49 protein-coding genes and 1 riboswitch (1 of these 50 only partly in view) are annotated in these 57,671 nt (G+C 60.9%); of the genes, 27 read left to right on the top strand and 22 right to left on the bottom strand.

The features are described from left to right. Nucleotides 1–177 precede the first annotated feature (177 nt). The 9 genes from xdhA (at nt 178) to ACTQ33_RS12010 (ending at nt 12,750) form a co-directional block, all read left to right on the top strand. Nucleotides 178–2,460, top strand: a complete 2,283-nt coding sequence (xdhA, locus tag ACTQ33_RS12050) for a xanthine dehydrogenase subunit XdhA (RefSeq protein WP_441464843.1) — start codon at nt 178–180, stop codon at nt 2,458–2,460. A 15-nt stretch (nt 2,461–2,475) separates the two neighbouring features. Continuing rightward, nucleotides 2,476–3,357: a xanthine dehydrogenase subunit XdhB gene (gene xdhB, locus ACTQ33_RS12045; protein WP_441464842.1), complete on the top strand. Its 882-nt coding sequence runs from the start codon at nt 2,476–2,478 to the stop codon at nt 3,355–3,357. Next, on the top strand, nt 3,357–3,854 hold the full coding sequence (xdhC, locus tag ACTQ33_RS12040) for a xanthine dehydrogenase subunit XdhC (protein WP_441464841.1): 498 nt from the start codon (nt 3,357–3,359) through the stop codon (nt 3,852–3,854). The genes xdhB and xdhC overlap by 1 nt, the downstream gene beginning before the upstream one ends. Before the next feature lie 670 nt (nt 3,855–4,524). Beyond that, nucleotides 4,525–6,090, top strand: a complete 1,566-nt coding sequence (locus ACTQ33_RS12035; protein ID WP_441464840.1) for a response regulator — start codon at nt 4,525–4,527, stop codon at nt 6,088–6,090. Further along, complete coding sequence (locus tag ACTQ33_RS12030; protein WP_441464839.1) at nt 6,087–7,847, top strand: cache domain-containing sensor histidine kinase; 1,761 nt, start codon at nt 6,087–6,089, stop codon at nt 7,845–7,847. The genes ACTQ33_RS12035 and ACTQ33_RS12030 overlap by 4 nt, the downstream gene beginning before the upstream one ends. Further along, complete coding sequence (locus ACTQ33_RS12025; RefSeq protein ID WP_441464838.1) at nt 7,834–8,793, top strand: substrate-binding domain-containing protein; 960 nt, start codon at nt 7,834–7,836, stop codon at nt 8,791–8,793. Before ACTQ33_RS12030 ends, ACTQ33_RS12025 begins: the two co-directional genes overlap by 14 nt. Before the next feature lie 195 nt (nt 8,794–8,988). Continuing rightward, nucleotides 8,989–10,479, top strand: coding sequence for a sugar ABC transporter ATP-binding protein (locus tag ACTQ33_RS12020; protein ID WP_441464837.1), 1,491 nt, complete (start codon nt 8,989–8,991; stop codon nt 10,477–10,479). Nucleotides 10,480–10,499: 20 nt separating this feature from the next. Continuing rightward, nucleotides 10,500–11,504 (top strand): ABC transporter permease, encoded by a 1,005-nt coding sequence (locus ACTQ33_RS12015; RefSeq protein ID WP_441464836.1) that lies wholly within the window; start codon nt 10,500–10,502, stop codon nt 11,502–11,504. 82 nt (nt 11,505–11,586) lie between these two features. Then, nucleotides 11,587–12,750, top strand: a complete 1,164-nt coding sequence (locus ACTQ33_RS12010) for a substrate-binding domain-containing protein (protein WP_441464835.1) — start codon at nt 11,587–11,589, stop codon at nt 12,748–12,750. A 163-nt stretch (nt 12,751–12,913) separates the two neighbouring features. Here ACTQ33_RS12010 and hemL read toward each other — a convergent pair whose 3' ends face one another. Genes hemL through hemA form a run of 6 tightly spaced genes read right to left on the bottom strand, consistent with a single transcriptional unit; the run spans nt 12,914 to nt 19,212 of the window. Next, complete coding sequence (gene hemL, locus ACTQ33_RS12005) at nt 12,914–14,197, bottom strand: glutamate-1-semialdehyde 2,1-aminomutase (protein WP_441464834.1); 1,284 nt, start codon at nt 14,195–14,197, stop codon at nt 12,914–12,916. Continuing rightward, a complete protein-coding gene (gene hemB / locus ACTQ33_RS12000; protein ID WP_441464833.1) occupies nt 14,197–15,180 on the bottom strand; it encodes a porphobilinogen synthase in 984 nt (327 codons plus the stop codon). The genes hemL and hemB overlap by 1 nt, the downstream gene beginning before the upstream one ends. A gap of 1 nt (nt 15,181) precedes the next feature. After that, nucleotides 15,182–16,663 (bottom strand): uroporphyrinogen-III C-methyltransferase, encoded by a 1,482-nt coding sequence (cobA, locus tag ACTQ33_RS11995; protein WP_441464832.1) that lies wholly within the window; start codon nt 16,661–16,663, stop codon nt 15,182–15,184. Next, nucleotides 16,660–17,547, bottom strand: coding sequence for a hydroxymethylbilane synthase (gene hemC / locus ACTQ33_RS11990; protein ID WP_441464831.1), 888 nt, complete (start codon nt 17,545–17,547; stop codon nt 16,660–16,662). Before hemC ends, cobA begins: the two co-directional genes overlap by 4 nt. Beyond that, nucleotides 17,544–17,996, bottom strand: a complete 453-nt coding sequence (locus ACTQ33_RS11985) for a precorrin-2 dehydrogenase/sirohydrochlorin ferrochelatase family protein (protein WP_441464830.1) — start codon at nt 17,994–17,996, stop codon at nt 17,544–17,546. Before ACTQ33_RS11985 ends, hemC begins: the two co-directional genes overlap by 4 nt. Continuing rightward, complete coding sequence (hemA, locus tag ACTQ33_RS11980; protein WP_441464829.1) at nt 17,983–19,212, bottom strand: glutamyl-tRNA reductase; 1,230 nt, start codon at nt 19,210–19,212, stop codon at nt 17,983–17,985. The genes ACTQ33_RS11985 and hemA overlap by 14 nt, the downstream gene beginning before the upstream one ends. Before the next feature lie 131 nt (nt 19,213–19,343). Next, nucleotides 19,344–19,487: riboswitch (adenosylcobalamin (AdoCbl) riboswitch) on the bottom strand. A gap of 562 nt (nt 19,488–20,049) precedes the next feature. On the opposite strand from hemA, the gene speD reads away from it, so the two are divergent. The 9 genes from speD to ACTQ33_RS11935 all read left to right on the top strand — a co-directional run bounded on the left by speD (nt 20,050) and on the right by ACTQ33_RS11935 (nt 29,050). Next, entirely contained in the window at nt 20,050–20,808 is a 759-nt protein-coding gene (gene speD, locus ACTQ33_RS11975) for an adenosylmethionine decarboxylase (protein WP_441464828.1), read from the top strand. A gap of 58 nt (nt 20,809–20,866) precedes the next feature. Continuing rightward, on the top strand, nt 20,867–21,019 hold the full coding sequence (locus tag ACTQ33_RS11970; RefSeq protein WP_441464827.1) for a hypothetical protein: 153 nt from the start codon (nt 20,867–20,869) through the stop codon (nt 21,017–21,019). A gap of 40 nt (nt 21,020–21,059) precedes the next feature. After that, nucleotides 21,060–22,520 (top strand): aminotransferase class I/II-fold pyridoxal phosphate-dependent enzyme, encoded by a 1,461-nt coding sequence (locus ACTQ33_RS11965; RefSeq protein WP_441464826.1) that lies wholly within the window; start codon nt 21,060–21,062, stop codon nt 22,518–22,520. Continuing rightward, nucleotides 22,521–23,381 carry a polyamine aminopropyltransferase gene (gene speE / locus ACTQ33_RS11960; protein WP_441464825.1) on the top strand — a complete coding sequence of 287 codons (861 nt, stop codon included), beginning with the start codon at nt 22,521–22,523 and terminating at the stop codon, nt 23,379–23,381. Beyond that, nucleotides 23,362–24,222: an agmatinase gene (gene speB, locus ACTQ33_RS11955; protein ID WP_441464824.1), complete on the top strand. Its 861-nt coding sequence runs from the start codon at nt 23,362–23,364 to the stop codon at nt 24,220–24,222. The genes speE and speB overlap by 20 nt, the downstream gene beginning before the upstream one ends. A gap of 159 nt (nt 24,223–24,381) precedes the next feature. Continuing rightward, a complete protein-coding gene (locus ACTQ33_RS11950) occupies nt 24,382–25,641 on the top strand; it encodes a saccharopine dehydrogenase C-terminal domain-containing protein (RefSeq protein ID WP_441464823.1) in 1,260 nt (419 codons plus the stop codon). A gap of 3 nt (nt 25,642–25,644) precedes the next feature. Continuing rightward, nucleotides 25,645–26,769, top strand: a complete 1,125-nt coding sequence (gene nspC / locus ACTQ33_RS11945) for a carboxynorspermidine decarboxylase (protein WP_441464822.1) — start codon at nt 25,645–25,647, stop codon at nt 26,767–26,769. 433 nt (nt 26,770–27,202) lie between these two features. Next, nucleotides 27,203–27,904, top strand: coding sequence for a zinc metallopeptidase (locus ACTQ33_RS11940; protein ID WP_441464821.1), 702 nt, complete (start codon nt 27,203–27,205; stop codon nt 27,902–27,904). Between the two features lie 33 nt (nt 27,905–27,937). Further along, a complete protein-coding gene (locus ACTQ33_RS11935; RefSeq protein WP_441464820.1) occupies nt 27,938–29,050 on the top strand; it encodes a hypothetical protein in 1,113 nt (370 codons plus the stop codon). 116 nt (nt 29,051–29,166) lie between these two features. Here ACTQ33_RS11935 and ACTQ33_RS11930 read toward each other — a convergent pair whose 3' ends face one another. From ACTQ33_RS11930 to ACTQ33_RS11895, 8 genes are all read right to left on the bottom strand, one after another. After that, nucleotides 29,167–29,607 carry a DUF6985 domain-containing protein gene (locus ACTQ33_RS11930; protein WP_441464819.1) on the bottom strand — a complete coding sequence of 147 codons (441 nt, stop codon included), beginning with the start codon at nt 29,605–29,607 and terminating at the stop codon, nt 29,167–29,169. 176 nt (nt 29,608–29,783) lie between these two features. Beyond that, nucleotides 29,784–30,044: a GIY-YIG nuclease family protein gene (locus tag ACTQ33_RS11925; RefSeq protein WP_441464818.1), complete on the bottom strand. Its 261-nt coding sequence runs from the start codon at nt 30,042–30,044 to the stop codon at nt 29,784–29,786. Next, nucleotides 30,034–31,893 (bottom strand): S-layer homology domain-containing protein, encoded by a 1,860-nt coding sequence (locus ACTQ33_RS11920; RefSeq protein WP_441464817.1) that lies wholly within the window; start codon nt 31,891–31,893, stop codon nt 30,034–30,036. The genes ACTQ33_RS11925 and ACTQ33_RS11920 overlap by 11 nt, the downstream gene beginning before the upstream one ends. Before the next feature lie 16 nt (nt 31,894–31,909). After that, the gene (locus ACTQ33_RS11915; RefSeq protein ID WP_441464859.1) at nt 31,910–33,094 is read right to left on the bottom strand and encodes an ABC transporter permease; all 1,185 of its coding nucleotides are present in this window, start codon (nt 33,092–33,094) and stop codon (nt 31,910–31,912) included. Nucleotides 33,095–33,099: 5 nt separating this feature from the next. Further along, on the bottom strand, nt 33,100–33,849 hold the full coding sequence (locus ACTQ33_RS11910; protein ID WP_441464816.1) for an ABC transporter ATP-binding protein: 750 nt from the start codon (nt 33,847–33,849) through the stop codon (nt 33,100–33,102). Next, nucleotides 33,849–35,573, bottom strand: a complete 1,725-nt coding sequence (locus ACTQ33_RS11905) for an efflux RND transporter periplasmic adaptor subunit (RefSeq protein ID WP_441464815.1) — start codon at nt 35,571–35,573, stop codon at nt 33,849–33,851. Before ACTQ33_RS11905 ends, ACTQ33_RS11910 begins: the two co-directional genes overlap by 1 nt. A gap of 138 nt (nt 35,574–35,711) precedes the next feature. Beyond that, nucleotides 35,712–36,311 (bottom strand): 3'-5' exonuclease, encoded by a 600-nt coding sequence (locus ACTQ33_RS11900; protein WP_441464814.1) that lies wholly within the window; start codon nt 36,309–36,311, stop codon nt 35,712–35,714. Between the two features lie 245 nt (nt 36,312–36,556). Continuing rightward, on the bottom strand, nt 36,557–37,747 hold the full coding sequence (locus ACTQ33_RS11895; protein ID WP_441464813.1) for a pyridoxal phosphate-dependent aminotransferase: 1,191 nt from the start codon (nt 37,745–37,747) through the stop codon (nt 36,557–36,559). A 202-nt stretch (nt 37,748–37,949) separates the two neighbouring features. Between ACTQ33_RS11895 and ACTQ33_RS11890 the strand changes: the two genes are divergently transcribed. Together ACTQ33_RS11890 and pta are read left to right on the top strand one after the other, a co-directional pair. Further along, on the top strand, nt 37,950–38,822 hold the full coding sequence (locus ACTQ33_RS11890; protein ID WP_441464812.1) for an RluA family pseudouridine synthase: 873 nt from the start codon (nt 37,950–37,952) through the stop codon (nt 38,820–38,822). Nucleotides 38,823–38,902: 80 nt separating this feature from the next. Next, nucleotides 38,903–39,901: a phosphate acetyltransferase gene (gene pta / locus ACTQ33_RS11885; RefSeq protein WP_441464811.1), complete on the top strand. Its 999-nt coding sequence runs from the start codon at nt 38,903–38,905 to the stop codon at nt 39,899–39,901. A 147-nt stretch (nt 39,902–40,048) separates the two neighbouring features. Here the strand turns inward: pta and ACTQ33_RS11880 are convergent, their stop codons facing one another. From ACTQ33_RS11880 to ACTQ33_RS11870, 3 genes are all read right to left on the bottom strand, one after another. After that, nucleotides 40,049–40,558, bottom strand: coding sequence for a QueT transporter family protein (locus tag ACTQ33_RS11880; protein WP_441464810.1), 510 nt, complete (start codon nt 40,556–40,558; stop codon nt 40,049–40,051). A 211-nt stretch (nt 40,559–40,769) separates the two neighbouring features. Next, nucleotides 40,770–41,606 (bottom strand): D-amino acid aminotransferase, encoded by an 837-nt coding sequence (locus ACTQ33_RS11875; protein ID WP_441464809.1) that lies wholly within the window; start codon nt 41,604–41,606, stop codon nt 40,770–40,772. A 33-nt stretch (nt 41,607–41,639) separates the two neighbouring features. After that, nucleotides 41,640–42,554 carry a putative ABC transporter permease gene (locus tag ACTQ33_RS11870; protein ID WP_441464808.1) on the bottom strand — a complete coding sequence of 305 codons (915 nt, stop codon included), beginning with the start codon at nt 42,552–42,554 and terminating at the stop codon, nt 41,640–41,642. Between the two features lie 140 nt (nt 42,555–42,694). Between ACTQ33_RS11870 and ACTQ33_RS11865 the strand changes: the two genes are divergently transcribed. Next, nucleotides 42,695–43,606: a TIGR01212 family radical SAM protein gene (locus ACTQ33_RS11865; protein ID WP_441464807.1), complete on the top strand. Its 912-nt coding sequence runs from the start codon at nt 42,695–42,697 to the stop codon at nt 43,604–43,606. Between the two features lie 481 nt (nt 43,607–44,087). Here the strand turns inward: ACTQ33_RS11865 and ACTQ33_RS11860 are convergent, their stop codons facing one another. Both ACTQ33_RS11860 and ACTQ33_RS11855 read right to left on the bottom strand, forming a co-directional pair. Further along, complete coding sequence (locus ACTQ33_RS11860; protein WP_441464806.1) at nt 44,088–46,475, bottom strand: ribonucleoside triphosphate reductase; 2,388 nt, start codon at nt 46,473–46,475, stop codon at nt 44,088–44,090. A gap of 151 nt (nt 46,476–46,626) precedes the next feature. Beyond that, nucleotides 46,627–47,313, bottom strand: coding sequence for an anaerobic ribonucleoside-triphosphate reductase activating protein (locus tag ACTQ33_RS11855; RefSeq protein ID WP_441464805.1), 687 nt, complete (start codon nt 47,311–47,313; stop codon nt 46,627–46,629). A 650-nt stretch (nt 47,314–47,963) separates the two neighbouring features. Here ACTQ33_RS11855 and ACTQ33_RS11850 point away from each other — a divergent pair. From ACTQ33_RS11850 to ACTQ33_RS11825, 6 genes are all read left to right on the top strand, one after another. After that, entirely contained in the window at nt 47,964–50,237 is a 2,274-nt protein-coding gene (locus ACTQ33_RS11850) for an AMP-binding protein (protein ID WP_441464804.1), read from the top strand. Between the two features lie 96 nt (nt 50,238–50,333). Further along, entirely contained in the window at nt 50,334–50,999 is a 666-nt protein-coding gene (locus ACTQ33_RS11845) for a hypothetical protein (RefSeq protein ID WP_441464803.1), read from the top strand. Nucleotides 51,000–51,012: 13 nt separating this feature from the next. Next, nucleotides 51,013–51,228 carry a 4Fe-4S dicluster domain-containing protein gene (locus ACTQ33_RS11840; protein ID WP_441464802.1) on the top strand — a complete coding sequence of 72 codons (216 nt, stop codon included), beginning with the start codon at nt 51,013–51,015 and terminating at the stop codon, nt 51,226–51,228. A gap of 1 nt (nt 51,229) precedes the next feature. Next, complete coding sequence (locus ACTQ33_RS11835; protein WP_441464801.1) at nt 51,230–52,297, top strand: 3-methyl-2-oxobutanoate dehydrogenase subunit VorB; 1,068 nt, start codon at nt 51,230–51,232, stop codon at nt 52,295–52,297. Next, nucleotides 52,294–53,043 carry a thiamine pyrophosphate-dependent enzyme gene (locus ACTQ33_RS11830; protein ID WP_441464800.1) on the top strand — a complete coding sequence of 250 codons (750 nt, stop codon included), beginning with the start codon at nt 52,294–52,296 and terminating at the stop codon, nt 53,041–53,043. Before ACTQ33_RS11835 ends, ACTQ33_RS11830 begins: the two co-directional genes overlap by 4 nt. Beyond that, nucleotides 53,044–53,583 carry a 2-oxoacid:acceptor oxidoreductase family protein gene (locus ACTQ33_RS11825; RefSeq protein WP_441464799.1) on the top strand — a complete coding sequence of 180 codons (540 nt, stop codon included), beginning with the start codon at nt 53,044–53,046 and terminating at the stop codon, nt 53,581–53,583. 51 nt (nt 53,584–53,634) lie between these two features. On the opposite strand, the gene ACTQ33_RS11820 is transcribed toward ACTQ33_RS11825, so the two are convergent. The 3 genes in view from ACTQ33_RS11820 to ACTQ33_RS11810 are tightly spaced (at most 24 nt apart) and all read right to left on the bottom strand, a layout consistent with a single transcriptional unit that may run on beyond the window. Beyond that, nucleotides 53,635–54,489 (bottom strand): homocysteine S-methyltransferase family protein, encoded by an 855-nt coding sequence (locus ACTQ33_RS11820; protein ID WP_441464798.1) that lies wholly within the window; start codon nt 54,487–54,489, stop codon nt 53,635–53,637. 24 nt (nt 54,490–54,513) lie between these two features. After that, nucleotides 54,514–55,776, bottom strand: coding sequence for a 2-hydroxyglutaryl-CoA dehydratase (locus ACTQ33_RS11815; protein ID WP_441464797.1), 1,263 nt, complete (start codon nt 55,774–55,776; stop codon nt 54,514–54,516). Beyond that, nucleotides 55,773–57,671, bottom strand: partial view of an acyl-CoA dehydratase activase-related protein gene (locus ACTQ33_RS11810; protein WP_441464858.1) — the 3' portion only. The gene runs 1,029 nt beyond the window's last position; only the last 1,899 of its 2,928 coding nucleotides appear in the window; its start codon lies off the right edge, out of view; it ends in the stop codon at nt 55,773–55,775. Before ACTQ33_RS11810 ends, ACTQ33_RS11815 begins: the two co-directional genes overlap by 4 nt.

Raw genomic sequence — 57,671 nt, 5'->3', positions numbered from 1 at the left:
AATATTACCCTATGCCTTTTTTCTCTTTCAAAACTATGATATAATTTCTAATACAGAAGTCAAACCCCGTCACTTTTTAGGCAGCGCCGCACAATTTGACAAGTGGACCGCCCCGGTCCGTCGGCACCATTGTGCGGCGCTGCCTTTCTACAATGATTCAATAAGGAGGGCTAACCCATGGTAGTAGGCAAATCTGTCACCCGCGTCGATGCCTACGACAAGGCCACCGGCCGCGCCAAGTACACCGACGATCTGTGCGACAAATCGGCGCTGGTGGCCCGGATCAAACATTCCGAGATCGCCCACGGCTTTGTCAAGTCTGTCGATACCGCCGCCGCCGAAGCCATCCCCGGTGTGGTGAAGGTCTTTACCTGCTTCGACGTTCCCGATGTCCCCTTCCCCACTGCAGGCCACCCCTGGTCCACGGACCCCCATCATCAGGACGTGGCCGACCGGCTGCTGCTGAACCGCCACGTCCGCTACTACGGCGACGACGTCTGTGTGGTGGTGGCCGAAAACGAGGTGGCCGCCGCTCAGGCTGAACGGGCCATCCGGGTGGAATATGAGGAACTCCCCTTTGTTCTGGACGCGCAGGAGGCCATGAAACCCGACGCTCCCCAGATTCAGGAGAAGTTCCCCGGCAACATCCTGGGCCACTCCAGCGTCCGCAAGGGCGACTATGAAACGGCCATCCAGGAACCGGGCCTCATCAAGGTCGAGGGCTGGTACGACACCCCCACAGTCCAGCACTGTCACATCGAAAACCACGTCTGTTACGCCCAGATGGAGGCGGGCCGCATCATTGTCACCTCCTCCACCCAGATTCCTCACATCGTCCGCCGCGTCGTCGGTCAGGCGCTGAATATCCCCTGGGGCAAGGTCCGCATCGTCAAACCCTACATCGGCGGCGGCTTCGGCAACAAGCAGGACGCCCTGTATGAGCCGCTTTGCGCCTGGCTGTCCTATATGCTGGGCGGCCGGCTCGTCAAGATCGACTGTTCCCGCGAAGAGACCTTCGTCTCCAACCGCGTCCGCCACGCCATCCGTTCCCACATCATCTCCTGGGTGCGGCCCGACGGCACCTTTGCCGCCCGCAAGCTGGAGTGCTTCTCCAATCAGGGCGCTTACGCCTCCCACGGCCACGGCGTCACTGCCAAGGGCATGAACGCCTTCCCCCAGCTGTACCCCTGCGACAACGTGGAATGTGATTCCTACACCGTCTACACCAACCGGCCCGCCGCCGGCGCCATGCGCGGCTACGGCATCCCCCAGGCCATGTTTGCAGGCGAAGCCCACATTGACGACGTGTGCAAGGCCATTGGAGCCGACCCCGTGGACTTCCGCCGCTCCCACGTCATGCCCCAGGGCTATGTGGACGGCTTCTCCAAGAACGAGAACTACTACGACACCTTCAATCAGGTCATGGACAAGGGCCTGATCCTGTCGGATTTCCGCCGCAAGCAGAAGGAATATGCCAACCAGACCGGCCCCGTTCGCCGGGGTGTGGGCATGGCCCTCTTCTGGTACAACACCGCCGTGTGGCCCATCTCCCTGGAGTCCAGCTCCTGCCGCATGGTGCTGAACCAGGACGGCTCCATTCAGATGCAGACCGGTGAAACGGAGATCGGCCAGGGCTGCGACACGGCCTTTGCCCAGATGGCCGCCGAAGCTCTGGGTATCCCCGTGGAGGACGTCCACCCGGTTTCCACCCAGGATACCGACGTGACCCCCTTCGGTACCGGCGCATATGCGTCCCGTCAGACGTACATCGGCGGTTTTGCCATCAAGCAGACGGCCACCCTGCTCAAGGAACGGATTCTCCGCTACGCCAAGGAGCTGACCCGCCAGGACGTGTCCCTTTTGGATATCCGGGACGGGAAGATCGTCCGGACCTCCGACGGCCGGGAGCTGATGACTCTGGGCGAGCTGGCCACGGAGGCCCTGTACTCCCTGGAGCACAGCGAGCATCTCACCGCCGAGAGCACCTACCAGATCAAGAACAACGCCTATTCCTTCGGATGCAGCTTTGCCGAGGTAGAAGTGGATATCCCCCTGTGCAAGGTCAAGCTCCTGAACCTGGTCAATGTCCACGACTGCGGCACCCTCATCAACCCGCAGCTGGCCGAGGCCCAGGTCCACGGCGGTATGTCCATGGCCATCGGCTACGGTCTCAGCGAGGAGTTGAAGTTTGACCCCAAGACGGGCCGGGCGCTCAACAACAATCTGCTGGACTACAAGCTGTCCACCTTTATGGACCATCCCGACCTGACGGTGGACTTCGTGGAGAACGCCGAGCCGACCAGCCCCTACGGCACGAAGGCCCTGGGCGAACCCCCGGCCTGCTCCGGTGCGCCGGCCATCCGCAACGCCATCCTCAACGCCACCGGCGTGGCCGTGGACCGCGCTCCGGTGACGCCCCACATTCTCTTTGACCGCTTCACCGAAGCCGGTCTGCTGTAAAGGAGGCCCCTGCACATGTACGATATTAAAGCGCTCTACGAAGCCCAAACCGTGGAGCAGGCCGTAGCCTTGCGGCTGGAGCACCCGGACGCCCACATCATCGCCGGCGGCTCCGACGTGCTCATTAAAATGCGCGAGGGCAAGCTGGCAGGCTGTGAACTCCTCAGCATTTACGGCATCGACGCCCTTCGAGGCGTGACGCTGGAGGACGACGGCACCATCCGCATCGGCTCTCTTACCAGCTTTTCCCACATCACCCAGAGTCCCATCATCCAGGCCCACATCAACGTCCTGGGCGAGGCCGTGGACCAGGTGGGCGGCCCCCAAATCCGCAACATCGGCACCATCGGCGGCAACACCTGCAACGGCGTCACCTCCGCCGATTCCGCCTCTACCCTGCTGGCCTGGGACGCCATTGTGGAGCTGACCGGCAAGGACGGCGTCCGCCGTCTGCCCATCCGGGACTTCTATATCAAGGCCGGTGTGGTGGATTTGCACCCCGACGAGATTCAGACGGCCCTTTTGATTCCCAAGGCGGCCTACGAAGGCTACCAGGGCCACTATATCAAGTACGCCATGCGCAACGCCATGGACATTGCCACCACGGGCTGCTCGGTCAATGTGAAGCTGTCCGCCGACAAGAAGACCATGGAGGATGTGCGCATTGCCTACGGCGTGGCGGGTCCGGTGCCCATGCGGTGCCCCACGGCGGAAGCTGCCGCCCGCGGCAAGGCCGTCTCTCCGGACGCTCTGGAGACGTTCTCCAAGGCGGTTCTGGAGGACATCAACCCCAGAGACAGCTGGCGCGCCTCCAAAGCCTTCCGGCAGCACATCGCGGTGGAATTGGCCAAGCGGGCATTGCAGAAATCCATTGAACTGGCGGGAGGTGCGTTGTAATGGCACAATATAAGCTGATCCACTGGAACCTCAACGGCAAGGACGTGGAAACCATGGTGGATGTGCGGGCGTCTTTGACGGACGTGCTGCGCAACGACTACCGGATGACCTCGGTGAAGAAGGGCTGCGAGGTGGGCGAATGCGGCGCGTGCAACGTCATCATTGACGGCGAGTGCTTCAACTCCTGCATCTATCTGGCGGTGTGGGTGGACGGCAAGCACGTCCGGACGCTGGAAAGTCTGTTGGGACCCAACGGCGAGCTGAGCGACATTCAACAGGCCTTTGTGGATGAAGCGGCCATTCAGTGCGGCTTCTGCACGCCGGGCTTTATTATGACGGCGGTGGAGATTCTCGAGAGCGGTAAGCTGTACAGCGACGAGGAGTTGCGGAAGCTGCTGTCGGGTCATCTGTGCCGCTGCACGGGATATCAGAATATCCTGCGGGCGGTCAAGAAGACCATGTACCGCCGCCTCGGCAAAGAGCTCCCCACCGAGTAAGCACCCAAAATTAAAAGTTTTACTCGATTTTTTTCAAAAAATCGCGGAGTCCAGAGGCAGCGCCTCTGGTCGCCCCGCGCACGGGGCGAAACTCCCGCCCGTCGCAACGGGCGAAATACCCGCCCGCCGCAGCGGGCGAAACACCCGCGCCGCGCACGGCGCGAAATCCCCAATCGTCCCAAAGCGCCATCCGCAGATGGCGCAATCCCCACGGCGAAGCCGTAAGGCCGCCGTCCCCACCCCATCACGGGGTGGCGGACGGCGGCCTTCTTGCGGTACCGGGTACCGTTGAACACCGCACCGGCGGTGGGAGACGCAGGTCCCACCCTACATCCTTTGTAGGAAGTGCATTGTTGTTCGTAAGTTAGCAGATGCCCCCCGCCGTCCACCCCGCAGGGGCGGCGGCGGGGACCATGGCCTACGGCCGGGGGTTGCGCCATCTGCGGATGGCGCTGTGGACGACAGGGAGTTTCGCCCCGTGCGCGGGGCGGGTGTTTCGCGCCTTGCGAGGCGCGACCGGGGGCGCTGCCCCCTGGACCCCTGCGATTTTTTGAAAAAAATCGAGTAAAACTTTTGATTACTGTTCGGGAGGCCCTGTTGATAGGTTTTGCATTTTTTCCCACAATACAGTATAATCGAACCAATACGACCCACAGGAGGCGGGCTGTCTATGTATAAACTGATGCTGGTAGAGGATGAGGCCATCGTCCGCGAAAGCATGATTCACAATATCGACTGGGAACGCTACGGCTTCACCATGGCCTGCGCCTGCGAAAATGGCCGTGAAGCGCTGGAACGCATGGGTTCCGTATTGCCCGATGTGGTGGTCACGGATATCTGTATGCCCTTCGTGGACGGTCTGGAACTGGCCCGCCATCTGCAGGAGCACTATCCGTCTATCTTTGTGGTGATTCTCACGGGATTCAGTGAATTTTCCTATGCCCAACAGGCCATCAAACTGCGGGTCCATGATTTTATTCTGAAACCTGTCGTACCCCGGGAATTCTGCGCCATTCTGGAAAAACTCTCCGCCGATCTGGACAGCCGCAACAGCAAGCGGAGCAATCTCCGCTCCCTGCAAAGCCGGGCCTATCAGGCCGAAACCATCCTGCGAAGCGCCCTGTTCCGCACCATTCTGCGGACGCAGCCTACCGCCGATCAGGTCCGCCGCAGCGCCGAGGAAGCCGGATTGCAGCTGAACTGCGCCGTCTACGGCGCTGTGTTCTGCCAGCCCCAGGGCCATCTGGAAGCCGCCACCCAGTCCCAGCACCTCCAGGACGCGGCCCAGTCCGTAGCCACCCGTTTCCCCCACTGCACCGCCGCCGTAGTGGAGGACGTCTACCCGGTGCTGCTGGTGGGCGGCCGCAGCGATGAGGAAGTCACCAGCCGCTGCCGCGACGCCGCCGTCATGCTGTCCGACGCCGTGGCCCGGCTCACCGGCGCCCCCGCCGCCACGGGTATCGGCTCCTGCTGCACCGGCCCCGGCGGTCTCCATCGAACCTTCCGGGAAGCCCACCACGCTCTGGGCTACGCCTTCACCCAGCCCCAGCGGCTGCTGGTGGATCACCTGTGCCGGGCCGCTGAACGGTCCGTCACCGAGGCGGACCCCCTGCCCTCCACCCAGCCCCTGCGCCAGGCTCTGGCCGACGGCAACGGCGACGAGGCGACCCGCCGGATGCAGGCCCTGTTCGACGAACTGCGCCGCCGCAAACTCCACCGGGACAGCTGTCTGCCCCTGCTGGAACGGCTCCGATTCCTGCTGACCGACCTGATTCCCGCCGACGGCGCCAGCGCCGCCCCCGTCCTGTCGCCCACGGAGCAATGGCTGACCCTGGACCAGGCCGAACGGGAACTGTCCCAACTGACCGCCTTTCTGCTGCGTTCGGCCCGGACCTCCGAAGACGAGGACCCGGCCCGGCTCTGCGTGGAACGGGCCATGGGTCTCATTCAGCAGAACTACCACGACAGCGCTTTTTCTCTGACAGAGCTGCTGAGTTTGCTCAATGTCAGTAAAAGCTATTTTTCGTCGGCCTTCAAGGCCCGGACGGGCCAGACCTTTACCGAATATCTGACGGCGGTCCGTATGGAAAAGGCCAAACTGCTGCTGGCCACCTCCAATCTGCGGACTCAGGAAATTGCCGACCGCATCGGTTTCACGGACCCCCACTATTTCTCTGTGGCCTTCAAACGCACCGTGGGCAAAACGCCCCGGGAGTATCGGGAGGAACGCCGATGAAGCACCGACGCTACAGCATCACCACGGCCATGGTCACAGCCTTTACCATCCTCATTATGGCCGTGACGCTGCTCATCAACGCCCGCTCCTACGAGAACAACCGCCGCCAGCTCCAAAGCGTGGCCACCGACTACACCAACCAACTGATCTCCCAGGTCAACTCCCAGATGGACATGTATGTGGACTACCTCAAGGACCTGTCCAATTTCATCGTCCGCAACAGTGCTGTGACGGCCTATCTGCGGGACTCGTCCCAGCAGGAGGCCGTTGCGTCCATTCTGAGCCACGCGGCCACCACCCGGGATGAGATTTTCGCCATCGCCCTGGCCGCCGCCGACGGCCGGGTGCTCTTCGATGACCCATTCTACCGTCTCAACCCCTACGCCGCCTATCAGAACGCCGGATGGTTCCAGACGGCGGTGACCCAACCCGATCAGGTCCACATCTCCACCTCCCGGGTGGAAAATCTGGTGGAGGGCCAATACCCCTGGGTCATCTCCCTGTCCCAGGCCATCACCGACAGCCGGGGCAGTCTCCTGGGCGTCCTGCTGGTGGACCTGCGTTATGACATCATCACCGATATCTGCGCCAGCGTGGACCTGGGCAACCGGGGTTATCTCTTCCTGGTGGACAGCAGCGGCGGCATCCTCTGGCATCCCAAACAGAAGCTGCTCAACGCCGGACTCTTACAGGAACACATGGAAGCCGTCGGCCGGGACGACAGCCAACCGCTGACCATTGACGACGAATCGGGCCAGCGGCTCTACTTCTCCCACTGCTCCCAGTCCACCGGCTGGACTGTGATGGGCGTGGCCTACGCCGAGGAGCTTCAGGAACCTCAGTCGGAACTGTTCCGCCAGTATCTTGTCATTGACGCCGTGGCCGTGGGAGCGGCCCTGGTCCTGTCCATTCTCATCTCCCGCGCCATCACCACCCCCCTGCGGAAGCTGACCACCATCATGCATTCGGTGGAGGGCGGCGACTTCACCATCCGCAGCGATATCCGCTCCGGCAGCGAGGTTACCCAGCTCAGCGACACCTTTAACCACATGATCGGCACCATTCAGGATTTGATGGCCGAGCAGAAGCGCACGGAGGAACAGAAGCGGGAGACGGAATGGGCCTTGCTCCAAGCCCAGATCAAGCCCCATTTCCTCTATAATACGTTGGATTCCATCATCTGGATGAGCCACGCCGGACGCAATGAAGAGGTGGTGGAGATGACCCAGGCATTGGCCCAGCTGCTGCGGACCTCCATCGGCCGGGGCGAGGATATCATCACCCTGCGGGAGGAGGTCTCCCATGTGGAAAGCTATCTGACCATTCAGAAAATGCGCTACCGGGAGAAGCTCCGCTATAAGCTGGACGTGGAACCGGACACCCTGGATTGCCGTCTGCCAAAGCTGGTCTTGCAGCCTCTGGTGGAAAACGCCATCTATCACGGCATCAAGGTCAAGGAGGACGGCGGTTCCATCCGGGTCGCCTCCATGCTGGATGAGGACCAGCTGATCATCACTGTGGAGGATGACGGCCTGGGCATGACGCCGGACCAGCTGGCCCACATTCTGGAACCCAAGGAAAGCGACGAGGGCTCGTCGAAAATCGGCGTGTACAACGTCCACGAACGGCTGCAAATGTACTTCGGCAGTCAGTTCGGCCTGAAATTCTTTTCTGAACCGGACCGTGGCACCACGGCCATGCTGATTCTGCCCCGGCTGACGGAGGAAACGGAGGAACCCGACCATGCGCTATCGTAAACTCATCGTCTGTCTGCTCCTCTGCGTCCTGCTGTGCCTGCTGGCCTTCCGGTTCACCGGCAGCGAGGAGGACCGGGTCCGCATTGCCCTGGTGCTGAAAACCACCGTGGAGACGGCGGAATTCTGGGGCGAGGTCATGGACGGCGTGGACAGCGCCGTGGAAGAGCTGGGGGTGGAGGTCACCGTCACCGGCTCCGACTCGGAATCGGCCGTGGACCAGCAGATCACCGTTATGGAGGACGTCATCGCCACCCATCCCGACGCCATCATTCTGGTGGCCTCCGACTATGACCGGCTGGTGGACGTCACCCGGGAGGCCGTGGCCGCCGGCATCGACGTCATCACCATGGACTCCGACGTGAACACCGACGCCCGGACCACCTTTGTCGCCAGCGACAACTATGAAATCGGCCGCAGCCTGGGCGCCCAGCTGTTGGAAAATCTGGACAGCGGTCCCGTGGCCATCCTGACCCACAGCTCCTATTCCTCTTCGGGCATCCGCCGGGTGGACGGCGCCCTGGACGTCCTGGCAGACTGCCCCGACGTGGAGGTGGTGGGCGTCTACGACTGCGAGAACACCTTCGACAACGCCGCCGCCATCGCCCGGGAGCTGCTGGAACAGTACCCGGACCTGCGGGGCTTCGTCTGCGCCAACGAGGTCTGCAATCTGGCCGTGGCCCAGGTGCTGACGGAGCAGGGACTGGGCGGACAGATCACCGTGGTGGGCTGCGACAACTCCCGCCAGCAGATTCAATATCTGGAACAGGGCGTCATCCAGTCCATCACCATCCAGCAGCCCTTCAACATGGGCTACGCCGCCGTGGAACAGGCGGCGCGGGTGGTCCGGGGCCAGTCGGTACCCGCCTTTACCGAAATCCCCTGCGTCATTATCACACAGGACAATATGTACAATTCTGACAATCAGAAATTGTTATTTCCGTTCTAGTTCTGGTACCCTTGTGAAATTTGTGTATCTTTTTCACCTTTTGCTGGACGATTTTCAGTTGGTTTTTCCAATCATTCTGGTATGCTGTAATCAGAAAGAAGAACGGCCCACGGCACAGTTCGATTTTTTATCAGAAAATGTCGAAACGTTTCGCTTTTGGCCGGAGCATACAGCATACAGGAGGCTGATCGATGAATGTCTGAGATTTTGCTCAATATGCACGGGATTCAGAAGTATTTCCCCGGCGTCCACGCGTTGGACAACGCGCAGTTGGAGCTGCGCGCCGGCGAGGTCCTGGCCCTCATCGGTGAAAACGGCGCCGGTAAATCGACGCTGATGAAGATTCTCACCGGTATTTACACCAAGGATGACGGCGTCATCGAGCTCTACGGCAAACCCACTGAGATTCAATCCCCCAGCCACGCCCAGCAGTTGGGCATCAGCATTGTCCACCAGGAGCTGAACCTGATGCAGGACCTGACGGTGGCGGAGAACATCTTTGTGGGCCGCGAGTCCACCAAGGGCCTGTTCCTGGACAAGAAGGAACAGAACCGCAAGACCGATGAGCTCCTGCAATCCCTCCATCTGAACATCACTGCCCGCACGGTAGTCAAGCGGCTCACCGTGGCCCAGCAGCAGATGGTGGAAATCGCCAAGGCCCTTTCCTACAACAACACGAAAATCCTCATTATGGATGAGCCTTCCGCCTCCCTGACCACCGCTGAAATCGAAGACCTCTTCACCTTTATCCGGCGGCTCAAGGCCACGGGCGTGGGCATCATCTACATCTCCCACCGCATGGATGAGCTGAAGGAGATTACCGACCGGGTCACGGTCATGCGCGACGGTCAGTACGTGGACACGGTGAACACCGCCGAAACCACCATCGACCAGATCGTGCAGATGATGGTGGGCCGCGTCATCTTCGACGAACCTAAGAGCCATTCCAACGTGGCCCCCGACGCCCCCGTGGTGCTGGAAGCCCGGAACCTCTGTTCCGACATGGTCAAGGACGTGTCCTTCCAGCTGCACAAGGGTGAGATTCTGGGCTTTGCGGGTCTGATGGGCGCGGGCCGTACCGAGACCATGCGGCTCCTGTCCGGCGCGGACCCCAAGACCTCCGGCCAGATCCTCGTCAACGGCAAGGAAGTCAAAATCCGCCGTCCCAAGGACGCCGTCCGTGTCGGTATCGGCTACCTCTCCGAGGACCGCAAGCGCTACGGCCTGTGTCTGGGCCTGAGCGTGGCCGATAATACGGCCATGGCCTCCCTGGATTCGCTCACCGCCGGTCCCTTTGTGCAGGACGGCAAGATCGCCCAGGTCACCAAAGAGTACATCCAGAAGCTGCGCACCAAGACGCCCTCCGGCAAGACGCTGGCCCGGTCCCTTTCCGGCGGCAACCAGCAGAAGGTCGTCATCGCCAAGTGGCTGCTGCGGGACTGCGACGTGCTGATCTTCGACGAACCCACCCGCGGCATCGACGTGGGCGCCAAGAGCGAGATCTACAAGCTGATGAATCAGCTGGCCGCCGAAGGCAAGTCCATTATCATGATCTCCTCGGAACTGCCGGAAATCCTCCGCATGTCTGACCGGGTCATGGTCATGTGCGAAGGCCGTCTCACCGGCGAGCTGGATATCAGCGAAGCCACGCAGGAACGAATCATGACATACGCTACCATGCGCTAACAATGGGGGGAAAGCAAGCTATGAACAAACTCGCAACCAACGGTACAAAAAAACTGGATCTGCAGAAGCTCCTGGCCCCGGCGGCCCTGGTGATTCTGTACGTCCTCTTCTCCATCATCGGCAATAACTTCTTCACGCTGGATACGTTGAAGAACGTTCTGGAATCCAGCTACTACATCGGCTTTATGGCCTTCGGCGTCACCTTCGTCATCATCGCCGGCGGCATCGACCTGTCCATCGGCACCGTCATGATGTGCTCGGCTCTGCTGGGCGCCTACACCTTCAAGCAGCACGACTGGCCCCTGGTGGCGTCCCTCATTCTCACCGTGGCCGTCGGCACCATCTTCGGCCTGCTCAACGGCGGTCTCATCGCCAAGCTGAAGCTGCCCCCCTTCATCGCCACCCTCGGCACCATGATGATGGCCCAGGGCGCCGGCTCCATCCTCACCAAGGTCCAGTCCCAGACCTGGCCCACCGCCACCGAGCCTGTGGGCGGCTGGTTCAAGCCCGTGTTCATCCGCTCCGAGCTCTTCGGCGCCAAGAACTTCCCCGTCGGCGCCATCTGGCTGTTCGCCTTCTTCGTTATCGCCGCCCTGATCCTGCATAAGACCAAGTTCGGCCGTTACAACTACGCCATCGGCTCCAACGAAGAAGCCGCCCGTCTCTCCGGCATCAACGTCGACAACTGGAAGGTCGGTATCTACACCATCTGCGGTGCGTTCTGCGGCATGGCCGGTATCTTCTACGCCGCTGCCTACACCACCATCACCCCCGGCACCGGCAACGGCCAGGAGCTGAACGCCATCGCCGGCGTCGTCATCGGCGGCACGTCCATGAGCGGCGGCGCAGGCTCCATGGTCGGCACCATCATCGGTGTGTTCATTATGTCCGTCCTGAAGAACGGCCTCTCCGCCTGCGGCCTCCAGGCCCCCTGGCAGACCTTCTTCACCGGCCTCGTGGTCATTGGCGCCGTGCTGCTGGACATCCAGCGTACCAAGGCCGCCAACCGGGTCAAGAAGGGCTAAGCCCTTCCCGACCCCATCCCATCCGATAGGCTCACATCCCTGTGTGCTTATAAAAAATCTTAAATTTTTAGGAGGAACCAAAATGAAGAAACTGACTGCATTGCTTCTTGCTCTGGTAATGACCTTCGGTATGGTCGCTTGCGGCAGCAAGACCAACGACACCACTACCCCCAGCACAGATGATACCTCCAACACCGACACCGCCGATACCGGCAACACCGGCGACACCGCCACGGAGGACACCGGCAGCGGCGAGAAGCTGTACATCCCCGTCATGGCCAAGGGCTTCCAGCACGCTTACTGGCAGGCCGTTAACGAGGGCGCTGAGCAGGCCGCTGCGGATCTGGGCGTTGACATTTACTTCGATGGCCCCGCTTCCGAGACCGAGATCGACTCTCAGGTCAACATGATCAAGACCGAGCTGGCCAAGAACCCCAAGGCCATGGCTCTGGCCGCTCTGTCCACCGACTCCGTCACCGAGATTCTGGCGGAGTGCGCCGAGAAGAACATCCCCGTCATCGGCTTTGACTCCGGCGTTCCCGGCGACACCACCGGCGCTGTTAAGGCCACCGCTGCCACCGACAACGAGGCCGCTGCCGCCATCGCCGCTGAGAAGTTTGGCGAGAACGAGACCGTCGTTGCCGCCATGCAGAACGCCACCTCCGACGCTCCCATCGTCATCGGCTGCCTGTCTCAGGATGCTGTTTCCGCTTCCGTCACCGGCCGTACCACCGGTTTTGTGAACAAGATGGCGGAGATCGCCGAGACCTATCAGCCCGGCAAGGTCTCCATCGAAGGCCACACCACTTGGGAGAAGAAGGTTGACAGCCCCGCTATTATCATCCGTGTGGAAGTTTCCGCCACCACTGAGGCTACCTCCCTGCAGACCTCTGCCAGCGCTCTGCTGGGCATGGACGGCATCACCGCCATCTTCTGCTCCAACGAAGGCGCTGTGACCGGCTTCCTGGCTGCTACCTCCGACGGTTCCGACCTGGCTGAGGGCGGCAAGTACGATGGTCTGGTCGTCGCTGGCTTCGACGCCGGTTCCGCTCAGAAGAACGCTGTCCGCAACGGCTGGTTCATCGGCTCTGTGACGCAGGACCCCGTCCAGATCGGCTATCAGGCCGTGGCTCTGGCTGTTGCCGCTGCTAACGGTGAGTCCGTCTCCGACGTGGACACCGGTGCCAAGTGGTACGACTCCACCAACATCGATGATCCCGATATGGCCACTCTGGTTTACGACTAATCCCAGTCGAACCCCGGAACCCATAGCATAAGCAACCCCCCGGCGGAATTCCGCCGGGGGGTTTTTTTATGGATCGCACCGGTAAGCCCGGTGCGGTGAAGGCCCGGTGACGCCCGCAGACACACCGGCGGTACGTTGCCTTACAAAAAATCGAGTAACATTTTTATTTTTGGGTACGGAGGTAATTGCTCAGCACGTCCAGCGTCTGCTCCAGCTGCTCCTTCGTATGAGCTGTGGACAGGAACATGGCTTCAAACTGGGACGGGGCCACATAGATGCCGTGGTCGAAGTAGTTCCGCGCACAGGCGGCAAAGGCCGCCGTATCGGCGGTTTTGGCCGAGGCGTAATCCACCACCGGTACATCGGTAAAGAACACGCTGCCCAGGGAACCCACATGATTGACCGGGTACAGCTTACCGGCTTCCCGAATGATCTGCTCCATCTGACCATAGAACCAATCGCCGGTGGCATTGAGTTCATCGTACCACTGGGGGTTGTCCCGCAAAAGTTTCAGCTGGCAGAGACCCGCCGCCATGGCCACGGGGTTGCCGCTGAGGGTACCGGCCTGATAGACCGCACCCAACGGCGACACCACTTCCATGATCTCTTTCCGGCCGCCGTAGGCGCCCACGGGCATACCGCCGCCGATGATCTTGCCAAAGGTGGTCAAATCGGGCCGCACGCCGAAATAGCCCTGGGCGCCATCGATTTTCAGGCGGAATCCGGTGATGACCTCGTCGAAGATCAGCAGACTGCCGTTTTGGTCGCAGAGGTCCCGCAGACCCTGCAAGAATCCCGGCTGGGGCGGCACCACGCCCATATTGGCGGCCACCGGCTCCACAATGATGGCAGCAATCTCGTTTTTGTTGGCCTCAAACAGGGCCTTGACGCTGTCCAGATCGTTGTAGGTGGCCGTCAACGTGTCCCGGGTACAGCCGCTGGGAACGCCGGAGCTGTCGGGGACACCGGCGGTCATGACGCCAGAACCGGCCTGGACCAGCAGGCCGTCGCTATGGCCGTGGTAGCAGCCGTTGAACTTGATGATCTTATCCCGGCCCGTGAAGCCGCGAGCGGCCCGGATGGCGCTCATGACGGCCTCGGTGCCGGAGTTGACCATGCGGACCATCTCAATGGAGGGGACCAGCTGGCAGATCAGCTCCGCCATCTCCACTTCCCGCTCCGTGGCCGCGCCGAAGCTCAAGCCCTGGCGGGCGGCCTCCACCACAGCCTCCTCAATGGCCGGGTAGTTGTGGCCCAGAATCATGGGACCCCAGGAGCCTACATAGTCGATATATGTCACACCGTCGGCGTCGGTCATGGTGCTGCCCTTGGCCGTAGCGATGAACCGGGGGCACATACCGATGGAGCCAAAGGCCCGGACCGGGCTGTTGACGCCGCCGGGAATGACGGCTTTCGCCCGTTCAAACAGGGTTTCCGACTTGCCCATTATCCGATTCTCCCTTCGTCCATGGCCTTGGCCAGCTCTTTTGCAAAGTAAGTCAGGTAGATGTCCGCGCCGGCCCGATAAGCAGCCGTTGCGATCTCGCACATAATGGCCGTTTCATCCACATAGCCCAGCTTGCCGCAGGTCTTCACCATGCAGTATTCACCGCTGACGCTGTACGCGCCCAGGGGTACATTGGTGGCGGCCTTGACGTCGGAAATGATGTCGCCGTAGGCCATGGCGGGCTTCACCATGAGGAGGTCCGCGCCTTCTTCCACATCGGACAGGGCTTCCTTGAGGCCCTCTCTCCGGTTGTGCCAGTCCATCTGGTATGTCTTGCGGTCGCCAAAGCTGGGAGCCGAGTCGGCGGCGTCCCGGAAGGGGCCGTAGAAGGAGGACGCGTATTTGACGGCATAGGACATAATGGGCGTGTTGACATACCCGGCCTTGTCCAGCTCGGCGCGGATGGCGGCAATGCGGCCGTCCATCATGTCGGAGGGGGCCACCATATCGGCGCCGGCCTCCACCTGGGACCGGGCGATCTTGGCAATGTACTGAAGCGTCTGGTCATTGTCCACGTCATGGCCGTGGAGGATGCCGCAATGGCCGTGGGAGGTGTACTCGCACATGCACACATCGCCGATCAGATACAGCTCCGGGAGCCGGGCTTTCAGCGCCCGCATGGCCTCCTGAATGATGCCGTGCTCGGCATAGGCTTCGCTGCCGCAGGCGTCCTTGTGGTCGGGGATGCCGAAGAGCATAAATTTATCGATGCCCGCTTCCAGCATCTCCTCCGCCTTGTAGAGCAGCTGGTCGATGCTGTAGCGGTACTGGCCCGCCATGGAGGGAATCTCCTCCTTGCGGTTCTCCCCCTCCACCACAAAGGTGGGGTAAATCAGGGAGGTCTTGCTCATGCGGGTCTCCCGCACCATTTTCCGCAGAATCTCGCCGCTGCGCAGGCGGCGGGGACGACGAATCAGTTCCATTTCAATCTTCCTCCTTGGCACACGCCAGGGCCAGCTCTACCAATGCGTCCATGGTGGCGGCGGCAGCGGTCTTGGTGGTCATGCCGTATTGTTTTGCCTGGGCCTCGGTCTGTTTGCCGATGCACAGGGCGTTGACTTGGGAAAGGTCCTCGGTACCGGCGGCGGCGGCGAAGCCCCGCACGGTGGAGGCGCTGGTGAACACGGCCCAGGTGCGGCCGTCCAGCAGCTCCAACGGTTCCAGAATGGCCGGGCGGGTCAGCACCGTCTCATAGGTGGCAACATCCTGGACATCGGCCCAGGGAACGCTGTTGAGCTGTTCCGTCAGCTCGGGACTGCCCTGCTTGGCCCGGGCGATGAACACCTTGTCGCCGGGTTGCAGTTTGGCCGCCAGGGAGACACCCAGGTTCCGGGCGTCATAGGTGGCGGGCGTCAAATCGGCCAGAATGCCGTGCCGCTCCAATTCCTTGGCCGTGGCGCTGCCCAGCGCCGCCACCTTCAGGTGGGCCAGGCTCCGGACATCCTTATGCTGCTGTTTCAGCAGATCGAAGAAAATCTCCACGCCGGAAGGACTGGTCAGCACCAGCCACGTACTGTCGTCGAGGCCGTCCAGGGAGACGCCGTCGAGGGCGCGCAGTTCAATGGTGGGGAATTCCACCACTTCGCCGCCCAGGTCCCGCAGCCGCGACGCCAGGACCCCCGCCCGCTCCCGGGGCCGGGTCACCAGATAGCGGTTGCCGAACAGGGGCCGCTGTTCGGCCCAGGCGAATTCCTTGGACAGGGCGCAGACTTTACCCACGACGATAATCGACGGGGCCTCCATGTGGGCCGCCGCTTCGGGCAGGGTGGAAACCGTAGCGACCACCCGCTTCTGCCGGGCCGAGGTGCCGCGGTGCAGGACGGCAGCGGGCATCTCCGGGTCCATGCCGGCGTCCAACAATCCCTGGCAGATGGCAGGCAGGGCGGTCACGCCCATTAAAAATACCAGCGTGCCTTTGGTCCGCACCAGGGCGTCAAAATCGATATTGAGGGGTTCGTCGGCCTTTTTGTGGGCTGTGATGATGTGGAGGGACGAGCAGAAATCCCGGTGGGTCACAGGGATGCCGTTGTAGGCGGGAACGGCGATGGCCGAGGTGATACCCGGCACGATCTCAAAGGGGATGTTGTTTTTGGCCAGCAGCTCCAGTTCCTCGCCGCCCCGGCCAAAGAGAAACGGGTCGCCGCCCTTGAGCCGGACCACACGCTTTCCCTTTTGGGCCTCCTCCAGCAGAATCTCGTTGATCTGCCACTGGCTGCGGGTATGGTTTCTGGCCCGCTTGCCCACGTTGATGCACTCGGCCTCCGGCGGCACCATGGCCAGAATGGCCTCGCCCACCAATGCGTCATACACCACCACTTCGGCCGATTGCAGAATGTCCCGGGCCTTGCAGGTGAGTAAACCCGCGTCCGACGGACCCGCGCCGATCAAAAATACTTTACCGCTCATTGGGTTCCTCCGTCCAGTTGTTCTTTCAGTTCCGCGGCCAGTCTGGCCCCCAGGGATGCCGCGTCGGCGGCGGGGCCGGAGCAGGTTCCGACGGTGTGGGTTTCGTGGGCTTCGCTGTAATAGAGGCCCCGCAGATGGAGCGTCTCCCCGTCCAGATGGGCAAATGCCGCAATGGGGCTGGAACAGCCGCCGTCCAACGCGGTGACAAAGGCCCGCTCCGCCGTGACGCAGGCCGTAGCCCCGTCGTCCAGGAACCCAGCCAATGCCGAGTAGTCCTCCCCTGCCCGGCCCTGGATGCACAAAATGCCCTGTCCGGCGGCGGGAATCATCTCCTCGGTGGAAAAATACCGGCTGATGCGATGCTCCAGTCCCAACCGCTTGAGACCGGCGGCGGCCAGAATCAGCGCGCCGTACTGGCCCACGTCCAGTTTATTCAACCGGGTCAGAACGTTGCCGCGAACCGGCGCAAAGGTCACCTCGGGATAGAGGTCCTGTAGCTGGAGCATTCGGCGGCGGCTGGCGCAGCCCACAGGCTTCGTCTTGTCCCATTCGGTGCAGCCCTCCGGCAGCACCAGCACATCCCGGGGGTCCTCCCGTTTGGAAAAGCCCACAATGGGCAGTTCCGGCGGAATCTCCATGGGCAAATCCTTGGTGGAATGGACCGACAGATCGCTGCGGCCGTCCAGCAGCGCCTTGTCCAGTTCCTTGACAAATAATCCCTTGCCGCCGATTTTGTCCAGGGTCCGGTCCAGAATGATATCGCCGGTGGTCTTCATGGTCACCAGGGGCGCGTCCACACCCTGGGACCGCAGATAGTCGGCCACCTGCTCCGATTGAATGACGGCCAGCCGGCTCTCCCGGCTGCCGATGCGCAGTTGTTTCATAGTTCGCCCTCCAATAGCGTTCGGATGGCCGCAGCCACGCGGCGCACCAGGGAGTGGTCGGTGCCGCCGGCATTGACGCCGACGACCACATCGCCGCGGATGGCCACGGCGGGAAATTGAAAATCACAGCGGGTCTGGTCGGAGGCGTCGTTGACGGGAATCCCCCGGTTCCGGCACGTCTCCACCACCGAAGCATTGACGGCTTCGCAGTCCGTGGCCGTCAGCACAAAGACGGCCTCCCCCAATCGCGCCGGGTCCCAGGGCCGTTCGATGCACGTCACGCCGGGCAAGGCCCGGATGGACGCGTCGATGGACGGCGCAATGACCGTCAGTTTCACACCGAACTGGGAGAGGGTTTTCGCCCGCCGGGCGGCGATGGTCCCGCCGCCCACCAATACCACGGGCTTTCCGTCCAAATCAATATAAAGGGGAAATTTACGCCTGGTCATAGAATTTCTCCATGGCGTCCAGACATTGCCGGAACGCGGCGGCTCCGGCCTCGTCCCGGACGGCGAACAGCAGACGGCGGAAGTGCTTTTTGGCCGCGTCTTCCAGCTGGACCCGCAGCGCCGAAGCGGCTTCGCTGTCCAGATGGGTCTGGCGGATGGCCGGTTCCACCCGGACGAGGAAATCCACGGCGCATTTTTCGGCCAGCTCGTTGGTCATGGGGATGCGGTCGCGACAGTCGTACCAGGTGACAAACTCCTGAATCTGCTGAGAAAGGACTGCCTGGGCCTCCTCCTCCATCCGGGTCCGCTCCTCGGACTGGGGGGCGTGGAACGAATCAATATCAAAGAGCCGGACGCCGGGCAGCTCCGCAATGCGGGGGTCGATGTCTCTCGGCACGGCCAAATCCAGAAAGATCAGACCCGGTTTCCAGACGGCGGCGGAGACGTCCTCATATTTCATCGTGGTGTTGGGGCTGGTGGTGGCGCTGACCACCATATCGCAGTCCGGCAGCAGTTCCATGCGGCGGCCGTAGTCGATGCGCTCGCAGCCCACGGGAATCTCCACCACGCCGCTGCGGTACTGGCGGACGGTAACCGTGACAATGGCCCCGGCCTGGCGCAAGGCCTGGGCGGCCAGCTTGCCCATTTTGCCGTTGCCGATGACGAGACAGCGGCGGCCGGTGAAGTCGTAGCCCTCGCCCCGGAGCTTTTCCAGACAGTAGCCCACGGCGCCGGTGTCGGCGGTGGCCGTCTGCATGCCGGTCTTGACCTTTTTGGCGGCGGTGATGGCCATGCGGAACAGCACCTCCAGCACCGTGTCCGTGTGGAGGGCCGTCCGGGCCTTGTCCAATGCCTCTTTCACCTGGGTGAGAATCTGGTCCTCTCCGAAAATCTGGGAGCGCAGGCCGCTGGTCATGCCGAAGAGGTAGGCCACGGCCTCCTCGCCCCGGCGGCGGCGGAACCGGTCCCGGTATTGCTCGGTCCCCGCCCCGGCAATCTGACAGATGCAGTCGCACAGCGGCGGCTCCACATCAGGGCGGCAGTGGACCCACAGTTCGGTCCGGTTGCAGGTGGACAGCAGAATGACGCCCAGGACCCCCGGCAGGGCGGCAGCCTGTTCCATCAGGGCCGCCTGGACCTTGGAGGTGAATGAGAATTTCTCGCGGATCTCCACGGGGGCCGTCGTATGGTCAATGCCGATCATTTGGATATTCATTGGTCAGTTTCCCCATTTTTCTCTGATAATTCCTGATTTTCTACGGCAGCGCCGCATAATTTGGCAAGGGCACACCGGCGCGGTGCTGCCCAATCAAAAACCGCACGCCCGGGGGCGTGCGGTCTGACCGGCAGCCTCCGGCTGCCGTGACTCGCGGCGCGGAAGGAAAGACAGTCCACCGGCGGTCTGGCTCCGACGGGAAACCCGTCGTCACAGTAGCGGCACTGCACGGGAGTTGCACCCGTTTCCCCATGGACTGTGTTATGTGTTATATACTCGCTTATTCTTTAGAATACTATGTTCCGCCGCCGCCGTCAAGTACACCGGGACAAAAATCCCGTCGCCTGACGCTTCGACAAAAAATCCCTGTTGGGCGGTGGAAATCCCTTGACAACCGGGGTCAATGCCGGTATAGTAAGCGTGTATGTGATATGAGTGTCGAACAGAGTATCCATGCAAATATTTCTTCGACCACCCGCTTCGCGGGGAAAGGCCATACGGACAGCCGGGTCAACTGCCGATGGGCGGCGTCGCCGCCATTATTGATTGTGTTAAAAGCACAATTTTATAAGTTGGTTTCTTAAAACCAGCGGGAGCATCCTGCATCAACTTGTAAAACGGTCAATAAGAGTAGTAAAAGTAAGTATTTGCTATATAGACTCTGTCAAACGCTGTACGGGCTGCCGGCCCGCCTCTCTCCGCCGAAACGGGGGGAGTTTCCCCATGTCACAGCGAATTTGCGTGTTTTACAGACAGTATGCAGCGGCATACTGTCTGTTTTTTATTATTTTGAGAGAATCGACCGTCCTCCCTGGAAGGACGGCAGGGGGTACACCTATGGGCGAGAAACTGAGACTGTACGGCTTCAACAATCTGACGAAGGCTTTGAGCTTCAACATTTACGACGTCTGTTACGCCAAAACGCCGCGGGAACAGCGGGATTACATTGCCTACATCGACGAGCAGTACAATTCGGAACGGCTCACCGGCATCCTCACCAATCTCACCGACATGATCGGCGCGAAGATTCTCAACATCGCCAAGCAGGATTATGAGCCCCAGGGCGCGTCGGTGACCATTCTCATTGCCGAAAGCTCCATGATCCCCGCCGGGGAAACCCAGCTGGCCCATCTGGACAAGAGCCATGTGACGGTCCACACCTATCCGGAATACCATCCGGAAACGAGCCTGGCCACCTTCCGCGTCGATATCGACGTGGCCACCTGCGGCGAGATCACGCCCCTTTCAACGCTGGACTATCTGATCGGCTCCTTTGATTCCGACATCATCACCATGGACTACCGTGTCCGGGGCTTTACCCGGGACGTTGGCGGCCGGAAACTGTTTATGGACCACCGGGTGGCCTCCATTCAGGACTACATCAGCGAGGACATTCTCCACGCCTACGACGCCGTGGACATGAATGTTTACGCCGCCAACCTGTTCCACACCCGTATGATGCGCAAGGATATCGATTTGCAGAATTATCTGTTTAAGACCGACGTCTACGAGCTGCCACCGAAAATCCGGCTGGAAATCACCAACAACATCTCCCGGGAGATGATTGAGATTTTCAGCGGGCAGAATATTTATTGATGCCCCGTCCCCATGAGATCGGTTCGCCATCCCCCCCCCCGCAGGGGGCGTCGAACCGATGGCGGCTGTGTACAGCCGCCGGGGATTCCGCCATCTGCGGATGGCGGTTTGGGACGCCGGGGTGTTTCGCGCCGTGCGCGGCGCGGGTATTTCGCTGGCTGCGGCCAGCGACCGGGGGCGCTGCCCCCTGGACCCCTGCGATTTTTTGTAAAAAATCGAGTAAAACTTTCGATTTAAGGGGGAGTGCTTCCTTGAAAATCCTGGATCAGACCCGGGCGCCCATCTACGAGGCGTTGGAAAACTTCCGCAAAATGCGGGTGGTACCCTTCGACGTGCCGGGCCACAAACGGGGCCGCGGCAACCCGGAGCTGACGCGGCTGCTGGGCGAGACCTGCGTCAGCATGGACGTCAACTCTATGAAACCCCTGGACAACCTGTGCCATCCCGTCTCCGTCATCAAGGAGGCCGAGGAGCTGGCCGCCGACGCCTTCGGCGCGGCCTACGCCTATTTAATGGTAGGCGGCACCACCTCCGCCGTCCAGAGCATGGTACTGTCCACCGTCAAGCGGGGCGATAAGATCATCCTGCCCCGCAACGTCCACCGCAGCGTCATGGGAGCCTTGGTTCTCTGCGGCGCCATTCCCGTTTACGTCAATCCCCAATGTGACAGCCGCCTGGGCATCCCCTTAGGGATGCGGGTCTGCGAGGTGGCCGACGCCATCCGCCGCAACCCCGACGCCAAGGCCGTGCTGGTCAACAATCCCACCTATTACGGCATTTGTTCCGATCTCCGGGCCATCGTCAAGCTGGCCCACGACGCCGGGATGCTGTGTCTGGCCGACGAGGCCCACGGTACCCACTTCTATTTCAGTGACAAGCTGCCCGTCTCCGCCATGGCGGCCGGGGCCGACATGGCCGCCGTGTCCATGCACAAGTCCGGCGGCAGCCTGACCCAGTCGAGCCTGCTCTTGATGGGTCCCAACGTCCACGCCGGGTACGTCCGGCAGATCATCAATCTGACCCAGACCACCTCCGGCTCCTATCTCCTGTTGAGCAGTCTCGACATCGCCCGCCGCAACCTGGCCCTGCGGGGCAAGCAGGAGTTTGAACGGGTCATCGAACTGGCCAACTACGCCCGCTCCGAGATCAACGACATCGGCGGCTATTACGCCTATTCCAGCGAACTCATCAACGGCGAAAGCATTTTCGATTTCGACGTCACAAAGCTGTCGGTGAACACCTTGGAAGTGGGTCTGGCCGGTATCGAGGTCTACGACCTGCTGCGGGATGAATACGACATTCAGATTGAATTCGGCGACCTGGGCAACATTCTGGCCTATCTTTCCATTGGCGACCGGCCCCGCGAGGTGGAACGGCTGGTCAGCGCCATGAGCGAGGTGCGCCGCCGCTTCGGCAAGAGCCGTGCCGGTTTGATGGAGCAGGAATACATCGAACCGGAGGTGGCGGTTTCGCCCCAGGTGGCATTCTACGCCGAGAAAGAATCGCTGCCCATTGAAGATACGGCGGGCCGGGTTTGCAGCGAGTTTGTCATGTGCTATCCCCCCGGCATCCCCATTCTGGCCCCCGGCGAGCGGATTACAAAGCCCATTCTCGACTACATCGCCTACGCCAAGGCCAAGGGCTGCTCCATGACCGGCCCCGAGGATGCCGACATTCTCCGCCTGAACGTACTGACCAGGGAGGAAGCATAAATGGAATTTTGGTTTTCCGAGAAACATTCCAACGACGCCAAGTTCTCCATCCGCGTCAACCGCCAGCTCTACAGCGGCCAGAGCGACTTCCAGCGCATCGACGTGTTTGAGTCCCAGGAATTCGGCCGCTTTCTGACGCTGGACGGCTATATGATGCTGACGGAACGGGACGAATTCATCTACCATGAGATGATTACCCATGTGCCCATGGCCGTCCATCCCCATGTCCGGGATGTGCTGGTTATCGGCGCCGGCGACGGCGGCGTGATCCGGGAGCTGTGCCGCTACGACGACATCGACCACATCGACATGGTGGAAATCGACGAGGAAGTGGTCCGCGTCTGCCGGGAATTTCTGCCCAAGACCGCCTGTTCTCTCGACGATCCCCGGGTCACCATCCACTACGCCGACGGCCTCAAGTTCATCCGCTCCAAGGAGAACTGCTACGATTTGATTATTGTCGATTCCACCGACCCCTTTGGCCCCGGCGAGGGTCTGTTCACCCGGGAGTTCTACGGCAACTGCTATAAGGCATTGCGCGACGACGGCATTATGGTCAATCAGCACGAAAGCCCCTTCTATGACGAGGACGCCGTGGCCTGTCAGCGGGCCCACAAGCGGATTGTGGAGTCCTTCCCCATCAGCCGGGTCTATCAGGCCCATATCCCCACGTACCCCTCGGGCCACTGGCTGTTCGGGTTTGCGTCCAAGAAATATCATCCCCTCAAGGATTTGGACGCCGACCGCTGGAATCAGCGGGGGCTCCATTGCTGGTACTACACCACCATGCTCCACCGGGGAGCGTTCTATATTCCCGCCTATGTAGAGGAGTTATTGAAGCATGTTGAAGCCGCAGATTGATACCTATATGGCCTGTGACTGCCCGGCAGACGCGGCCCGCACCGTGTTATTCGGCGCGCCCTTTGATTCCACCACCTCCAACCGTCCCGGCACCCGCTTCGGCCCCAACGCCCTGCGGCGGGAGTCCTACGGCCTGGAGACGTACAGCCCCTATCAGGACCGGGACCTGCTGGACGCCCACATCCTGGACCTGGGCGACCTGGAGCTGTCCATGGGCAGTTCCCAGCTGGCCCTGGACGATATCGAAGCCCAGGCAGCGGCCATTCTGGCCGAGGGCAAGCGGCCCTTCCTGATCGGCGGCGAGCACCTGGTGACGCTGGGCGCGTTCCGAGCCGTCCATGCCAACTATCCCGACGTGACCATTGTCCACTTCGACGCCCATGCCGACCTGCGGCAGGAATATCTGGGCGTGGAGCTGTCCCACGCCTGTGTCCTGCGCCGCTGCTGGGACCTGGTCGGCGACGGCAGAATTTTTCAGTTCGGCATCCGCTCCGGCGACCGGTCCGAATGGGTGTGGGGCAAGGATCATGTAATAACCCATCCCTTTGACTTTGACGGCCTGGAACCGCTGGTGGAGCAGTTGGGGGACAAGCCTGTGTACTTCACCGTGGACCTGGACGTGCTGGACCCATCGGTGTTCCCCGGCACCGGCACCCCGGAGCCCGGCGGCGTCCCCTTCGACGCCCTGCGGAAAGCCGTCACCCTGGTCTGCAACCGCTGTAACCTCGTGGGCTGCGACGTCAACGAATTAAGCCCCCACTATGACCCCACCGGCGCTTCCAACGCCGTGGCGGCGAAAATCGTCCGGGAGATGCTCCTGGCCATGAACGACAACTTCTAACCGTCTTTTCCGGGGGGCTCTGTCCCCGTACCCTAAATATATAAAAGTTTTTAGTCAATTTTTTTACAAAAAAATTGTGGGGTCCAGGGGCAACGCCCCGGTCGCCCCGCGCACGGGGCGAAATCCCCAAAATCACATTGTTTGAAGGAGGAACTTTCCATGTCCAAGGTTCTCATCATTGGCTGCGGCGGCGTGGCCGGCGTGGTCATCCACAAGTGCTGCCAGAACAGCGACGTTTTCAGCGAAATCTGCATTGCCAGCCGCACCGTCAGCAAGTGCGACGCCATCAAGGCGGAACTGGAGGGCAAGACCAAGACGAAGATCACCACGGCCCAGGTGGACGCCGACAACGTCGATGAAGTGGTCGCGCTCATCAAAAAGGTCCAGCCCGATCTGGTCATGAACATCGCCCTGCCCTACCAGGATTTGACCATCATGGATGCCTGCCTCATTTGCGGCGTCAACTACCTGGATACGGCCAACTACGAGCCGGAGAACACCGACGATCCGGAGTGGCGGGCCATCTACGAGAAGCGCTGCAAGGAGGAGGGCTTTACGGCCTACTTTGATTACTCCTGGCAGTGGGCCTACAAGGAGAAATTTGAGAAAGCCGGTCTGACGGCGCTGCTGGGCACCGGCTTCGACCCCGGCGTGACCCAGGCCTACTGCGCCTACGCCCAGAAACACCTCTTCGACCAGATTGACACCATCGACATTCTGGACTGCAACGGCGGCGACCACGGCTACCCCTTCGCCACCAACTTCAACCCGGAGATCAACCTCCGCGAAGTCTCCGCCCCCGGCTCCTACTGGGAGGACGGCCACTGGGTGGAAATTCCCGCCATGTCCATCAAGCGGGAGTATGATTTTGACCAGGTGGGCCACAAGGATATGTACCTGCTGCACCACGAGGAGATCGAATCCCTGGCCAAGAACATTCCCGGCGTCAAGCGCATCCGCTTCTTTATGACCTTCGGCCAGTCCTATCTGACCCACATGCAGTGTCTGGAGAACGTGGGTATGCTGTCCACCACGCCCATCGAATTTGAGGGCCATCAGATCGTGCCCATCCAGTTCCTCAAGGCCCTGCTGCCCGACCCGGCCTCTCTCGGCCCCCGCACCGTGGGCAAGACCAACATCGGCTGCATCTTTACCGGCAAGAAGGACGGCAAGGACAAGACCGCCTATATTTACAACGTCTGCGACCACCAGGAGTGCTTCAAAGAGGTCGGCTCCCAGGCCATCAGCTACACCACCGGCGTACCGGCCATGGTGGGCGCCATGATGATGCTCACCGGCAAGTGGACCAAGCCCGGCGTCTACACCGTGGAGGAGTTCGACCCGGACCCCTACATGGACGCCCTGAACCAGTGGGGCCTGCCCTGGCAGATCAACGACAACCCGGTGCTGGTGGACTGATTCATGAGCGATACCATCCGCACCCCCTATTTCGTCGTGGACGAGGGGTTACTGCGCAAGAATCTGGAGCTTTTGAAACAGGTGCAGGAGGAAGCGGGCTGCCGCATCCTCCTGGCCCAGAAGGCCTTTTCCATGTTTTACGCCTATCCCCTGATCGCCCAGTATCTTTGCGGCACCACGGCCAGCGGTCTCTACGAGGCTCGGCTGGGCAAGGAGCAATTCGGCGGGGAAACCCATGTGTTTTCCCCGGCCTACCGGGCCGACGAGTTCGAGGCGCTGCTGCAATACGCCGACCACTTTGTGTTCAACAGCCCCAACCAATTGCGGAAGTTCGGTCCCTGTGCCAGAGAAGCGGGAAAAAGTATGGGATTACGGACCAATCCCCGCTGCTCCACCCAGGAGGGCCACGCCATCTACGACCCCTGCGCTCCCGGCTCCCGGCTGGGTACGACGCTGGAAAACTTCGATGCGAGCCTGCTGCCCCTGCTGGACGGCCTGCACTTCCACACCCTCTGTGAGCAGAATGCCGACGACCTGGAGACGACGCTGCAAGCCTTCGAGGACCAGTTCGGAAAATACCTGCCCGGGATGCAATGGCTGAATCTGGGCGGCGGCCACCACATCACCCGGTCCGACTACGACGTGGAACGGCTGGTGCGGCTGGTCCAGGGTCTGCGGGAGCGGTACAACGTGACCGTCTACCTGGAGCCGGGCGAAGCTGTTGTGCTGAACAGCGGCTTTCTCGTGACGGAAGTTCTGGAGGTCCTCCACAACGACATGGATATTGCCATTCTGGACACCTCCGCCGCCTGCCATATGCCCGACGTGCTGGAAATGCCCTACCGTCCGCCCCTCCTGGGCAGCGGTGCCGCCAACGAGAAAGCCCACACCTACCGGCTGGGCGGTCCCACCTGTCTGGCCGGCGACATCATCGGCGACTACTCCTTCGACACGCCGTTGACGGAGGGCACGCGGCTGACCTTCGGAGACATGGCCCTGTACACCATGGTCAAGACCAACACCTTCAACGGTATGCCCCTGCCCGCCATCGTCTGGCGGGATCTGGACGGCAAGGAAACGGTGGTCCGGCAGTTCGGCTATGAGGACTTCCGTACCCGCCTTTCCTGACAGTGGTATTATACCCTGTGGATAGAACCAGTTGTTTCCAATTTTCAACAGACCAACGGCGGCAAGCCCCTGTTATCAAGGGCTGCCGCCGTGTTGTTTAGAAGAGAAAATTTTACAATTGTCAACTTTTTTTGCACCAATCTGTGGATAACTGCCCTTCGGCGCTCTTTCTTTCTTTTTATTCTTTCTTTCTAGTTATAATTTATTTATTATTATTATTTTATTATTACTAGGGGGCAAAATTGGCCCTAATATAGGGGATGATTCGGCCCTTATGATGGGCCAAAATTGCCCATATGAGTTCTGTTTTCCACAATTTATACACAGCTCCCCAACAGGGTTATCCACAAAATCCGTTCTAAACAACGGAGGGTAGATTTATTCACAATCTTGGGGTACAATAGCTGTAAAACTGCAAGAAAGTGTGGTTGCCATGTTTTTTGATTATTACTATCTGGTTCTGGTGCTGCCCGCGGTGCTGTTTGCCATGTGGGCCAGCAGCCGCGTCAACGGAACCTTCCGCAAATATTCCCAGCAGCGCTCCCGCCGCCGTCTTACCGGCGCCGACGCCGCCCGCATGGTCCTGGACGCCAACGGTCTGCGCAACGTCCGCATTGAACGCATCGGCGGCAATCTGACGGACCACTACGACCCCCGGACCAACGTCATCCGCCTGTCGGATGCGGTCTACAGCGACACCTCCACCGCCGCCATCGGCGTAGCGGCCCACGAGGCGGGCCACGCCATCCAGTACGCCGTGGGCTATGCTCCCATCAAACTGCGGGCCGCCATTATCCCCATCACCAACATCGGCTCCAAACTGGCCCTGCCTTTGATTCTCATCGGTCTGCTGTTCATTTCCGGGGAACTGGGCGTCCAGCTGGCCTATGCGGGCATCGCCTGTTTTGCGTTGTCCACGGTGTTTCAGCTGGTGACGCTGCCCACGGAGTTCAACGCCAGCCGTCGGGCTTTAGACGCGCTGGAATCGGGCCATCTGCTGGACGACGACGAAATGGTGGGCGCGAGAAAAACCCTCTCCGCCGCCGCCATGACGTATGTGGCGGCCCTGGCCGTGTCCCTGGCCCAGCTGCTGCGTCTGCTGCTGATTGTGGGCGGACGCCGCCGCAATGATTAACGCTCCATCCATCGAACTCAGGAGGTGAAGACGGTGCGCAAACGACTGCTGCATCTGCTGCTGTGCGCGGCCCTGGTGCTGTCCCTGTTGGCGGTCCCCACCGCCGGGGCGTCCAATCTGGCCTTTGTGGCCGTCAACGACACCATTCCCCTGACCCTTTCCGGCGGGGAACTGCCCTTTTACGCCAACGGGACCTACTATGTACCCTACACGGTGTTTTCTTCCGTGGATATCTACCCGGTCTATTCAGCGACCGCCAATACGGTGACGCTGACGGACCGGACGGGCCGCCTGGTCTATGACCTGAGCGGCGGCGGCGTCACCGATGAAAACAACACCACCCAGCCCCTGGGAGCGGTGCTCCGGGGCGGCGTTATTTTCCTGCCTGCCGCCTATTCCGCCGCCCATTTCGGCGTCCAGTGCAGCGTTCTCACCAGTGCCGGCGGCTATACGGTGGTGCGCTTCACCACCGGCAGCCAGGTCTATGACGACAATCTGTTTATCACCAAGGCGGAAAATCTCATTGCCTACCGGGTGGAGCAGTATGAGTCCGCTCAAACGAAGCCGGAACAGCCCAGCCAGCCGGGGACTTCCACGCCCACCACACCCCAGCAGCCCACCCAGCCGGGGACGGCGCCGGAGCCGGAGCAGCCGGAGGAGGGCGAACCGGTGACGGTCCATCTGGCCATCACCGACGGGGCCACCATGGCCCAATCTCTGGCCCTGCTGCAAACCGAAACTCTGCCCGCTGTGTTTTTCTTCACGGAACAGGAGCTGTGGGAGCAGCCCGATCTGGTCCGGCAGCTCACCGTGTCGGGATATGCCGTCGGCCTGACGGTGGACAGCAGCGACAACCGCCCCATGGAAGACGCGCTGCGGGCGGCCAACGATGCTCTGGATGCGGTCCTGGGCCGTAAGACGCTGCTCTGTCTGCTGCCGGAGACGGCGGAGGCGGCAGCGTTGGAGAACCGGTACTGTGTCTACTACCAGCCGTCGGCACGGCTGACGGCCACCGCCGCGTCCAAATCCCATGGAGAATCGGTGCTGCTGATCTGTGACAGCACCCAACTGTCGGCGGGCCTGACGATTTTGCAGGAAGCCGAGGCCAAGTTTGCCCAACTGACGGAAACCACTGTGTTGTCGTAAGCGCTGGTGCAAATCCGTACCACGCAACGCGGCGGGGGCAACCGACCGGTCGCGTGATTTTCCGGACATAACCAAGGGCGGGACGCAAGTCCCGCCCTTGTGAATCCTATGGAACATCAGCCATTTTTCATATACGTCAGATAATCGGGGCCGACATAAACCACCCGGTTATTCTGGATGTAAAAGCCGATATTCTCGCCCCATTCCCCTTCGCCTTCCACGGCATAGGCGATTTCGTCGTCTTCGTTCTCCAGATCGACATACAGCGCCACAAACCAGCAATACTCCAGAATCGCCTGGGGGCTCTCCAGGGGCGGCAGTTCAAACGCCTCCTCCAGGCCGTCGCCTGCCTGGGCGCAGTCTGTGAGCTGTTTGCAAATTTCCTGAATCACAGCGTCCGGAAGGTGGTTGAACGCCTCCACACAGCGTTCGGCGCACTCCATCCAATCGGGGCTGTCTCCATTGGCGTAAACACAGAGTGTGTTGCCGTCCTCATTGCGGAAAAATTGACTGTCAAATTCTCCCTCACCAGTTTCCTGCTGTTTCCAACGGATCATCGCGGATTCCTCCTTGTACTAGTTTCATTGCGCCGCAGTCGGCTTTGACGCGCTTCTTTTGTGAAAAGTATAGCACAGAACCCCGGACAATTCCATATGTTTCCTACCGCATCCGTTACCGGCGGATAAACAGACCGGCCCGTCGTGCCATTGTAAACTGCACGGCGGGCCGGTATTTATTCCGTTGTTCCAGCCATCAGCCGGAGTTTCTGCTGGCGGGTCAGCTTTTTGATGGCCGCCTCCCGCCGCATGGCCTCCGAAGCGGTGTCGAAGGTCTCATAATAGCACAGCGCCACAGGCCGCCGGGTCCGGGTGTATTTGGCCCCTTTCCCGGCGTTGTGGGTTTCCACGCGGTGCTGTAAATCGTTGGTCCAGCCGGTGTACAGCGTCCCGTCGGCACACCGGAGGATATACGCGTAACAGCGATTATTTTTCACGGGCCACAATCAGGCGGACCTGGCCGCCGGCAGGATAGCCCAGCTCGTCATACCACGCTGTCAGCGTATACCGGTCCGTATCCTCCACGGAGGACGCGGGAACCGCGAAATATTCGCCGTCGGACACCACATAGACCTGCACACGGTCGCTGACCGTGTAGGTTCGGTTCCCCACCGTAGCCGTGGCCCCGGTCAGGCTGGTGAGCGTGGCGCTGCTGATGTTTTTCATCTGGTCCACGACGCCCTTGTTGTATTCGATCACGCCGCCGCCCACCTGGAGGTGGTACATCCAGTCCACAGAGGTATAGGTCTGGGACTGGCCGTTGCGCAGGTAGGAATACTGGCCCTGGTAGGAGGGAACCTTTTCATCCACGTCGTCAAATACCGCCGTGAAGAGGACATAATCCTCGGCGTCGCCGGTGGCGTCCCGCAGAATCAGCCGGTCAATCTTCCCCTGGCTGTCCATGTGGTAGAACAGCACATTGTCCCGCTCCAGCGTCACACCGGCCAGGCGCTTGGGATAGATCCGCACAGCGCTGCCGGAGCTGCTGGAATCCAGGATTTCCACCTGATCGGACAGGGTGTACGTTCCCAAGGACGTACCGGTGCTGTTGACCTTACCGGACAGGGCCAGAATGCCCTGCCGCTCCACCACGGACTTCTGTCCGTAATCCACCCGGACCACGCTGCCCACGTCGTAGGCATAGGAACCGGTGAAGGTGCGCTCCACACCGTCGGTACACAGGACCTTCAGCGTCTGCTCCACCACCGCGTCGCCGCCCGACGTAACCATGGACTGCTGGGCCGCACTGGTCACCACACCGTAGTAGGTACCGGCGGCGGAGGATACGTCGCAGACGTCGGCCACGCCGCCGTTCATGCCCAGCAGCAGCGTCACCGTGTCGCCGATGCCGTATTCGCCCTGGGACGACAGTTTGTGGGCGGCGGTGGAGGATTCAATGGCATAGGTGTTGCCGGCCACCGTCACCGACGTGGGAGCCACCGCGGAGGGGCTGGCCGCCGTATAGGTACCGGTGATGCGGTTGGAATAGACCCATACCGTCTGCAAATTGGTGTTATAGTAGTAAATATCGTAGTTTGCCACCTGACTCCAGTCGGCGGCGTGGCCGTTGCGGTACACGGTGGCACTGTTCCGGTCAAAGGGCAGGGACACGGTGCCGGACACGGTGAAGGGGCCTTCGGTCTCCGACGTCACTAGGGAACCGTAATCCACATGGCCGGTGGAATCCAGAGTATAGCCCAGGGTCTGACCGTAGATCTGGCCGCTCTTGGTCTCCGTCGCCAGCAGGTTATAGAAGAGCCACGCGCAGTCCATGCGGCTCATGGCCTGGCCCTGGCCCTTGGAGAAGCCCGCGTGCAGGCCCAGAGCGTTGAACTTGGACAGCTGGGCCGCCGGATAGGTACCGGCCAGGTCCGCATTGGTGTAGCCCAGGACCCGCAGCGCCACCGTGGCCGCCTCCTCCAGGGTGATGGAGCTGTCGGGATGGAAGCTGCCGTCCAGATAGCCCAGGAGCCAGCCGTTATCCACGGCGGTTTTGATGTACTCCACCGCCCAGTGGTCGCTTTTCACATCGGTGAACAGGGAGTATCCGCCGCTGCCGCCCACGGTGTCCCTGTAGGGCGACGCCGCCACCAGCATTTTACAGAACTGGGCCCGGGTCACATTGCCCGAGAGATTGAGATTGCCGTTCTGGTCGCCGTTGAGGATTCCCAACGCCTGGACCGTGGCCACCGGCTCGCCGGTGGTTTCGGCGGCGGCGGCCGGCAGGGCCAGGAGACCGGCCAGCAGCGTCAGGGCCAGAAACAGGCCCGTCAGTCGTTTCCACATAATCGTATTCTACCTCCTAGTCGTGACGCAGTGCGTCGATGGGATTGAGCCGCGCCGCCTTTTTGGCGGGCAGATAGCCGAAGAGAATGCCAATGGCCACGGAGATGCCCACGGCCAGGGCGATGGAGCCTGCCGACGGCGTCACCGCCAGATCGGTGTCCAGAGCGTTGACGATGATGACCGTGGCCAGACTGGACAGCGCCTGACCGAAGGCGATGCCCACCGCGCCGCCGATGGCGCTGGTGGTGGCGGCCTCAATGACAAACTGGCTCATGATGTACCGTTCCTTGGCGCCCAGCGCCTTGCGGACGCCGATCTCTCTGGTCCGCTCCGACACGGACACCAGCATGATGTTCATGATGCCGATGCCGCCCACCACCAGGGAGATGGCGGCAATAGCCGCCAGGACGGTGATCATCACATCCAACATCTGGGTCATCAGGTCGAGAATCTCCGCCATGGAGATGACCGTGTAGGCGTTCTCGTCCTCAAAGATATCAAAGAGTTCTTTTTCCAGCACGCCCTTGGACCAGGTGGACTGGTTCACATCGGTGACCGTGACGGTATAGCTGGAAATGGTGCCCATATTGCTGAGCCGGGCCGCCGTGGTATAGGGGACAAAAATGGCGTTGTCGCTGCTGTATTCGGTGCTGTCGCCGATCTCCTTCAGGACGCCCACCACCGTAAAGGGGGTGCCGCCGATTTTGACGGTCTGGCCCAGGGCGTTGCCGCCGAAATACTCCTGATTGAGATAGGTACCCACCACACAGACGCGGCTGCGCTTGAGCATATCCACATATTGCAGTCCCCGGCCCATGGACACGTCGTAGTCCTTGATGGTGAAATAGTCCTCGCTGACACCGGTGATGGAGGTGCTGGTAATGGTGTCGGTACCGATTTTGGCGGCAGACTGCATGGACACCGTGGGGGACAGCAGCTCCAGGGCGTCGCTGTTGCGGGCTACGATCTCGTACATGTCCTCGTCGGAGACGGTGCGGCCGGTGCCGCGGCCATAGATGGACACGGTCAGGGTGTTGGTACCCATGGACTCGAACTGCTCGGTCATGTAAATTTCCATGCCGTTGCCCATGCCCACAATGACAATGACGGCGGCCACACCGATGATGATGCCCAGCATGGTGAGAAACGACCGCATTTTGCTGGTGCGGATGTTGCTCACCGCCATTTTGAAGGATTCCATGACGTTCAAGCGGGAGCACCTCCCGTCTCACCGGCGGCCATGCCGCCCCGGACGAACGCCTTGGGGTCGTCGGAGGGTCCGTCGTAGATCACCCGGCCGTCCTCCAGGCGAATGATCCGCTTGGCCGTGGCGGCGATGGAGTTGTCGTGGGTGATCAAAACCACCGTGTTGCCCTGCTGGTTGAGCCCCTGGAGGATGTTGAGGACCTCCCGGCCCGTCTTGGAGTCCAGCGCGCCGGTGGGTTCGTCGGCCAGAATCACCGACGGCATCCCCACCAGAGCCCTCGCGATGGAAACACGCTGCTGCTGGCCGCCGGACAGCTGATTGGGCCGGTGCTTGTACTTTTCTTTCAGGCCCACGCTCTCCAGCGCATCCATGGCCCGCTGTTTCCGCTCCTTCAGGGGAACGCCGGCGTACATCAGCGGTACCATGACGTTTTCCAGCAGCGTCAGCTTGGGCAACAGGTTGTACTGCTGGAAGATGAAGCCCAGCATTTTGTTGCGGATTTCCGCCAGCTGGTTCTTGTTCATCTTGCCTACGTCCTGGCCGTCCAGGAGGTAGCGGCCGGAGGTGGGCACGTCCAGACAGCCGATGATATTCATGCAGGTGGACTTACCGGAACCGGACTGGCCCACAATGGCCACAAACTCCCCCCGGTATATCTCCATGGAAATCTTGTCGGCGGCCACCACAATACTGTCGCCCATGTGGTACAGCTTGGAGACTTCTTCAAAGGCGATCAAGGGTGTTTCCATCAGAAGCCGCCTCCGCCGCCCGCGGGCATCCCGCCGCCGCCTCCGCCACCGGGTCCGCCGCCGCCGGGCATGGGCTCCGCTTCCACCACCATGGTCTCCGAGCCCATGGGGCCGTACATCTCATCCATCAGACTGGACGCCTCAAAGGTGGGCTGGATGTAGGCGATCACATCGCCGTCGCTGAGACCCTCGGTGACCTCGATGTAGTCGCCGTTGGTCTCGCCCAGTGTGACCTCCACATACTCGAAGCCCGCGGGAATGCCGCTCTCGGCGGTTTCGCCCTTGGGGGTCTCCGTGGTATCGCCGGTCTGTACCAGAATCTGATTGCCCCGCTCCACGGCCTCCACCGGCACGGCCAGCACGTCCTGCTTCTCCGACACCACAATGGCGCCGTCCACGTTCATGCCGGGCAGCAGACCGTCGGTGTTGTCGATGCGGACCGTGACGGGATAGGCGGTGACGCCGCCGGAGGTGGTGCCGTTGATGCTGACCTTGGTGACCGTGCCCTCAAAGGTCTGGCCCTCCACGGCGTCGGCGGTGATGCGGACCTTCTGGCCCACGGCCACCTGGCTGATGTCCAGCTCGTCGATGTTCATAGTGAACGTCAGATAGCTCAAATCGAAGATGGTACATAGCTGCTTGCCCGCCTCGGCGTTGTCGCCCTGCTTGTACGTCTTGTCCACGATGGTGCCGTCGATGGGAGAGGAAATGGTGTAGTTGTCCAGGCTGTCCTGCTGGCTGTCCAGGCTCAGCTTGGCATCCTCCACCTGATCGGCGGCATTCTGAAGCTGATCGTCCAGGGTGTCGCTGGAGAGGACCACCAAAACCTGATCCTTGGAGACCGTGTCGCCCTCCTTGACCGGCACGGACGATACCTCGCCGGAGGTCTTGGCCATGACGGTCTTCTCAGCGGCATAGGCAAAGGTACCGCTCTGGGCGCAGGCCGAAGTACCTACGGTGGCCGTGGCCGTGGTGGTATTGGTGATGGCGCCGGGGTTGGAGACGCTGATCTCCACATTGCGGACGATGCGGTTGCCGCTGAGGACCGTATCCGAAGCGCTGATGGAGGTAACGGTGCCGTAGACCGTCTCAAAGGAGCCGTCCACCGTCACCTGGGCCGACTGGCCGATGGTGAACAGCGCCGCCTCATCGGCGGGGAAGGGCAGTTCGATGGTCATGGTGGCGCTGTCGCGCAGGGTGGCAATGGTCTGACCCATGGCCACCTCGTCGCCCACCTCCACCGCCAGGTCCACAACCTGTCCGGCGGTGTTGGCGCGGATGCTCAGATCGTCCAGGCTGTCCAGCAGCTGGTCATAGGACCGCTGGGCCTGGGCCACGGCGTTTTCCGCCCGCTCCAGACTGTTGCCGGCGTCGGAACTGTCGATGGTGTAGAGGACGTCGTCCTTTTTCACCGTATCGCCCTCTTCAAAGTCCGCGGTCAAAATCTCACCGGCCACCAGACCGGTGACAATATAGGAGTCCGCCGGTTCCAAGGTGCCGGAATAGGACAGTTCGGTGGTGATGTCCTGCCGGGTGACGGTCTCGGTGGTGTACGCCGCCGTCTGCCGCTCCTGTCCCTTGCCGCTGCCGCCGAAGGCCCAGAGGCCGCCGCCCAACAGCGCCAGAACAATTACAGCGGCGATGATTTTCCGCAGACGTTTTTTAGACGGCGCCGGTTCTACCGCCACCGCCCCGTCCGTCTGCTTCTTCTTGAGAATCCCCATGATTCATAAATCCTTTCCGGGCCAAGACACTGCGGCCCATAATCTGTCAGTTGTAGTATACTACAATAGCGTGGGAAATTTTATCAACAAATTGTAAAGAAACCGCCGGAAGTCCGACGGTTTTTTTCCAGATTAACCCTATAGGAATTGTACCGCAGGTCGGATGTACCGCTCCACATCGGGACATTCCCGGTCCATGGCTTCCAGAACCATCCAGGTAGCCAAGGCGTCGTCGGAGGCCCGGTGGCTGTTGCAGGCGAAGTCGTCCAGACCATAGGCGGTGATGGCGTGGCACAGCTTGTGGGGCTTGGGACGGCGGCGGCGGAATACCTGCAAGACGTCCAGGGCGTCGGCCTGGGCCAGCACCGTCTCGTCGCCGTAGCCCCGGAGGAGGGATTGGAGGAACCGCAGGTCAAAGGGGGCGTTGTAGGCGGCCAGAAGGGTCCGGCCGGAACGGACCATGGCGGCGAAGTCGTCGCAGCCCTGGGCGCGGTCGATGCCCTCGCGGATGAGCATGGATTCGGTGATGCCCGTCAGTTTGGTGATAAACCAGGGCAGGGCGCAGCCGTCGGGGAGCCGCAGCAGCTGATCGTAGACAGAGGTGACGGCGGGTTTGCCGTCCCGGACCGTGACGGCAACGGCGGCCAGTTCCACCACATGGTCCAGATGGGGCCGGAGGCCGGTGGTCTCCGTGTCCACCACCAGAATGGTGTCGTAAGTCGAAAACAGTCGTTCCATGATAACTCCTTTAAACCCCAATCAAAAGTTTTACTCGATTTTTTCAAAAAATCGCCGGGGTCCAGGGGGCAGCGCCCCCGGTCGCCCGTCGCAACGGGCGAAATTCCCCATCGCCCCAAAGCGCCATCCGCAGATGGCGCAAGCCCCGGCCGCAGGCCATGGTCCCCGCCGCCGCCCCGCGTGGTGGGGACCATCCATGCCCTTCGACAAATCGGGCGTGCTGCGCTTGCAGCACGCCCGTTGGCTTATCTCTTGTTGTACGCCTCGATGCCCAAGGCCAGCAGATCCATGGCCCGCTCCAAATCCTCCTGCTTGAGGATATAGGCGATGCGGATTTCATTTTTACCCTTGCCGGGGGTGGCGTAAAAGCTCTCGCCGGGGGCAAACATAACGGTCTCCTGGTGGTCGGCAAACTCCTCCAGCAGGAACGTCTGGAACTTGTCGGCGTCGTCCACGGGCAGGGCCGCCATCAGATAGAACGCCCCCTTGGGCTCCTCACAGATGACGCCGGGAATCTCCTTGAGCTTGCGGACCACCGTGTCGCGGCGGCGCTTGTACTCGGCCTTGGTCTCGGCGAAGTAGCTGGGGTCCACGCCGTAGAGGGCGGCGGCGCCGATCTGGTCCAGGGTTGCCACAGACAGACGGCCCTGGCAGAACTTCATGCACTCGTCCATGAGGGTCTGGTTCCGGGACACCAGCGCGCCGACGCGGGCGCCGCAGGCGGAGAACCGCTTGGAGACCGAATCGATGATGACCACATTTTCCGCCGCGTCGGCAAAGGACAGCATGGTGAGCAGATCGTCGGTTTCGTAGGCAAACTCCCGGTAGACCTCGTCGCAGATCAGATACAGGTTGTGGGCCTTGGCCAAGTCCTTGAACATTTCCATTTCTTCCCGGTTCAGGGCGACGCCGGTGGGGTTGCCGGGCGTGGTCAGCAAAATGGCGCGGGTGTGCTCGTTGATGCGGCTCTCGAACTTCTCCCGGTCGGCGTACCGGTAGCCCTCCTCCGGCGTGGTGGGCACAGGACAGACCACGCCGCCGGCGGCGCGGATAAAGGTGGTATAGTTGGGATAGAAGGGCTCGGGCACAATGATTTCGTCGCCCTCGTCGAGAATGGACAGCATCAGCATCATCAGGGCTTCGCTGCCGCCGTTGGTGATGAGAATGTCCTGCTCCCGCAGGGATACGCCCAGGCGGCCGTAATAGCCCTGTACCGCCGTCACCAGCTCCGGCACACCGGCGGAAGCGGCGTACTCCAGAACCCGGGGCTGGGACTCCCGGATGGCGTCAAAAAAGGCCTGGGGCGTGGAAATGTCCGGCTGGCCGATATTCAGATGGTAGATGCGTTTTCCCTGGCGCATGGCCTCCACGGCCAGCGGATGAAATTTCCGCATGGGCGACAGTTCGCAATTTTGGACTCGTTGTGAAATGTGCATGATTCAATCCCCTATCTCTATACAAAACCGCACAAACCGGCGGTGCAAAAATGCTGCGATTATCATTTAGTATACCATGACGGTCCGGCTCTGTCCAGCAGTTTTCCCACAATTTACGGGGCAATTTGACGGAAACCGCCCCCACCCCTTGCGTTTTCTTCGGTTCTGTGGCAGACTAAAGGGCAAAAAGGAGGTGGAACCCATGGTGTTGACCTGTACAGCCCGGCGGAGCGGTCCCCTGCTGTCCTTTCTGCGGACGGAACTGGAGTTGTCGTCGTCCCTGGTCAAATCGCTGAAAACCGGCGGCGTCTTCCGTGTCAACGGCACGCCGGTCTTTACCGATTTCCCTGTGAAGCCCGGCGACGTGGTAACGGCCCTGCTGACGGAGGACCCGCCGGACTTCCCTGCCGAGGAGCTGCCGCTGGACATTCTATATGAAGACGAGGCCCTGCTGGCCGTGGACAAGGGGCCGGGCCTGTGGGTCCACCCCTCCCCCAGTCGGTACACCGGCACCCTGGCCAACGGTGTGGCCGGGTATTTTGTCAGGACGAACCAGCCCTGCGGCGTCCATGTGGCGACGCGGCTGGACCGGGACACCTTCGGCGTGGTGCTGCTGGCCAAACACGCCCACATCCACGCGCTGCTGTGCCGGTCCCAGCGGGCCGGGCAGCTCCGCAAGGTCTACCATGCCACGGTCCGCGGCGCCATGCCGGAGCACAGCGGCGTCATCGACCTGCCCATCCGCCGCCGGGACGGCGGGAGCCTTTTGCGGGAGGTGCATCCCGACGGGCAGCCCGCCGTGACCCGCTACCGGGTGCTGGACACGGCCGGCGGGCTGAGTTTGCTGGAACTGGAACCGGTGACCGGCCGGACCCACCAGCTCCGCGTCCACTGTGCCGCCCTGGGCTGTCCCATTCTGGGAGACCGGGACTACGGCGGCGGCTGTACGGCGGCAGCGTACCAGCAGCTGTGCGCCGTCTCCCTGACGCTGCCCCATCCCCTCACCGGCGAACCCCTGACCATTCGTTCCCGGCAGCGGCCATTTTTTCCAAAGTTTTTGGAGGCAGACGGTTGAGACAGCGGAAAAAACGATGTATAATGTTGGATAGCAAACAACGCGGCGTTGCCGCAGCAAGAAAATGGAGGTACATTCCAATGTTTGAAAATCTGATTGAGATTTTGAAGGCCAACCCCCGCAAGATCGTCTTCACCGAGGGCCCCGACGCCCGGATTCTGGAGGCTGCTGCCCGTCTGAAGCAGGGCGGTTTCCTGACCCCCATCCTGGTGGGCAACGTGGAAGAGGTCCAGGCCAACGCCAAGAAGGGCGGCTTTGACATCGACGGCCTGGAGATTCTCGATCCTCTGACCTACGAGGGCATGGACAAGATGGTGGAGACCATGGTGGAGCTGCGCAAGGGCAAGATGACCGCCGACGAGTGCCGCGCCGCGCTGTCCAAGGGCAACTACTTCGGCACCATGCTGGTGAAGATGGGCCTGGCCGATGCGCTGCTGGGCGGCGCCACCTACTCCACCGCCGACACGGTCCGTCCCGCTTTGCAGCTGGTGAAGACCAAGAAGGGCGCCCATCTGGTTTCCTCCTGCTTCATCCTGTGCCGCGGCGATGAGATGCTGGCCATGGGCGACTGCGCCATCAACATCTCCTACGAGGACACCCTGGACAAGGAGGGCAATGTGGTCCTGTCCGCCGCCGACAAGCTGGCAGAGGTGGGCGTGGAGACCGCCAAGACCGCCAAGGTCTTCGGCATCGAGCCCAAGGTGGCTTTCCTGAGCTACTCCACCAAGGGCAGCGGCAAGGGCCCCGGCGTGGATCTGGCCCGCACCGCCTGCGAGAAGGCCAAGGAGATGGCTCCCGAGTTCGCCATTGACGGCGAGATGCAGTTCGACGCCGCCGTGTCCCCCACTGTCGGCCAGCTGAAGTTCCCCGGCTCCAAGGTGGCCGGCTACGCCAACACCTTCATTTTCCCGGAGATTCAGTCCGGCAACATCGGCTACAAGATCGCCCAGCGTCTGGGCGGCTTCGACGCCTACGGCCCCATTTTGCAGGGTCTGAACGCTCCCATCAACGACCTGTCCCGCGGCTGCAACGCCGAGGAGGTCTACACCATGGCTATCATCACCGCCGCCATGGCCTAATGGCGTCCCAATAACTACATTGCGCCGCTGTCCTCAAGGACAGCGGCGCAATTTTTTCACAAGAGCACACCGAAAACCGGAACGATAAACGCTTTACTCGATGGTTTAAAAAATCAAGTAAAGCGTTTATCGTTTAGTCTGTTTTGGTTATGCAAATGTACGGACCTGGAGGGTCAGCCGCTTGAGGACCTTGGACTTCTCCAGCCAGACAGCCAGGGGCAGGCCCAGAATGACCATGACGGCCAGTTCACCGGCGGCCACCTGCAAGCCGTTCACCAGAAAGCCCTGCCAGAACGCGTCTGGGGTATAGACGGCGGCCAGCATGGCACCCACCATAACGCCGTTGACGATGGTCGTGGGCAGGGGCGTCAGCCACTTGGTGCGGAGTTTGGCGGTCCACAGGCAGCCCAGCAGCGTGGCAGCGGAGCCGATGATGGTATCCAGCGGAGTCACCGACGAGAACAGGTTTGCCACCAGGCAGCCGATAAACAGGCCCAGCGAGGTCACCGGTGCAAAGAACGGCAGTACGCAGAGGGCCTCGGAAATCCGGAACTGAACCGGTCCGTAGGCAAAGGGCGCAATGGCCAGGGTGATGACGGCATAGAGGGCGGCAATAACGCCGCAGAATGCCAGGTCGCGGGTGGTGAGTTTTTTCATCTTGTTTTTTCCTCCTAAAATGCAACGACGGGCCAAAGTGTAAACACTTCCGCCCATCTCAAAGTCGCCGCCGCTCTTTTGGAGCGCCGGCAGTCCCTAGTTTTGTTTATCGACAGGATGGTTACGAACTGTCTATGCAATTTTGGAACAGAGGATATCATAACAAACCCCCGCCGGTTTGTCAATAAAAAACCGGCGGGGATGAACCATTTTACTTGGTCTTTTCCTGGAAATCGGCCATCAGGAAGTCCTGGAGCTTTTTGAGGGTTTCCTCGGCCTTGCCGCCTACGCTCTTGCCGTCGATGGTGGCGGCGGCCATGCAGAAGGAGCCGGAGGAGGATACGATCACCTCGTCGGCGTCGAAAAGCTCGGCCACGGTGAACGGCGTCTCGTCCACGGCCACGCCCAGAGCCTTGCAGGCCCGGATCAGGTTTTGCCGGGCGATGCCGGGCAGAATCAAATGGTCCGTGGGATGGGTCTTGAAGACGCCGTCTTTGAGGATGTGGACGTTGGAATGGGCGCACTCGGTGACCATGTCGCCCCGGTGGAGCACCGCCTCGTCACAGCCCGCCTCATGGGTCTTCTGAGCCGCCATGACGTTGGGCAGCAGGTTCAGCGTCTTGATGTTGCAGTGGAGGAACCGAGTGTCCTCCAGAGTGATGAGGTTCAGCTTGCCGTAGGTGTCCTGGACCTCGGCGGGCCGCAGCATAACCCACAGGTTGCCGGGGCCTTCGGTGGGCAGATGGTTGCGGATGCCGGTGCCGCGGGTCAGCTGCCAATAGACAAACTGGTCGCCGCTGTCCACCTTCCGCACCAGATCGGACAGCAGGGTTTTCAATTCCGCCTTGGTGCAGGGGATTTCCATGCGCAGCAACGCCGCCGAATTGAAAAAGCGGTCCACATGCTCGTCCAGGCAGTAGATCACATGGTTGTGGGCGTAGGTGGCGTCGTAGACGCCGTCGCCGAAGTAGCAGACCCGGTCCAGCATGGGAACGCTGATCTCATGCAGCTCTCCAATGGTACCGTTGTAATAACCCAGGGTTTCCATCTGACATTCCTCCAAATCCATGATGAAACGGAATCAGTCCTTCTTTTTCCGTTCCAGATATTCCTCGTACATCCGCTGGCGCAGGAGCCGCAGCTGTTCGCTGTAGCGCTTGGACCGGGCCGACGGGTTGTTCCGCAGCAGGAGCCGTTTGTCCAGGGTCATCCGCTGGCGGAAACCCTCGCGGGCCTGTTCCCGCCGGGCCTTCCAGGCGGCCAGATCGGCGCGGAGCTTGGCGACGGTCTCGCTCTGCTCCCACCGTTCGGCAGCCTGCTCCCAGGATTCAATCCGCTTTTGCAGCGCCTCGCCGCCGTCGGGCAGCTTCTCCAGGAACCGCTCCCGGCTCTGCTCCATATGCTCCGCCATGCGCTCCTGCAACTGCCGGGCCTCCTCTTTGGCCTTTTCCGAATAGGCTTCCAGCTGTTCCAGCAGCTTCCGCAGGTCCAGGGCCGTCTTGAGGGACACGGCCAGATCGGCCAGGAAAATGCCGGAGAGAATCAGGGAAAGGAGTTGGGCCACACTGTCCGGCAGACCCAGAATCACCCGTTCCATGCCCCGGTGAATCCACTCCACCAGCACCACGCTGAGGGCGCCCCAGCACAGGGACGTGAACAGGCAGATATGGCCGTTCAGGTTCATAAAATTATCGGAGTAGTCCCAATAGCGGACCTTAAAAATGGCCTCCATGGCCATTCCTGTAAAATATTCCAACACCGACGCGGCGAGCATGCCCAGGAAGAACACGGCCACGGGATGGGTCCGCACCGGCAGGGTGGCGAACAGAATGGCGATGGCGCCGAAGCCGTAAATGGGGATGACTGGGCCGTTGAGAAAGCCGCGGTTGACCAGTTTTCGGGTCCGGCAGGATACAAAGGTAGACTCAATACACCAGCCGAAAAAGCAGTAGACCAGGAAAAAGAGCACCCACTGTGATACCGTATATCCGTCCATTGCACCGCCTCCCAGCGCGTCACTCATTTCTATACATTATGCCAAATCCGTCGGCAGATTGCAACCGCTTTTCCGAGAACCGCCGTGCGCCCGTGGAAATTCTATGGTACAATCAGAGAAAACCGCCGGGAGGTCTGTCCATGTATTACCGCTCCATCAATGAGGTACTCAAGGCACAATACGGATGCAAGGTCTATAAATTGGCCCTGGACGGGGGCTTCACCTGTCCCAACCGGGACGGGACACTGGGGACCCGTGGCTGCATTTTCTGCGGCGGCGACGGCAGCGGCGCCTTTGCCGCCTCCGGTTCGGACGTGGCCGGCCAGCTGGCGGCGGCAAAAGCCCGGGTATGTGCCAAGGGCGGTAAAAAATTCATCGCCTACTTTCAGAGTTTCACCAACACCTATGGGCCGGTGGAGCGGCTGCGGCCCCTGTATGAAGCGGCCATGGCCCCCGACGATGTGGTGGCGCTGTCGGTAGCCACCCGCCCCGACTGTCTGCCGGAGCCGGTGCTGGACCTGCTGGGGGACCTGAACCGAAAGAAACCGGTCTGGGTAGAACTGGGCTTGCAGACCATCCACGAAACGACGGCCCGATACATCCGGCGTGGCTGGGAACTGCCGGTCTTTGACTGGGCGGTGCTGGAATTAAAGCGGCGGGGCATCACGGTCATCGTCCATGTGATTCTGGGGCTGCCCGGCGAGACGCGGGAACAAATTCTGGAGACGGTGGACTATGTGGGGCAAAGCGGCGCCGACGGCGTCAAGTTTCAGCTGCTCCATGTGCTGGATGATACGGATTTATATGCGGATTACGTAGCCGGGAAGTTTCGGACGTTGGAGTTGGAGGAATACGCGGCCCTGCTGGCCGATTGTGTGCGGCATACGCCGCCCCAAATGGTCATCCATCGGCTCACCGGAGATGGTTATAAAAAGCACTTGGCCGCGCCGTTGTGGTCCGGGGACAAGAAACGGGTTTTGAATACCATCCATCGGTATTTCCGGGACCATGACGTTATCCAGGGCCAAAAATTCACCGACAACCCAAAGTAAAAAGTTTTACTCGATTTTTTTCAAAAAATCGCGGTTTCCAAAGGCAGCGCCTTTGGTCGCCCGTCGCAACGGGCGAAACACCCGCGCCGCGCACGGGGCGAAATCCCCTGTCGTCCAAAGCGCCATCCGCAGATGGCGCAACCCCCACGGCAACGCCGTAAGGCCGCCGTCCCCACCCCAAAGCGGGTGGCGGACGGCGGCCTTCTCTTGTACGTATTCGCCCCGGCGCACCAGTATGCGATATCTGATACCGCCGAGAGCATATGGTTCCCGCCATCCCCCCCCCGCAGGGGGCGGCGGCGGGAACCATGGCCGTTGGCCGGGGATTGCGCCATCTGCGGATGGCGCTGGGAACGATTGGAGAATTTCGCCCGCTACGGCGGGCGGGTGTTTCGCGCCGTGCGCGGCGCGACCGGGGCTCTGCCCCTGGACCCCGCGATTTTTTGAAAAAAATCGAGTAAAACTTTTAATTGCGCGTGATTTAGGTTCTCAGGCTCCGGGAGACATTATCCAAAAACTGCTTGATCGCTCCCGCGCCGTCAAACTGCTGCATCTGTCCCTCCTGGGTCACCAGCAGCGTAGGCGCCTGCCGGATGCCCAGGTCCATCGCCAACTGGGTCTGCTCCTCGGCGTCGATTTCCTCGTAGGCCATGCCCACAATCTCCAGATACCGCTTGACCAGCTTACAGTTGGGACACGTCTTGGCGGTGAACAGGTACACGCCGTCGCTGAGTCCACAGAGATCGGCCGTCTCCTCTTTCGCCACTTTCACGCGGCATGTGTTGGGCAGCTTGGTGGCGTCGCCCACCACATACAGCTTCCGTTCCTTGAACTCCTGGGTCTTACCCTCGTTCCAGTTCTGCACCGGGCGGTAATAGCCGGTAATCCGGCTGTAGACTTCGGTTTTTGCGCCGCAGTGGGGGCAGGTGTACTGCTCGCCGGTGAGATAGCCGTGTTCCGCACAGATGGAATAGGTGGGCGACATGGTGTAATAGGGCAGCTCGTAGTTTTCCGCAATGGTCCGCACCAGTCGGGCCGCCGCTTTCCAGTCCGGCAGCTTCTCACCCAAAAAGGCGTGGAACACCGTGCCGGAGGTGTACTTGGTCTGGAGCTTGTCCTGGATGTCCAGGGCGGCGAAAATATCCTCGGTGAAGCCCACGGGCAGATGGGAGGAATTGGTATAGTACGGGGTGCCGCCGGGCTGGGCCGCCGTGATGATATCCGGATACTTTTCCACATCGTGCTTGGCCAGACGATAGGTGGTGGACTCGGCGGGCGTGGCCTCCAGGTTGTACAGGTCGCCGTACTGCTCCTGGTAGTCGCTCAAACGCTCCCGCATATGGTCGAGAACCTCCGCCGTGAAGTCCTGGGCCGCCGGATGGGTCAGGTCCTCGCCAATCCAGCGGGCATTGAGACAGGCTTCGTTCATGCCCACCAGGCCGATGGTGGAGAAATGGTTGTCGAAGGTACCCAGATAGTGCTTCGTATAGGGGTACAGTCCCTCGTTCAGCAGCTTTGTGATGACGGTCCGCTTGATTTTCAGGCTGCGGGCCGCCACGTCCATCATGTGGTCCAGCCGCTCGTAAAATTCCTCCTGGTTCCGGGACAGGTACGCGATGCGGGGCATATTGATGGTGACCACGCCCACGGAGCCGGTGGATTCGCCGGAGCCGAAGAAGCCGCCGGATTTTTTCCGCAGCTCCCGCAGGTCGAGGCGCAGGCGGCAGCACATGGAGCGGACGTCGGAGGGCTCCATATCGGAGTTGATATAGTTGGAGAAATAGGGGGTTCCGTACCGGGCCGTCATCTCAAATAGGAGTTTATTATTCTCCGTCTCGGACCAGTCGAAATCCTTGGTGATGGAATAGGTGGGAATGGGGTACTGGAAACCGCGGCCGTTGGCGTCGCCCTCGATCATGATCTCAATAAACGCCTTGTTGACCATGTCCATCTCTTTTTTGCAGTCGCCGTAGGTGAAATCCTGCTCCTTGCCGCCGACAATGGCCGGCAGATGCTCCAGGTCCTTGGGCACGGTCCAGTCCAGGGTGATGTTGGAGAAGGGCGCCTGGGTACCCCAACGGCTGGGGGTGTTGACGCCGTAGACAAAGGACTGGATGCACTGCTTCACTTCTTTCTGGTCCAGATTGTCCTTTTTGACAAAGGGGGCCAGATAGGTGTCGAAGGAGGAGAACGCCTGGGCGCCGGCCCACTCGTTCTGCATGATGCCCAGGAAGTTGACCATCTGATTGCAGAGGGTGGACAGATGGTTGGCCGGAGACGAGGTGATCTTGCCGGGGATACCGCCCAAGCCCTGCTGGATCAGCTGCTTGAGGCTCCAGCCGGCACAGTAGCCGGTGAGCATGGACAGGTCGTGGAGATGGATATCCGCGTTGCGGTGGGCGTTGGCGATTTCCTCGTCGTAGATCTCGGAAAGCCAGTAGTTGGCCGTGATCGCGCCGGAGTTGGAGAGAATCAGGCCGCCCACGGAATAGGTGACCGTGGAGTTCTCCTTCACCCGCCAGTCGGTGACGTTGACGTAGCTGTTGACCGTCTCCTTGTAGTCGAGAATGGTGGAACGGACGTTGCGCAGACGCTCCCGCTGCTTGCGGTAGAGGATGTAGCTCTTGGCCACGTCCGTATAGCCGGCGGATTGCAGTACCGCCTCCACGCTGTCCTGAATGGCTTCCACATCGATGACGCCCTTTTCAATTTTGGGCTCATAGTCTGCCGTGACCCGCAGCACCAGCAGGTCGATGATATCGTCCGTATACTGGCGGTTTCTGGCGTCAAACGCCTTGCGAATGGCAGTGCCGATCTTCTGAATATCCACAGGGACAATTTGGCCGTCCCGCTTGCGAACCTCATACATATGCTGATCTCTCCTTCGTGCCGATCGTAAAAAAAATCCCGTTCCCCTCTTGGAGGAACGGGTACAGCATACCACGTCGGCGCGCCGGAATCAATGGGCAGAAACCACAGAATCTTGTCGTTATAATCTCTCGTCACCACAAGATATTGTGTTATGTCCCCCTCAATTCGACACTGGGGACCCAGGGCAGAACCACCTGCCGGAGCGCCTCCATCTCCTGTGGAGAAAGGCCCGTACAGCCCCGTGACAACAGGGTTTCCCCATCCACAAAGGACTGGAGAAAATACCGTTTGGCACCGGCAATCCACCGGGCCAGAGCTTCCATATTTTCCCTGTTGTGAAATTGCCCAACCACCGTCGTGCGGAACTCAAAATCCACCGGTTCCGTCAGCAGGTACGACACCGATTCGACCACAGGCGACAAATCCAAAGTGGGAATGCCCACGGTGACGCCGTAGTGTTCCTGGCAATTTTTTACATCCATGGCCACATAGTCCACCAGATTCGCTTCCACCAGCTGCCGCAGCTTGTCGGGAAAGCTGCCGTTGGTGTCCAGCTTCACTGCGTAGCCCAGGTCCTTGATGGCCCGCAGGGTGTCCGCCAGATCCTTGTGGAGCAGCGGTTCACCGCCGCTGATGCAGACGCCGTCGAGCACCCCCTGCCGCTTGCGCAGAAACGCCAGCAGCTCCGCCGCGTCGAAGGTCTCCGCCGTCCGCCGCACCAGCGCGCCGTTATGGCACCAGGGGCAGCGGAAATTACAGCCCACGGTAAAGGCCGTGCAGGCCAGACGGCCCGGAAAATCCAAGAGCGTCAACTTCTGTAACCCGCCCAATTCCATGCTTGCGCCACCTCCCAAACAGCAATACAGGCTTGATTATACTCCCCCGCTCCATGGGGTGCAAGCCAAAAAGCGCCGGTAATTTTTGTGGAAAACTCCATCTTCTGTGGACAACTCTGTGAAAATGTGTAAAACTTCTGAAATCTGTTTAAAAATTCGACATACTTTCACAAGGTTGCACAGGAGTTTCCAAAGCCTTCCACAGTTCCCTGTGTACAAAACGGTGTTTCTTCTTTTTTGATGCACTTGGCTAATGCAGCACATCCACCCCACACGGAAAGAAGTCCTTGACAAGTGGGCGAACCGGGCGTACAATAGCGCCATAGGCAATGACGAAGACGGTCCAGTCCGACTCCTTTGCAGAGAGCCGCCGGTTGGTGCAAGGCGGCAGGGCAGCGGACAACGGCGACCCATCCCTTCCGAGCTGAGAATGCAAACGCCCGCGGGGTCAGTAGTGTTCTCCGAGCAGCACAGCGTCAGTGTGCAGGGATTGATAGATCCTATGAGGTGGCGTCCGGCAATAGCCCATGGCGCAATTTGAGTGGTACCGCGGAATGCAGATTCCGTCTCAAAGCTTTTTCGTTGCTTTGGGACGGATTTTTTTATCCCCTCCCAGGCAGGACCTTACAACATTTTAGGAGGTTTGACCCATGGAATCCAACACCGCATCCCACAATCAGCTGCTGGAGATCGCGTCGCGCATTGCGGAAATGCGCGCCATCAGCGGCTTCTCCGTGGCGGAGATGGCCCAGAAGACCGACACCACTGTGGAGCAGTACCGCAGCTACGAGGCCGGTAAAGTGGATTTGCCCTTTACCTTTATCCACAAGTGCTCCCTGGCCTTCGGCATCGGCATCACGGACCTTTTGGAGGGCGAAAGCGCCCGTCTGACCACCTACACCGTCACCCGCAAGGGCCAGGGCATCACCACCGCCGACGAGGATGGCATTCTGATTCAGAATATGGCCCCGCTGTTCAAGCACCGTCTGGCGGACCCCTACTACGTCCGCTATTCCTATTCCGAAGCCCAGCAGTCCCAGCCCATCGCCACCACCACCCACAAGGGCCATGAGTTCGATCTGGTGCTGGAAGGCTCCCTGCGGGTCCGGGTGGGCGACCATGAAGAGGTCCTCCACGCCGGCGACAGCATCTACTATAAATCCTCCACACCCCACGGCATGATCGCCGTGGACGGCAAGGACTGCACCTTCCTGGCCATGATTATGAACGGCGACAGCGACGAAGAAAAATCCCTGCCCTACTTTGCCCCCAGCGCCCCCGACCGCAAGCTGCCCCTCCTGTGCGAGGAGTTCATCAAGACCACCGAGGACGAGCACGGCGCGCTGCAAACAATCGAATTTGTCAATGACGAGCACTACAATTTTGCCTTTGACACGGTGGACCGTCTGGGCCGCACCTATCCCGACAAGCTGGCCATGCTCCACATCGACAAGGACCTCAACGAGCGCCGCTTCACCTTCAAGGATATCAAGGAGTATTCCAGCCAGGCGGCCAATTACTTCAAATCCCTGGGTATCCAGCGGGGCGACCGGGTCATGCTGGTGCTGAAACGTCACTATCAGTTCTGGTTTGCCATTCTGGGCCTGCACAAGCTGGGCGCCATCGCCATCCCCGCCACGGACCAGTTGCAGGAACACGACTATGTGTACCGCTTCCAGGCCGCCGAGGTCAGCGCCATTGTGGCCACGGCATCCGGCCATACCCCCGGTGAAATCGAAAAGGCCGAGGGCCAGTGTCCCAGTCTGAAGACGAAGATTCTCGTGGGCGGCAGCCGTGACGGGTGGCACGACTTTGACGCAGAGTTCGGCCTGTTCTCCCGGCGGTTTGTCCGGGAGGCCGACGCCCCCGGCGGCGACGACCCCATGCTGATGTTCTTCACCTCCGGTACCACCGGCTACCCCAAAATCGCCGCCCACAGCTATAAATATGTGCTGGGCCACTTTATCACCGCCAAATACTGGCACTGTGTCCAGCGGGACGGCATCCACCTGACCATCTCCGACACCGGTTGGGGCAAGGCGCTCTGGGGCAAGCTCTACGGCCAGTGGCTCTGCGAGGGCGCGGTCTTTACCTACGATTTTGAGCGGTTCGACGCCCACCAGATTCTGCCCATGTTCGCCAAGTACAACATCACCACCTTCTGCGCGCCGCCCACCATGTACCGCATGATGATCAAGCAGGATTTGAGCCACTACGACCTCAGCTCCATCCGCCACGCCACCACCGCCGGCGAGGCACTGAATCCGGCGGTTTTCGAGCAGTTCTACAACGCCACGGGCTTGCAGATCATGGAGGGCTTCGGCCAGACGGAGACGACGCTGACCATCGCCACCCTAGTTGGCACCCAGCCGCGCCTTGGTTCCATGGGCAAGCCCATCTGCTCCTACGACATCGACATCCTCAACAGCGAGGGCCAGAGCTGCGGCGTGGGCGAGAACGGCGAGATCGTGGTCCGCACCAGCGAGCACATCCCCAACGGCCTGTTTAAAGGCTACTACCGCGACGAGGCGCGCACCAGGGAGGTCTGGCACGACGGCTACTACCACACCGGCGACGTGGCCTGGCGGGATGAGGACGGCTACTTCTGGTATGTGGGCCGGGCCGACGACGTCATCAAGTCCTCCGGCTACCGCATCGGGCCTTTTGAAATCGAGTCGGTCATCATGGAGCTGCCCTATGTGCTGGAGTGTGGCGTATCCGCCGCCCCCGACGAAGTCCGGGGCCAGGTGGTCAAAGCGTCCATCGTGCTGACCAAGGGCACCGAGGGCACCGAAGCCCTGAAAAAAGAGATTCAGAACTATGTCAAGGAGCGCACCGCACCCTATAAATACCCCCGCATTGTGGTGTTCCGCGACGAATTGCCCAAGACCATCAGCGGCAAGATTCAGCGCAATCAGCTGTAAAACCTGTTCTGCGGCGGCAGGGGGAACGTACCCCGCCGCCGTATTTTCCTTGCGTTCTCCCCGATTTGTGCTACAATACCTACTAGGTGATTTGTTATGAAACCCCATCGCATTACCCTTTTTGCCGGCCATTACGGCTCCGGTAAAACCAATATCGCCATCAACTATGCCGAGCAGCTGGCCGCTTCCGGCAAGGCCGTCACCGTGGCGGACCTGGACATCGTCAATCCCTATTTCCGCTCTGCCGACAGCCGGGACCGGCTGGCCGCCCAGGGGATTCGGCTCCTGTCGTCGCCCTACGCCGGGTCCAATGTGGACCTGCCGGCGCTGCCCCAGGAGATGTACGCCATCGTGGACGATACCAGCCGCTATGCCGTCCTGGATATCGGCGGCGACGACCGGGGCGCATTGGCCCTGGGCCGGTACGCCCCCGGCATCCTCAAAGAGGGCGATTACGCGTTCTATCTGGTCATCAACGGCTACCGGCCCCTGTCCCACGACGCCCCGGACACATTGGAAATTCTCCGGGAGATTGAGACTGCCGGCGGCATCCGGGCCACGGCCCTGGTCAACAACTCCAACCTGGGGCCGGAGACCACGGCCCAGACGGTGCTGGATTCCCTGTCCTACGCCGAGGAGGTATCGCAGCGCAGCGGCCTGCCCATCGCCATGACCACCGTGGATGCCCGGCTGCTGCCGGAGCTGCAAGACAAACTTCCCCATCTGCTGGGCCTGACGCTTCAGGCCCGGGATTTCTTTTAGGAGGAACCATTTTATGGCAACTGTTACGTTCCAGGAGGATCAGTGCAAGGGCTGCGGCCTTTGCGTCAACGCATGTCCCAAGAAGATTCTCCGCCTGTCCGCCGACCGCATTAACGCCAAGGGCCACCACCCGGCGGAGATGACCGACGCCGCCGCCTGTGTGGCCTGCGCTTTCTGCGCCACCATGTGTCCCGACTGCGTCATTACCGTAGAAAAGGAAGAGGTGTAACATGGCAGACAAAGTTTTGATGAAGGGCAACGAGGCCATTGCGGAAGCCGCCATCCAGGCCGGATGCCGGTTCTATTTCGGTTATCCCATCACGCCCCAAACGGAGATTGCCGCCTATATGGCCAAGCGGATGCCCAAGATCGGCGGCACCTTTTTGCAGGCCGAAAGTGAGATCGCGGCCATCAACATGGTCTACGGCGCTTCCGCCGCAGGCGCCCGGGTCATGACCTCCTCTTCCAGCCCCGGACTGTCCCTGAAATCGGAGGGTCTTTCCTATCTGGCCGGTTCCGATCTGCCCGCTGTCGTGGTCAACATCCAGCGGGGCGGCCCCGGTCTCGGCGGCATTCAGCCGTCCCAGTCCGACTACTTCCAGGCCACCCGGGCCCCCGGCCACGGCGACTTCCATATGATCGTTCTGGCCCCGGCCAGCGTCCAGGAGATGGCCGACCTGACCCGGACGGCCTTTGATCTGGCCGACCGCTACCGCATGACGGCCATGATCTTCGCCGACGGCACCATGGGCCAGATGATGGAGCCGGTGGCGCTGAACACCAGCGAGCCGGAGCGCATCGAAAAGCCCTGGGCCGTCACCGGCACCCAGAGCGGCCGCAAGCACAACATTATCAACTCCCTGTCCCTGGACCCGGCGGAGCTGGAGCGGTTCAACTTTGACCGCTACGAGCGGTACGCCGCCATTGCGGAGAAAGAAGTCCGCTGGGAGTCGTACTTAATGGACGATGCCGACGTGTGCGTGGTGGCCTACGGCATCGCCGCCCGCGTCTCCAAGAACGCCATCAATGAAGCCCGGAAACGGGGCATCAAGGCGGGTCTGATCCGTCCCATCACCCTCTGGCCCTTCCCCAGGAAGCCGCTGCTGGCCGCCGCCGACCACTGCAAGGCCTTCGTGTCGGTGGAGCTGTCCATGGGCCAGATGATTGAGGACGTGGAGCTGGCCACCCGCTGCCGCCGTCCCGTGTACCTGTGCAACCGCGCCGGCGGTATGATCCCCTCGCCGGAACAGGTGCTGGAATCCATTGTCCATGCCAATGAGGGAGGTACCAACCAATGAGCATCGTCTTTCAGAAGCCCCACGCGTTGACCGACGCGCCCATGCACTACTGCCCCGGCTGCACCCACGGCATCATCCACCGTCTGGTGGCCGAAGCCATTGATACCCTGGGCATCGAGGGCCGCACCGTCGGCATCGCCCCTGTGGGCTGCGCCGTCATGGCCTATAACTACTTTGCCTGCGATATGATCGAAGCGGCCCACGGCCGCGCCCCCGCCGTGGCCACCGGCTGCAAGCGGGCCAACCCCGGCAACATTGTGTTTACCTACCAGGGCGACGGCGATCTGGCGTCCATCGGCATGGCCGAAATCGTCCACGCCGCGGCCCGGCGAGAGAATATCACGGTGATTTTCGTCAACAACGCCATTTACGGCATGACCGGCGGCCAGATGGCCCCCACCAGTCTCCCCGGACAGGTGACCCAGACCTCCCCCTATGGCCGCGACGTGAAGACCGTGGGCTTCCCTGTCAAGGTCTGCGAGCTGCTGTCCCAGGTGGACGGCGCGGTGTATCTGGAACGGGTGGCCGTCAACAACGTCAAGAACGTGAAAAAGGCCAAAAAGGCCATTGAGACCGCGTTCCGCAATCAGGTGGAAGGCAAGGGCTTCAGCCTGATTGAAGTGGTGTCCTCCTGTCCCACCAACTGGGGCATGACGCCGCAGCAGGCGCTGGAATGGGTGGATTCGGCCATGATTCCCTACTATCCTTTGGGGGTCTACAAGGATTTGACAAAGGAGGTGGAGTAAATGGCGACGACCAATCTGCTGTTTGCGGGCTTCGGCGGGCAGGGCATTCTGTTTGCCGGGAAATTCCTGGCCTATAAGGGATTGATTGAAAACCGTCAGGTGTCGTGGCTGCCCTCCTACGGTCCGGAGATGCGCGGCGGCACGGCCAACTGCTCCGTCATCCTCTCCGACGAACCGGTGGGTTCCCCCATCGTCAACAATCCCGACGTGCTGATTGCCATGAACCTGCCGTCCCTGGACAAGTACGAGGACGCTGTGGTGCCCGGCGGTAAAATCTTCGTGGATTCCACGCTGGTGACCCGGCCTGTGCGCCGTACCGACGTCACCGTGTGCTACATCCCCGCCACCAAAATCGCCATAGACCACGATATGTCCACCCTGGCCAATATGGTCCTCATGGGCAAGGTCCTGGCCGACTGCCCGGAGCTGGGCGACGGCCACATGGCCGAAGCGCTTGCCAAGGTGGTTTCCGCCCGGAAGCAGAACCTGCTCGCCGTCAATGAGACGGCCTTGCAGCTGGGCCGCGAGTATCACGGCTGATCTGACACAAAAAATCCCGGATTCCTGTGGGAATCCGGGATTTTTACTATGTTACAGCCGCTGGCACATGGCGCGGATATAATCGGGGCTGGTGCCGCAGCAGCCGCCCAGAATGGATGCGCCCACGTCCCGCAGGGCAACCATATGCTGGGCAAACTCCTCTGGACCCATGGAGTAGACGGCCACGCCCTGGTCGTTGATCTCCGGCATACCGGCGTTGGGCTTGGCGATGAGGGGGACGCTGATTCGCTCCCGAAGGGTCCGGATGATACTGGTCAGCTGATTGGGACCCACGGCGCAGTTGATGCCCACCGCCGCCGCGCCCATGGCTTCCAGCTGCTCACAGGCATCGAAGATGTTGCCGCCGAAGAGCAGACCGCCGTCGGCCTCGATGGTCATGGACACCACCACCGGCAGGTCCGTGACGGCGTTGGCGGCGTCGAGAATGGCCGTGGCCTCTTCCACCGTCATGAGGGTTTCGGCGGCGATGTAGTCCACACCGGCCCGCTTGAGGGCCGTGATGACCTCCATATAGCACTCCACCAATTCGTCATAGGTGACGGGGCCAAGGGGCGCCATACGGCCTGTGGTGCTCACGTCGCCGGCCACCAGCACCTGACCGCCCACGGCTTCCCGGCTGATGGCCACCAGGGAGGGGATCAGGGACGGAATATCGGCCTCGGGCATACTGACCCGGTTGGCCTGGAAGGTGGGGGCGTAGACCACTTGGGACCCGGCGGCCACATAGGCCCGCTGCAAATCAATGAGGGCCTGCCGGTGTTCCAGCACCCACAATTCCGTGGACACGCCCCGGGGCATACCGGCCAGCATCAAATTGGAGCCGGTGGCGCCGTCGAGAATCAGCGGGCCTTGCTGTAGCCGTTCGGTCAGTTGTTCTTTCGTCATGGGTGCTCCTTTCTCCGTGGCCCCTTATACCAGGGCCGGTTCCTGTTCCTGCTGCTTGAGGTTTTCTCTTGCAATGGACAGCATCAGCTTGATGCGGTTCTCCTGATTGACCCGCGTCGCGCCAGGGTCGTAGTCGATGGCCACGATGTTGGCCTGGGGGCACTTTTCCTTGACCGTGCGGGCCATGCCCTTGGCTACGATGTGGTTGGGCAGGCATCCGAAGGGCTGGACCGTGATGATATTGGCGTAGCCCAGCTCGGCCAGCTCCATCATCTCGCCGGACAGCAGCCAGCCCTCGCCCATCTTGCAGCCCCGGCCGATGACGCTGGCGGCCAGGTCCAGCAGGTGGGAAAATTCCGAGGGGGCCGTAAAGCCGTGGTCCATGGCGGCCTTGCGCATTTCGTTGCGGATGCCGTTGAGGAACTTGACGATCTGCACATGGAAAAAGTGCTTCCATTTGCTGCTGCCGTAGAGGGCGTCGTCCTCCAGGGAGTTCTGCATGGTGTACATGATGAAGTCATAGAGGCCCGGCACCATGGTTTCACAGCCCTGCTCATAGAGGAACTGTTCCAGATTATTATTGCCCAGTGCCGCGTATTTGACGTAGATTTCTCCAACCACGCCCACCTTGACTCGCTGTTCGTCGCGGACGGGGATTTTGGCAAAGTCGGCGGCAATGGCATTGAGGTTTTTCCGCAGCGTCCGCCGGGACAGCAGCTGTGTGGAACGGAAATTGGACAGCAGCCGGGCCGTCCACTCCTCGGTGAGCCGGTCGGCATCGCCCTTTTCGATCTCGTATGGAATCACCTGATTCCGCAGCAGCATCAGCGTATCGCCGTAGATGACGGCCATCATGGCCTTGATGACCATGGGAATCGTAAAGGGAATGGCGTTTTCGTCGAGACCGGCAAAGTTCAGCGACAGCACCGGTACAAAGTCAAAGCCCGCCTTGTCCAGCGCCTTGCGGAGCAGGCACACATAGTTGGACGCCCGGCAGCCGCCGCCGGTCTGGCTCAGGAGCAGCGCCGTCTTATGGACGTCGTACTTGCCCGAGTGGAGGGCGTCCATCATCTGGCCGATGCACAGCAGGGCCGGATAACAGGTGTCGTTGTGGACGTATTTGAGGCCCTCGTCCACCACCTCCTGGCCCTGGTTGTAGAGGATTTCCACGTTGTAGCCGTAGGACCGGAAGATGTGGGCGAGAAATTTGAAGTGGATGGTGGTCATGTCGGGAATCAGGATGGTATAGTCCTTTTTCATGACCTCCGTGAACTTGGGGCCGCTCATTGGGCACCTCCTTGGTCATTGAGTGCGGAGAATAGGCTGCGCAGACGGATGCGGACGGCGCCCAGGTTGGTGATCTCATCGATCTTGATCTGGGTGTAAATTTTGCCGCCCCGCTCCAGGATAGAGCGCACCTCGTCGGTGGTGATGGCATCCAGGCCGCAGCCGAAGGAGACCATCTGCACCAGGTTCAGCTTGGGGTCGTGGCTCTCGGCCACGAATTTGGCCGCGGCATAGAGCCGGGTATGGTAGGTCCACTGGTTGAGGACGTTGACAGGGAATTTCTCTTCTTTCCACGCGATGGCATCCTCGGAGATGACGACGGCCCCCAGCTCGCCGATGAGCTGATCGATGCCGTGGTTCACCTCCGGGTCCAGGTGGTAGGGACGGCCCGCCAGAATGATGACCGGCAGCCCCTTTTCCCGGGCCAGGCGGAGATATTCCTCGCCCTTGCGGTGGATTTTGTCCAGATAGGCGTGGTACTCCTGGTAGGCCGCCTCCGCCGCCTGCTGCAATTCCCGCTTGGTGATATCGGGCCAGTGGGGATGGAGACAGGCAAAAATGCCCTTGAGGAACTGCTTTTTATCGTGGATGCACAGGTAATCGCTGAGGAAGCGGATGTTCCGCACGTCGGGCATATTGACCCGGATGACCTCGGGATAGTAGGCCACCACGGGACAGTTGTAGTGGTTGGTGCCCTTGCCCTCGTCCATGTTGTAGGTGAGACAGGGGTAGAAGATGGTCTCCACGCCGCTGTCGATGAGGGATTGGATATGTCCGTGCATCAGCTTGGCCGGATAACAGGCCGTATCGCTGGAGATGGTGTTCTGACCCAGCTGGTACAGGCTCCGGCTGGACACCGGCGACTGGAGGACCTCAAAGCCCAGCTTGGTGAAGAACGTGTGGAAGAACGGCAGCAATTCAAAGAAATTGAGGCCCATGGGGATGCCCAGCTTGCCCCGTCTGCCGGGCTGGGCCGTGTACCCGGCCAACAGCTGCCGCTTGTAGTCGTAGAGGCTCATCTGGACGGCGTTGCCCTTCTTGGCCGTGGGTTTCTCGCAGCGGTTGCCGCCGATGAACCGGCGGCCGCCGTCGAAGGTGTTGATGGTCAGGGAACAGTGGTTTTCGCAGCCGTTGCAGGTGATATTCCGCACCTGGTGGGTGAACTTTGCCAGCCCCTCCACATTCAGCACCGTGCTCTTGCCGCCGGTGGCCTTGCGCTTGGCGTAGAGGGCCGCGCCGTAGGCGCCCATCAATCCGGCGATGTTGGGCCGGGTGACGTTGCGACCGATCTCCTGCTCAAAGGCCCGCAGCACGGCATCGTTGAGGAACGTACCGCCCTGGACCACGATGTGCTTTCCGAGTGCATCGCCGTTGGCGGCCCGAATGACCTTATAGATGGCGTTCTTCACGACGCTGACGGACAGGCCCGCCGAGATATTCTCAATGGAAGCGCCGTCCTTCTGGGCCTGCTTGACGGAGGAGTTCATAAAGACCGTGCAGCGGGAACCCAGGTCCACGGGATTGTCGGCGTAGATGCCCCGTTGGGCAAAGTCGGCAATGGAATAGCCCAAGGCCCCGGCGAAGGTCTGCAAAAAGGAGCCGCAGCCGGAGGAACAGGCCTCATTGAGGAAAATGTTGTCGATGACGCCGCCCCGAATTTGGAAGCACTTGATATCCTGGCCGCCGATGTCGATGATAAAGTCCACGTCGGGCTGGAACTTTTTCGCCGCGGCAAAATGGGCCATGGTCTCAACGAGAGACGTGTCGAAGCAGAAGGCGCTGCGGACCATGTCCTCGCCGTAGCCGGTGGAGGCCGCCCCGGCAATGGTCATGTTGGGGAATTTCCGGTAGACCGTCTCCAGGAACTCCTTGACCAGGGGCACCGGATTGCCGCC

The organism is Candidatus Avoscillospira sp. LCP25S3_F1 (assembly GCF_052117125.1).
In the GTDB taxonomy this organism is placed as follows: domain Bacteria; phylum Bacillota; class Clostridia; order Oscillospirales; family Oscillospiraceae; genus Avoscillospira_A.
The sequence above is the reverse complement of the archived record's forward strand: the minus strand, read 5'-3'. Positions and strand labels throughout refer to the sequence as shown.

Coding starts and splice junctions, on each gene's coding strand:
- xdhA (WP_441464843.1), top strand. CDS start 178: ATGGTAGTAGGCAAATCTGTCACCCGCGTCGATGCCTACGACAAGGCC.
- xdhB (WP_441464842.1), top strand. CDS start 2,476: ATGTACGATATTAAAGCGCTCTACGAAGCCCAAACCGTGGAGCAGGCC.
- xdhC (WP_441464841.1), top strand. CDS start 3,357: ATGGCACAATATAAGCTGATCCACTGGAACCTCAACGGCAAGGACGTG.
- ACTQ33_RS12035 (WP_441464840.1), top strand. CDS start 4,525: ATGTATAAACTGATGCTGGTAGAGGATGAGGCCATCGTCCGCGAAAGC.
- ACTQ33_RS12030 (WP_441464839.1), top strand. CDS start 6,087: ATGAAGCACCGACGCTACAGCATCACCACGGCCATGGTCACAGCCTTT.
- ACTQ33_RS12025 (WP_441464838.1), top strand. CDS start 7,834: ATGCGCTATCGTAAACTCATCGTCTGTCTGCTCCTCTGCGTCCTGCTG.
- ACTQ33_RS12020 (WP_441464837.1), top strand. CDS start 8,989: ATGTCTGAGATTTTGCTCAATATGCACGGGATTCAGAAGTATTTCCCC.
- ACTQ33_RS12015 (WP_441464836.1), top strand. CDS start 10,500: ATGAACAAACTCGCAACCAACGGTACAAAAAAACTGGATCTGCAGAAG.
- ACTQ33_RS12010 (WP_441464835.1), top strand. CDS start 11,587: ATGAAGAAACTGACTGCATTGCTTCTTGCTCTGGTAATGACCTTCGGT.
- hemL (WP_441464834.1), bottom strand. CDS start 14,197: ATGGGCAAGTCGGAAACCCTGTTTGAACGGGCGAAAGCCGTCATTCCC.
- hemB (WP_441464833.1), bottom strand. CDS start 15,180: ATGGAACTGATTCGTCGTCCCCGCCGCCTGCGCAGCGGCGAGATTCTG.
- cobA (WP_441464832.1), bottom strand. CDS start 16,663: ATGAGCGGTAAAGTATTTTTGATCGGCGCGGGTCCGTCGGACGCGGGT.
- hemC (WP_441464831.1), bottom strand. CDS start 17,547: ATGAAACAACTGCGCATCGGCAGCCGGGAGAGCCGGCTGGCCGTCATT.
- ACTQ33_RS11985 (WP_441464830.1), bottom strand. CDS start 17,996: ATGACCAGGCGTAAATTTCCCCTTTATATTGATTTGGACGGAAAGCCC.
- hemA (WP_441464829.1), bottom strand. CDS start 19,212: ATGAATATCCAAATGATCGGCATTGACCATACGACGGCCCCCGTGGAG.
- speD (WP_441464828.1), top strand. CDS start 20,050: ATGGGCGAGAAACTGAGACTGTACGGCTTCAACAATCTGACGAAGGCT.
- ACTQ33_RS11970 (WP_441464827.1), top strand. CDS start 20,867: ATGGCGGCTGTGTACAGCCGCCGGGGATTCCGCCATCTGCGGATGGCG.
- speE (WP_441464825.1), top strand. CDS start 22,521: ATGGAATTTTGGTTTTCCGAGAAACATTCCAACGACGCCAAGTTCTCC.
- speB (WP_441464824.1), top strand. CDS start 23,362: ATGTTGAAGCCGCAGATTGATACCTATATGGCCTGTGACTGCCCGGCA.
- ACTQ33_RS11950 (WP_441464823.1), top strand. CDS start 24,382: ATGTCCAAGGTTCTCATCATTGGCTGCGGCGGCGTGGCCGGCGTGGTC.
- nspC (WP_441464822.1), top strand. CDS start 25,645: ATGAGCGATACCATCCGCACCCCCTATTTCGTCGTGGACGAGGGGTTA.
- ACTQ33_RS11940 (WP_441464821.1), top strand. CDS start 27,203: ATGTTTTTTGATTATTACTATCTGGTTCTGGTGCTGCCCGCGGTGCTG.
- ACTQ33_RS11930 (WP_441464819.1), bottom strand. CDS start 29,607: ATGATCCGTTGGAAACAGCAGGAAACTGGTGAGGGAGAATTTGACAGT.
- ACTQ33_RS11920 (WP_441464817.1), bottom strand. CDS start 31,893: ATGTGGAAACGACTGACGGGCCTGTTTCTGGCCCTGACGCTGCTGGCC.
- ACTQ33_RS11915 (WP_441464859.1), bottom strand. CDS start 33,094: ATGGAATCCTTCAAAATGGCGGTGAGCAACATCCGCACCAGCAAAATG.
- ACTQ33_RS11910 (WP_441464816.1), bottom strand. CDS start 33,849: ATGGAAACACCCTTGATCGCCTTTGAAGAAGTCTCCAAGCTGTACCAC.
- ACTQ33_RS11905 (WP_441464815.1), bottom strand. CDS start 35,573: ATGGGGATTCTCAAGAAGAAGCAGACGGACGGGGCGGTGGCGGTAGAA.
- ACTQ33_RS11900 (WP_441464814.1), bottom strand. CDS start 36,311: ATGGAACGACTGTTTTCGACTTACGACACCATTCTGGTGGTGGACACG.
- ACTQ33_RS11895 (WP_441464813.1), bottom strand. CDS start 37,747: ATGCACATTTCACAACGAGTCCAAAATTGCGAACTGTCGCCCATGCGG.
- ACTQ33_RS11890 (WP_441464812.1), top strand. CDS start 37,950: ATGGTGTTGACCTGTACAGCCCGGCGGAGCGGTCCCCTGCTGTCCTTT.
- pta (WP_441464811.1), top strand. CDS start 38,903: ATGTTTGAAAATCTGATTGAGATTTTGAAGGCCAACCCCCGCAAGATC.
- ACTQ33_RS11880 (WP_441464810.1), bottom strand. CDS start 40,558: ATGAAAAAACTCACCACCCGCGACCTGGCATTCTGCGGCGTTATTGCC.
- ACTQ33_RS11875 (WP_441464809.1), bottom strand. CDS start 41,606: ATGGAAACCCTGGGTTATTACAACGGTACCATTGGAGAGCTGCATGAG.
- ACTQ33_RS11870 (WP_441464808.1), bottom strand. CDS start 42,554: ATGGACGGATATACGGTATCACAGTGGGTGCTCTTTTTCCTGGTCTAC.
- ACTQ33_RS11865 (WP_441464807.1), top strand. CDS start 42,695: ATGTATTACCGCTCCATCAATGAGGTACTCAAGGCACAATACGGATGC.
- ACTQ33_RS11860 (WP_441464806.1), bottom strand. CDS start 46,475: ATGTATGAGGTTCGCAAGCGGGACGGCCAAATTGTCCCTGTGGATATT.
- ACTQ33_RS11855 (WP_441464805.1), bottom strand. CDS start 47,313: ATGGAATTGGGCGGGTTACAGAAGTTGACGCTCTTGGATTTTCCGGGC.
- ACTQ33_RS11850 (WP_441464804.1), top strand. CDS start 47,964: ATGGAATCCAACACCGCATCCCACAATCAGCTGCTGGAGATCGCGTCG.
- ACTQ33_RS11845 (WP_441464803.1), top strand. CDS start 50,334: ATGAAACCCCATCGCATTACCCTTTTTGCCGGCCATTACGGCTCCGGT.
- ACTQ33_RS11840 (WP_441464802.1), top strand. CDS start 51,013: ATGGCAACTGTTACGTTCCAGGAGGATCAGTGCAAGGGCTGCGGCCTT.
- ACTQ33_RS11835 (WP_441464801.1), top strand. CDS start 51,230: ATGGCAGACAAAGTTTTGATGAAGGGCAACGAGGCCATTGCGGAAGCC.
- ACTQ33_RS11830 (WP_441464800.1), top strand. CDS start 52,294: ATGAGCATCGTCTTTCAGAAGCCCCACGCGTTGACCGACGCGCCCATG.
- ACTQ33_RS11825 (WP_441464799.1), top strand. CDS start 53,044: ATGGCGACGACCAATCTGCTGTTTGCGGGCTTCGGCGGGCAGGGCATT.
- ACTQ33_RS11820 (WP_441464798.1), bottom strand. CDS start 54,489: ATGACGAAAGAACAACTGACCGAACGGCTACAGCAAGGCCCGCTGATT.
- ACTQ33_RS11815 (WP_441464797.1), bottom strand. CDS start 55,776: ATGAGCGGCCCCAAGTTCACGGAGGTCATGAAAAAGGACTATACCATC.